The 47,845-nt window shown below is 61.7% G+C and carries 40 protein-coding genes and 2 pseudogenes (1 of these 42 running past the window's edge); 20 read left to right on the plus strand and 22 right to left on the minus strand.

From position 1 onward, the window contains the following. Positions 1-105, minus strand: partial view of a putative quinol monooxygenase gene (locus tag ACF8FG_RS14690; protein WP_010952504.1) — the start only. It extends 189 nt beyond the left edge of the window; the window shows 105 of its 294 coding nt (coding positions 1-105); it begins with the start codon at positions 103-105; its stop codon lies off the left edge, out of view. A gap of 202 nt (positions 106-307) precedes the next feature. Between ACF8FG_RS14690 and ACF8FG_RS14695 the strand changes: the two genes are divergently transcribed. Beyond that, positions 308-1,228, plus strand: a complete 921-nt coding sequence (locus tag ACF8FG_RS14695) for an AraC family transcriptional regulator (RefSeq protein ID WP_014592242.1) — start codon at positions 308-310, stop codon at positions 1,226-1,228. Between the two features lie 123 nt (positions 1,229-1,351). Here ACF8FG_RS14695 and ACF8FG_RS14700 read toward each other — a convergent pair whose 3' ends face one another. Next, a complete protein-coding gene (locus tag ACF8FG_RS14700) occupies positions 1,352-2,989 on the minus strand; it encodes a 5-guanidino-2-oxopentanoate decarboxylase (RefSeq protein ID WP_070384323.1) in 1,638 nt (545 codons plus the stop codon). Positions 2,990-3,103: 114 nt separating this feature from the next. On the opposite strand from ACF8FG_RS14700, the gene ACF8FG_RS14705 reads away from it, so the two are divergent. Then, the gene (locus tag ACF8FG_RS14705; protein ID WP_014592244.1) at positions 3,104-3,979 is read left to right on the plus strand and encodes a LysR substrate-binding domain-containing protein; all 876 of its coding nucleotides are present in this window, start codon (positions 3,104-3,106) and stop codon (positions 3,977-3,979) included. 19 nt (positions 3,980-3,998) lie between these two features. On the opposite strand, the gene ACF8FG_RS14710 is transcribed toward ACF8FG_RS14705, so the two are convergent. Beyond that, positions 3,999-4,613, minus strand: a complete 615-nt coding sequence (locus ACF8FG_RS14710; RefSeq protein ID WP_076402229.1) for an NAD(P)-dependent oxidoreductase — start codon at positions 4,611-4,613, stop codon at positions 3,999-4,001. A gap of 183 nt (positions 4,614-4,796) precedes the next feature. Here ACF8FG_RS14710 and ACF8FG_RS14715 point away from each other — a divergent pair, with 183 nt between their 5' ends. Next, positions 4,797-5,705, plus strand: coding sequence for a LysR family transcriptional regulator (locus ACF8FG_RS14715; protein ID WP_070384325.1), 909 nt, complete (start codon positions 4,797-4,799; stop codon positions 5,703-5,705). A 232-nt stretch (positions 5,706-5,937) separates the two neighbouring features. Here ACF8FG_RS14715 and ACF8FG_RS14720 read toward each other — a convergent pair whose 3' ends face one another. After that, positions 5,938-6,807 (minus strand): oxaloacetate decarboxylase, encoded by an 870-nt coding sequence (locus ACF8FG_RS14720; RefSeq protein ID WP_003251963.1) that lies wholly within the window; start codon positions 6,805-6,807, stop codon positions 5,938-5,940. A 382-nt stretch (positions 6,808-7,189) separates the two neighbouring features. On the opposite strand from ACF8FG_RS14720, the gene ACF8FG_RS14725 reads away from it, so the two are divergent. Further along, a complete protein-coding gene (locus ACF8FG_RS14725) occupies positions 7,190-8,641 on the plus strand; it encodes an MDR family MFS transporter (RefSeq protein WP_318082008.1) in 1,452 nt (483 codons plus the stop codon). Positions 8,642-8,760: 119 nt separating this feature from the next. Here ACF8FG_RS14725 and ttgR read toward each other — a convergent pair whose 3' ends face one another. Further along, complete coding sequence (gene ttgR, locus ACF8FG_RS14730) at positions 8,761-9,393, minus strand: efflux transport transcriptional regulator TtgR (RefSeq protein ID WP_010952495.1); 633 nt, start codon at positions 9,391-9,393, stop codon at positions 8,761-8,763. Between the two features lie 256 nt (positions 9,394-9,649). On the opposite strand from ttgR, the gene ttgA reads away from it, so the two are divergent. The 5 genes from ttgA (at position 9,650) to ACF8FG_RS14755 (ending at position 17,880) form a co-directional block, all read left to right on the plus strand. Then, positions 9,650-10,804, plus strand: coding sequence for a toluene efflux RND transporter periplasmic adaptor subunit TtgA (ttgA, locus tag ACF8FG_RS14735; RefSeq protein WP_014592249.1), 1,155 nt, complete (start codon positions 9,650-9,652; stop codon positions 10,802-10,804). Between the two features lie 3 nt (positions 10,805-10,807). Then, positions 10,808-13,960, plus strand: coding sequence for a multidrug efflux RND transporter permease subunit TtgB (gene ttgB / locus ACF8FG_RS14740; RefSeq protein ID WP_014592250.1), 3,153 nt, complete (start codon positions 10,808-10,810; stop codon positions 13,958-13,960). Further along, a complete protein-coding gene (locus tag ACF8FG_RS14745; RefSeq protein ID WP_010952492.1) occupies positions 13,957-15,411 on the plus strand; it encodes an AdeC/AdeK/OprM family multidrug efflux complex outer membrane factor in 1,455 nt (484 codons plus the stop codon). The genes ttgB and ACF8FG_RS14745 overlap by 4 nt, the downstream gene beginning before the upstream one ends. Positions 15,412-15,856: 445 nt before the next feature. Next, complete coding sequence (locus tag ACF8FG_RS14750; RefSeq protein WP_019437965.1) at positions 15,857-17,113, plus strand: OprD family porin; 1,257 nt, start codon at positions 15,857-15,859, stop codon at positions 17,111-17,113. Between the two features lie 242 nt (positions 17,114-17,355). Next, positions 17,356-17,880, plus strand: a complete 525-nt coding sequence (locus ACF8FG_RS14755; RefSeq protein WP_014592252.1) for a DUF962 domain-containing protein — start codon at positions 17,356-17,358, stop codon at positions 17,878-17,880. Positions 17,881-17,933: 53 nt separating this feature from the next. Here the strand turns inward: ACF8FG_RS14755 and pcaC are convergent, their stop codons facing one another. From pcaC to pcaR, 7 genes are all read right to left on the minus strand, one after another. After that, the gene (gene pcaC, locus ACF8FG_RS14760) at positions 17,934-18,326 is read right to left on the minus strand and encodes a 4-carboxymuconolactone decarboxylase (RefSeq protein ID WP_010952489.1); all 393 of its coding nucleotides are present in this window, start codon (positions 18,324-18,326) and stop codon (positions 17,934-17,936) included. 10 nt (positions 18,327-18,336) lie between these two features. Beyond that, positions 18,337-19,128: a 3-oxoadipate enol-lactonase gene (gene pcaD / locus ACF8FG_RS14765; protein ID WP_119713322.1), complete on the minus strand. Its 792-nt coding sequence runs from the start codon at positions 19,126-19,128 to the stop codon at positions 18,337-18,339. An 11-nt stretch (positions 19,129-19,139) separates the two neighbouring features. Further along, positions 19,140-20,492: a 3-carboxy-cis,cis-muconate cycloisomerase gene (locus ACF8FG_RS14770; protein ID WP_119713321.1), complete on the minus strand. Its 1,353-nt coding sequence runs from the start codon at positions 20,490-20,492 to the stop codon at positions 19,140-19,142. Positions 20,493-20,501: 9 nt separating this feature from the next. Continuing rightward, on the minus strand, positions 20,502-21,791 hold the full coding sequence (locus ACF8FG_RS14775; RefSeq protein WP_003251946.1) for an MFS family transporter: 1,290 nt from the start codon (positions 21,789-21,791) through the stop codon (positions 20,502-20,504). A gap of 186 nt (positions 21,792-21,977) precedes the next feature. Beyond that, positions 21,978-23,183 (minus strand): 3-oxoadipyl-CoA thiolase, encoded by a 1,206-nt coding sequence (gene pcaF, locus ACF8FG_RS14780; protein ID WP_205574442.1) that lies wholly within the window; start codon positions 23,181-23,183, stop codon positions 21,978-21,980. A 322-nt stretch (positions 23,184-23,505) separates the two neighbouring features. After that, positions 23,506-24,852, minus strand: a complete 1,347-nt coding sequence (locus ACF8FG_RS14785; RefSeq protein ID WP_019437962.1) for an MFS transporter — start codon at positions 24,850-24,852, stop codon at positions 23,506-23,508. Positions 24,853-25,172: 320 nt separating this feature from the next. After that, positions 25,173-26,048: a pca regulon transcriptional regulator PcaR gene (gene pcaR / locus ACF8FG_RS14790; protein WP_003251938.1), complete on the minus strand. Its 876-nt coding sequence runs from the start codon at positions 26,046-26,048 to the stop codon at positions 25,173-25,175. A gap of 478 nt (positions 26,049-26,526) precedes the next feature. On the opposite strand from pcaR, the gene ACF8FG_RS14795 reads away from it, so the two are divergent. Both ACF8FG_RS14795 and ACF8FG_RS14800 read left to right on the plus strand, forming a co-directional pair. Then, complete coding sequence (locus ACF8FG_RS14795; protein ID WP_003251937.1) at positions 26,527-26,727, plus strand: hypothetical protein; 201 nt, start codon at positions 26,527-26,529, stop codon at positions 26,725-26,727. A gap of 312 nt (positions 26,728-27,039) precedes the next feature. Continuing rightward, positions 27,040-28,512, plus strand: coding sequence for an inorganic phosphate transporter (locus ACF8FG_RS14800; RefSeq protein ID WP_014592256.1), 1,473 nt, complete (start codon positions 27,040-27,042; stop codon positions 28,510-28,512). Positions 28,513-28,634: 122 nt separating this feature from the next. Here the strand turns inward: ACF8FG_RS14800 and ACF8FG_RS14805 are convergent, their stop codons facing one another. Beyond that, entirely contained in the window at positions 28,635-30,110 is a 1,476-nt protein-coding gene (locus ACF8FG_RS14805) for a helicase HerA-like domain-containing protein (protein ID WP_014592257.1), read from the minus strand. A gap of 168 nt (positions 30,111-30,278) precedes the next feature. Here ACF8FG_RS14805 and ACF8FG_RS14810 point away from each other — a divergent pair. The 5 genes and pseudogenes from ACF8FG_RS14810 to ACF8FG_RS14830 form a co-directional block, all read left to right on the plus strand. After that, a pseudogene (locus ACF8FG_RS14810) lies at positions 30,279-31,295 on the plus strand (cache domain-containing protein); the annotation flags it as partial. 261 nt (positions 31,296-31,556) lie between these two features. Further along, positions 31,557-32,153, plus strand: a pseudogene (locus tag ACF8FG_RS14815) (methyl-accepting chemotaxis protein); the annotation flags it as partial. A gap of 168 nt (positions 32,154-32,321) precedes the next feature. Beyond that, positions 32,322-33,443 carry a glycosyltransferase family 1 protein gene (locus tag ACF8FG_RS14820; RefSeq protein WP_019437961.1) on the plus strand — a complete coding sequence of 374 codons (1,122 nt, stop codon included), beginning with the start codon at positions 32,322-32,324 and terminating at the stop codon, positions 33,441-33,443. Continuing rightward, the gene (locus tag ACF8FG_RS14825; RefSeq protein ID WP_014592260.1) at positions 33,436-34,200 is read left to right on the plus strand and encodes a DUF2334 domain-containing protein; all 765 of its coding nucleotides are present in this window, start codon (positions 33,436-33,438) and stop codon (positions 34,198-34,200) included. The genes ACF8FG_RS14820 and ACF8FG_RS14825 overlap by 8 nt, the downstream gene beginning before the upstream one ends. After that, the gene (locus ACF8FG_RS14830; RefSeq protein WP_014592261.1) at positions 34,197-35,189 is read left to right on the plus strand and encodes a lysylphosphatidylglycerol synthase transmembrane domain-containing protein; all 993 of its coding nucleotides are present in this window, start codon (positions 34,197-34,199) and stop codon (positions 35,187-35,189) included. The genes ACF8FG_RS14825 and ACF8FG_RS14830 overlap by 4 nt, the downstream gene beginning before the upstream one ends. Positions 35,190-35,420: 231 nt before the next feature. Here ACF8FG_RS14830 and purU read toward each other — a convergent pair whose 3' ends face one another. Next, complete coding sequence (purU, locus tag ACF8FG_RS14835; protein ID WP_003251921.1) at positions 35,421-36,272, minus strand: formyltetrahydrofolate deformylase; 852 nt, start codon at positions 36,270-36,272, stop codon at positions 35,421-35,423. A 284-nt stretch (positions 36,273-36,556) separates the two neighbouring features. On the opposite strand from purU, the gene mvaT reads away from it, so the two are divergent. After that, positions 36,557-36,934, plus strand: coding sequence for a histone-like nucleoid-structuring protein MvaT (gene mvaT, locus ACF8FG_RS14840; protein ID WP_003251920.1), 378 nt, complete (start codon positions 36,557-36,559; stop codon positions 36,932-36,934). Positions 36,935-37,007: 73 nt separating this feature from the next. Here the strand turns inward: mvaT and sbcB are convergent, their stop codons facing one another. From sbcB to ACF8FG_RS14855, 3 genes are all read right to left on the minus strand, one after another. After that, complete coding sequence (gene sbcB, locus ACF8FG_RS14845) at positions 37,008-38,441, minus strand: exodeoxyribonuclease I (RefSeq protein WP_014592262.1); 1,434 nt, start codon at positions 38,439-38,441, stop codon at positions 37,008-37,010. Between the two features lie 57 nt (positions 38,442-38,498). Then, positions 38,499-38,858, minus strand: a complete 360-nt coding sequence (locus ACF8FG_RS14850; RefSeq protein WP_012053641.1) for a PilZ domain-containing protein — start codon at positions 38,856-38,858, stop codon at positions 38,499-38,501. 123 nt (positions 38,859-38,981) lie between these two features. Further along, positions 38,982-39,368, minus strand: a complete 387-nt coding sequence (locus ACF8FG_RS14855) for a hypothetical protein (RefSeq protein WP_003251914.1) — start codon at positions 39,366-39,368, stop codon at positions 38,982-38,984. 180 nt (positions 39,369-39,548) lie between these two features. Here ACF8FG_RS14855 and pyk point away from each other — a divergent pair, with 180 nt between their 5' ends. Continuing rightward, a complete protein-coding gene (pyk, locus tag ACF8FG_RS14860) occupies positions 39,549-41,003 on the plus strand; it encodes a pyruvate kinase (RefSeq protein ID WP_003251912.1) in 1,455 nt (484 codons plus the stop codon). A gap of 126 nt (positions 41,004-41,129) precedes the next feature. Here pyk and groL read toward each other — a convergent pair whose 3' ends face one another. The 5 genes from groL to ACF8FG_RS14885 form a co-directional block, all read right to left on the minus strand. After that, the gene (gene groL / locus ACF8FG_RS14865) at positions 41,130-42,770 is read right to left on the minus strand and encodes a chaperonin GroEL (RefSeq protein ID WP_003251907.1); all 1,641 of its coding nucleotides are present in this window, start codon (positions 42,768-42,770) and stop codon (positions 41,130-41,132) included. A 48-nt stretch (positions 42,771-42,818) separates the two neighbouring features. After that, complete coding sequence (locus ACF8FG_RS14870) at positions 42,819-43,112, minus strand: co-chaperone GroES (protein WP_003251905.1); 294 nt, start codon at positions 43,110-43,112, stop codon at positions 42,819-42,821. Positions 43,113-43,355: 243 nt separating this feature from the next. Next, a complete protein-coding gene (locus ACF8FG_RS14875) occupies positions 43,356-43,817 on the minus strand; it encodes an FxsA family protein (RefSeq protein WP_014592263.1) in 462 nt (153 codons plus the stop codon). A 65-nt stretch (positions 43,818-43,882) separates the two neighbouring features. After that, positions 43,883-44,614 carry a HugZ family protein gene (locus tag ACF8FG_RS14880; RefSeq protein WP_014592264.1) on the minus strand — a complete coding sequence of 244 codons (732 nt, stop codon included), beginning with the start codon at positions 44,612-44,614 and terminating at the stop codon, positions 43,883-43,885. Between the two features lie 82 nt (positions 44,615-44,696). Next, entirely contained in the window at positions 44,697-45,707 is a 1,011-nt protein-coding gene (locus ACF8FG_RS14885) for a DUF481 domain-containing protein (RefSeq protein ID WP_019437386.1), read from the minus strand. Between the two features lie 164 nt (positions 45,708-45,871). On the opposite strand from ACF8FG_RS14885, the gene ACF8FG_RS14890 reads away from it, so the two are divergent. Next, positions 45,872-46,225, plus strand: coding sequence for an MGMT family protein (locus ACF8FG_RS14890; RefSeq protein WP_014592266.1), 354 nt, complete (start codon positions 45,872-45,874; stop codon positions 46,223-46,225). Positions 46,226-46,268: 43 nt separating this feature from the next. Then, on the plus strand, positions 46,269-47,816 hold the full coding sequence (locus tag ACF8FG_RS14895; protein ID WP_014592267.1) for an AmpG family muropeptide MFS transporter: 1,548 nt from the start codon (positions 46,269-46,271) through the stop codon (positions 47,814-47,816). The last annotated feature ends 29 nt before the right edge of the window (positions 47,817-47,845 follow it).

The following is a 47,845-nucleotide window of genomic DNA, read 5'->3' on the forward strand; positions in this document are numbered from 1 at the left end:
CAGCGAGGGCTCGAGCAGGTCACGCAGGCGCGCGCCCAGCTCTGCCGAGCGCCCGCTGCTGGCACGGATGAAAGCAAGGTGGGTGACCGGTTGTTTAAGGGTCATTGCACAATCTCCTTGAAGCAGGCGGACGGAAAAGCCAGGCTGCCAAGGTTAGGCGCTCACCCGCGCGGCGCGTTAGGCCATTACTGCATGTCGATTGCCTGATCCTGCAGCGCGGCAGGATCAGGCAATCGACATGCAGCTTTCGACTAGCGCCCGTCTTTGCCCAAACCTATGCTGCGTCGGTCAGCAGAGGAAAGCCATCATGACCACCGCCACGTCCACCGAACCGACCCTGGAACTGCAGCGCCTGGAGCTGGCCGAGCTGATCAACCGCCATGCGGGCGAGCCCTTTGGCCCAGCATCGGCCATCGATGACCTGTACCTGGTGCGTTACACCGAAAATGTGCGTTCTGTACCCACCCTGGCGCAGCCTGCCCTGTGCATCCTTGCCCAAGGCAGCAAAAGCCTGTTCCTGGGTGACGAGCAGTACGCCTACGACCCACTGCATTACATGGTCGTTTCGGTGACCTTGCCACTCAGTGCCGTGAGGCTGGATGCCAGCCCCGAGAACCCAAGCCTGGGCCTGCGCATGGACCTGGACCCGGCCGAGATCAGCCAGCTGATCGCCGAGAGCGGGCCGATGCTGGTACCCAATCGACCTTCCGGCCGTGGTTTGTATGTGGAAAGGACTGATGCCGCGTTACTCGATGCCCTGCTGCGGTTGCTGCGGCTGCTGGACACCCCTCGCGACATCGCAATGCTGGCGCCGCTGTTCCGCCGAGAGATTCTCTACCGCCTGCTGCGTGGTCCGCAGGGTTACCGGCTGTATGAAATTGCCTTGGCCAACAGCCAGACCCACCGGGTTTGCCAGGCCATCTCCTGGCTCAACAACAACTTCCAACAGCCGCTGCGTATCGAGGACCTGGCCCGTGAGGTCAACCTCAGCACCTCGACCTTGCACCACCGCTTCAAGGCCGTGACCTCGATGAGCCCGCTTCAGTACCAGAAGCAACTGCGCCTGCAGGAGGCGCGGCGGCTGATGTTGAACGATGGGCTGGAGGCGGCGGTGGCGGCTTATCGGGTGGGTTATGAAAGCCCGTCGCAGTTCAGCCGTGAATACAGCCGGCTTTACGGCGCGCCGCCGATTCGTGATGTGGCTCGGTTGCGGGCTACTGCGGTCTGAAGCTCAACATTCGCCTGCACCGGCGCTTTCGCGGGTAAACCCGCTCCTACAGGTTTTTGCACAGATGCGAAAATTGCGCGCTGCCTGCAGGCGCGAGAGGCCGATACAGGCAATCGCAATACTTCAACCCAATACCGCGGCCTGCCACTGATTCTGGTCCACCTGAATCAAGGTCGGCCCCTTGCGCTCAACCGCTTGCCCGAGCGCCGCCTGCAATTGGGCGATATCGGCCACGTTCTCTGCTGCCGCGCCCAACGCCCGCGCCACGCCGATGAAATCCGGGGTATGGATATCCACTCCGACCGGCTCGATCGCCCGATTGACCATGTATTTCTTGATTTCCTCGTACCCCTGGTTATTCCACAGCAGTACGATCAGCGGTACCTGCGCCTCCACTGCACTGGCCAGTTCCGGCAGGGTGAACTGCAAACCACCATCACCAATCAGGCACACCGCCGGAGCGCGTTCGACGGTCTGCTCGCCACTGCCCAACCAGGCGCCCATGGCTGCTGGCAACGCGTAACCCAAGGTGCCGTAACCGGTCGAGGCGTTGAACCAGCGGCGTGGCTGCTCCATGTCGAGTGTCAGGTTGCCGGTATACACAGGTTGGGTCGAGTCGCCCACCAGAATCGCATTAGGCAGGCGCTCCAGTATGGCGCTCAGCAAACGTGTCTGGCTCAGGGTTGGCTGGTCCCAGTCTGCCGCCAGGACCTTGCGCAGGTTGGCCACGCGAGCCATGCCCCAAGTGCTTTCGTGCACTGGCTGCGGCTGAGTTTGCAAGGCACCGAGCAGCGCTTCGGCTGCCAGCTTGGCATCGGCTACCAGCGCCAGCTCCGGCAGATAATTGCGCACGGTCTGGTCCGGGTCGATGTCAATGCGCAGCAGCCTGCCCGGGATCTCGAAGCCTCCCTTGAAGGTCACGTCATAATCGGTTTCGGCCAGTTCGGTGCCGATCGCCAGCACCACGTCCGCCTCGGCCACCAGCGCCCGTGTGGCCGGTAACGACTGGGTCGAGCCGATCTGCAATGGGTGGCTGGCAGGCAGCAAGCCTTTGGCATTGATGGTCAGCGCCACCGGGGCCTGCAGGTGTTCAGCCAGCCGTGCCAGCGCGGCCCCTGCAGCCAATGCCCCGCCACCGGCCAGAATCAGCGGCCGACGCGCACTGGCCAGGCGCTCAGCCATCTGCGCTACGGCCTGCGGTGCAGCACCAGCCCGACTGCCACGTACAGGGCGGCCCGGCAGCAGGAAGTCGGCCGGTTCAACCAGCACATCGAGCGGGATTTCGATATGCACCGGGCGTGGCCGGGCACTGTCGAACACGGCAAATGCCCTGGCCAGTACCTGCGGCAAGTCGGCTGCACTCATCAAGGTGTGGGAAAACGCCGCCACACCCGATACCAGCGCGGCTTGGTTGGGCAGCTCGTGCAACTTGCCACGGCCACCGCCCAGCTGGTCACGGGACTGCACGCTGGAAATCACCAGCATCGGGATCGAGTCGGCATAGGCCTGGCCCATGGCAGTGGTGATATTGGTCATGCCCGGGCCGGTGATAATGAAGCACACCCCGGGTTTGCCGCGGGTGCGCGCATAGCCGTCAGCCATGAACCCGGCACCTTGCTCATGACGCGGGGTGATGTGACGAATGGAAGAGCCCGCCAGGCCACGATAGAGCTCTACGGTATGTACACCGGGGATGCCGAAAACATGATCGACGCCATAGCCTTCAAGGAGTTTGACCAGTACTTCGCCACAGGTTGCCATCAGGGGTCACCATGAATCTTGTTGGGGTATGCCCTTATTGGACCCAAGCCACGGCTATCGCCACAATGTAAAAAAACACATACTAGCCATGTCCTGTGATCATGGCTCACTGCAATGAAACGCCTCCCGCCCCTGCCTGCCCTGCACACGTTTCTGGTCACCGCCCAGCACTGCAACTTCACCCGCGCCGGGCAGCAGTTGCACATCACCCAGGGCGCTGTCAGCCGCCAGATTGCAGCCCTCGAAGAACACCTCGGTTATGCCCTGTTCAAGCGCGAGGCGCGTGGGTTGAGCCTGACCCGTGAAGGCCTGGACTGGCTGCCACGGGTGCAGCAGGTGTTCGCCCTGATCGAACAAGGGGTGCGCGAGGTGGGTGAGCACAGCACCACTCTGCAGCTCAAGGCCCCCACCTGCGTGATGCGTTGGCTGCTGCCGCGCCTGATGGAGTGGCAGGCACTGCGCCCGGACGTACCGGTGGAGCTGACCACTACAGTGCAGCACGGGGTGGATTTGCGTCGCGAGGGCTTCGATGCCGCAGTGGTCTACGGCGATGCGCCGAACCACGGGCTGCAGGTGCGCAAGCTGTTCGATGAGCAGCTGACCCCGGTGTGCGCACCGTCACTGCGTGAGGGGCCAGTGCCGTTGCAGCAGGTGGAAGACCTGGCCCGACATATGTTGCTGCATCCCTCGCGGGATGAACACGACTGGCGGTTGTGGTTGCAGGCGGCTGGAGTGACGCTGGCCACGCATGGACCCAAACAGCATTTCGAGACACTGGACATGGCGATGGCCATGGCTTCGCAGGGGACAGGGGTGGCAATCGGTGACTGGTCGCTGATTGGCGATGACCTGCGCGGCGGGCGGTTGTGCATGCCGTTTGCGCTGAAGGTGCTGACAGGCAAGGGGTATTACCTGGTGAGCCAGGCCAGGAGCTTGCCGCCGGGGTTGCTGGAATTGCTGGACTGGCTGGAGGGCCAGGCCAGCCTGTGACGGTCCTTTCGCAGTCGACTCAATAGCCGACTGTGAACCGTTGCCGCGAGTGCTGCGGCTGCTCCAGCTCATCCAGCATGGCAATCGCATAGTCGGCAAACGTGATCCAGCTCTTGCCGTCCGCACCGATCAACAGATGATCCTTGCCCAGCGTATAGTGACCTCTGCGCTCACCCTCAACGAACTCAGCCGAAGGCGAGAGGAAGGTCCAGTCCAGGTTCGGCTCGCGCCGCAGCGCCTCCAGAAAACGCACGCCGGCACTGGCCTCGGCTTTATACGCCTCCGGGAAATCCGGGCTGTCGATCACCCGATGCCCTGACGGCAGCAACAAGCTACCGGCGCCACCCACCACCAGCAGGCGCTTGACCCCGGCGCGCTTCACCGGCTCGATGATGGCGTGCGGCTGCATTGTCGAGAAATGCGCGGCACTCAACACAGCGTCCATACCTGCGACCGCTGCTTGCAGGGCCGCGCTGTCCGTGACATCCAGCGACTTGACGGTCACACCCTCTCGCCCTTCAAGCGTGGAAGGGTCGCGGGCAATGGCCAGTACACGGTGACCACGGCGCAGGGCCTCTTCCAGTAACTGGCTGCCAGCGCGGCCAGTGGCACCGATGATTGCGATCTTGCTCATGAAATACTCTCCATCAGTTGAACGAAATGACTGCCCTTGGCGACCCTCGCCGCCAGCGCCAAGGCTCTCGTCTGCCGGCTTCGGATAACGCCTTCCGGCAAACAATGCGCATAGCTTAGTTACCCGATTCGTCACAAAAAATGCGATGCTCAGACATAGTTTGTTTCTGAAATCGGGCAAATCATGGATCGCCTCAACGCCATGCGTGTATTCGTCACAGTCATCGATCTGGGCAGCCAGTCGGCGGCGGCGGACTATCTGCAGTTATCGCGGCCGGTCGTGTCGCGCTACCTGGCAGAGTTGGAAGACTGGGTTGGCACGCGGCTGATGCAGCGGACCACGCGCAAGCTCAGCCTCACGGCAGCCGGCCAGGAAACCCTGCCTCGCTGCCGGCAACTGCTGGAACTGGCCGGCGACATGCAGGCTGCCGTGCAGCAGCCGGAAGACTCGCCAAGGGGGGCACTGCGTATCAGCGTCAGTACCTCATTCGGCCAGGCACAGCTGGTGGATGCAGTGGCCGCCTATGTGCGGCGCTTTCCCGACGTGAAGGTAGAACTGCAGATGCTCGACCGCACCGTCAACCTGGTGGACGAGCGCATCGACCTGGCCATTCGCACCAGCAATGACGTGGACCCCAGCCTCATCGCCCGGCGCCTGAGCGTGTGCCGCTCGGTCGTGTGCGCGGCACCGGCCTACCTGAATGAGCGAGGCACGCCGCAACGGGTTGAGGAACTGAGCCAGCACAACTGCCTGACCCATGCCTATTTCGGACACAGCTTGTGGCATTTCGCGGTAGCCGGCCAGCAGGTCGCCGTGCCCGTATCGGGAAACATCAGTGCCAATGAGGTGATGACCCTGCAGAGGGCCGCGCTGGCTGGCGCAGGTATCGCCATGCTGCCAACCTTCCAGGCCGCAGACGCCATACGCCGGGGTGAACTGGTGCGTCTGCTGCCCGAGGCCAAACCACGTGAACTGAACCTGAATGCGGTGTATACGTCGCGCAAACACATGCCGGCGACCTTGCGCAGCATGCTGGATTTCTTGGTACAGCGTTTCAAGGACGAGCCGGAGTGGGATCGGGATCTATACTAGTGGCGTACACCCCTATCGCTGTCACAGGAGGTGAGCACCATGGGCATCAATTCCAGAAGAGTCGCCCTTGTCATGGCCCTTACCGCAGTCGCAGCGCTGTATGGCTCAGCCTGCTGGCGCGCCGAACTGCTACGCAGCCAGCCCAGCGTCGCCAATAGCTGCGAGCAGGCACATTGCGTGCCTCACAGTGCAACCTTGAGCGCCGTCCGTTGAATGGACAGCGCCCTGCTGATCACTCTTCGACGCTCATGTATTCCTTGGCCCAGCGAATGTAGTCCTCAGGCTGGGTGTAGGTGTGCGAGAGTTCGGTGGCACTGAGGTTTTCCGACTTGTTCTGCCGACCACGCTGCAGCCGCAGGCAGTCGTAAGTGGCCTTGATCGCGGCAAAGTAAGCCGCATGGCCATCGACCACGATGCGCACGCCCAGACGCGCCAGGCGCTCGTCATCGCGCAGGTTCGGGTTGCCATAGGTAACCAGCATCAGCGGCACAGTCAGGTGCTCGGCAATCTGTTCGAGCTGCTCGAAGTCTTTGACCCCGACCATGCAGATGCCATCAGCGCCCGCCTTCTGGTAGCTCTGGGTACGCACGATGATTTCTTCGGTACTGAGTACGCCCGCGTTGGTACGGGCAATGATCGACAGGGACGAATCGACTCGTGCCTCCAGCGCCGCGCGGATCTTGCCAACGCCCTCCTCGACCGGGATCAGGTCGGTGGACTTGCGCCCGAACTGGGCAGGCAGCAGGGTGTCCTCGATGGTCAGTGCGGCCACACCGGCGCGCTCCAGTTCGATCACCGTGCGCATCACGTTCAATGCGTTGCCATAGCCGTGGTCGGCGTCGGCCAGTACCGGCAGTTGCGCGACCCGACCAATGCGGGTGGCCTGCTCGACGAACTCGCTGAGGGTGATCAGAGCGAAGTCCGGAGCAGCCAGTACCTGCAACGAAGCGACCGAACCGCCGAGGATACCGACTTCGAAGCCCAGGTCTGCGGCAATGCGTGCCGACATCGGGTCGAACACCGAGGCAGTGTGGAAACACGAACCTGAAGCGAGCAGCTCGCGGAAGGCAAAACGCAGATCTTGGTGGGAAGCCTTGGGCATGATCACTCCGCAAAAAAGTTGAAATTTGAACGGTAACTACCGACCCCTGTAATCGGGTCTACCTGACCTGTTCCAACCGTCGCCATCTGGGCGGTCATGCTCGACATGCAGGCAGAGGAATAAAAGGTGTGGGAGACAGCGGACTGAAAAACCTGCGGCAATATGTTGCACCAACCTGGTGCAAGCCCCGGATTTCAGCCTCTGTGGCATACCAACGATATCACGCAGCCATGCAGCACTGGATGAATGCGCCAATGCCGATCTTGCATAGGGGATGCAGATAGTACATAGGAAGCTACCTAACTCAGGTTACAATCCGAGGGCTTCTGCGAGAGCAGGCTTGCCCGCGAAGGGGCCGCCATTGACAAAACAAGGTATTTCCGTGACCGCCGCCCTGCCCCCCACCGCCCTGCGCAACGTGCTCACCGCCCTGATGCTGGCCATCTTCCTCGGCGCACTGGACCAGACCATCGTTGCCGTCTCGCTGCCCGCCATCTCGGCGCAGTTCAGCGATGTCGGCCTGCTGGCTTGGGTCATCTCCGGTTATATGGTGGCCATGACCGTGGCCGTGCCGATCTACGGCAAACTGGGCGACCTTTACGGCCGGCGCCGGATGATCCTCACCGGCATCAGCCTGTTCACCCTGGCCTCCATTGCCTGCGCCATGGCCCAGGACATGCCGCAACTGGTGCTGGCCCGGGTACTGCAGGGTATTGGCGCAGGCGGCATGGTCTCGGTGAGCCAGGCAATCATTGGTGACTTCGTGCCCCCACGCGAACGCGGCCGCTACCAGGGCTACTTCAGCAGCATGTACGCCGCGGCCAGCGTGGCCGGGCCAGTGCTGGGCGGCTGGTTGACCGAGTACCTGTCGTGGCGCTGGGTGTTCTGGATCAACCTGCCGCTGGGGCTGGTCGCCTTGTGGGCCATTCGCCGTGCGCTCGGCGACATGCCAGTGCAGCGTCGCGAGGCACAGGTGGACTACCTTGGCGCCATGCTGTTGATTCTCGGCCTTGGCAGCCTGCTGCTAGGCATCACCTTGGTAGGCCAGGGCCACGCCTGGGCCGACCCGGCCGTGCTGGCGCTGTTCGGCTGCGCCCTGCTGAGCCTGGCGCTATTCATCACCCACGAACGCCGCTGCCCGGAGCCGCTGCTGCCGCTCAGCCTGTTCGGCAACCGTGTGGCAGTGCTGTGCTGGGCGGTGATCTTCTTCGCCAGCTTCCAGTCCATTTCGCTGACCATGCTCATGCCCTTGCGTTACCAGGGCATTACCGGCGCCGGCGCCGACAGCGCCGCCCTGCATCTGCTGCCGCTGGCCATGGGGCTGCCCATGGGCGCCTTCACAGGAGGCCGCATGACCAGCCGGACCGGGCGCTACAAACCACAGATCCTGGCCGGTGCACTGCTGATGCCAGTGGCCATTTTCGCGATGGCACTGACTCCGCCGCAATCAGCGTTGCTCAGTGCGCTGTTCATGCTGCTGACCGGCATAGCCTGCGGGCTGCAATTCCCGACCTCCCTGGTGGGCACACAAAGCGCGGTGGCCAGCAAGGACATCGGCGTGGCCACCAGCACCACCAACCTGTTCCGTTCGCTGGGCGGAGCCATGGGCGTGGCATGCATGTCCAGCTTGTTGCTGGCACTGCTGCATCAGGGTGGTTTCGAACTGTCGGGTAACCCGTTGCTGGGGAGCTTGAAGGCCGCAGAGGTGGACCTGGTGACTCAGGGGCGGTTGCTGGAAACGTTCCGGCAGCTGCTGATGGGGAGTGCGGTCGTCGCGGTGCTGGGACTGTTTGCGGCATTGGCTTTGCCCGACCGGCAATTGCGCGGCCGCTGAAGACTACGCAATCGCTGCAAGAGCCGCCTTGTGCTGCGAACAGCCGCAGGGCGGCCACGCCCCCTTAATGCCCCCTTAACACAAAGGAGAAACACTCCCTCACAATCCTTAACAAAGTGTCATTTGCGCAGAGCAGGGCTCAAGCGCAGCATATCCAGCCCGGTGTCGACCCATTTTTCGACATCGCCCAACAGATCGACACTGTCAGGCAGCAATAGCCAGCGCCCGATCAGGCCATCGACATAGGCAAACATGGCCACCGCCGCGCGCTCCACATCCAGCTCGCCAGGCAACTGGCCCCGGCGTACGGCATTGGCCAGCGCCAGGGTGATGCCCTTGTGGCAATCCAGCACCGCACTCTGGCGCTGCTGGCGAATTTCACACATGTCATCGGTGAACTCGCACTTGTGATGCAGGATTTCATTGATACGACGGGTTCGGGCATCGAGCACCAGCTCGTTGAACACTTGCAACAGCAGCTTGCGCATGCAGCCAAGCGGGTCGAGTTCATCCTCGCTTTCGCTCGCGCGCGCCAAATGGTCATGGGTCTCGTGCAGACTGTCGAGCAACGCCTGCACCAGCTCGGCCTTGTTGTTGAAGTGCCAGTAGATCGCCCCCCGCGTCACACCCGCCAGTTCGGCGATGTCGGCCAGGGTGGTTCGCGCAACCCCGCGCTTGTAGAAGGCCCTTTCCGCCGCCTCGATGATCTGGGCACGGGTTTCCTGGGCTTCTTCTTTGGTTCGACGGACCATGGCAGTACAACCTCATCTGGCCCGAACGCGCAGCGCGGGCGGGGAACGCTCCGAGGGCTCCTGTGCCGGGGCCTCTCGGATGAGCTAATCAAGCGCTGAGGGGTACCTGAGTACAACTCAGCAGTATTTACAAACAACCATGAATGTAAGTATATTCCTTAGCAAGCTATTTATCCACCGGATAGCATTTTTTCCAGATCAAGATCTCTTCCATTACTCTTGAGCGTCTCCCTGCTCCAGCGACCCGAGGATCCTCATGCAATTCAAGCCAGCCGTTACCGCTCTGGTTTCCGCCGTCGCCCTGGCAACCCTGCTCAGTGGCTGTAAGAAAGAAGAAGCAGCGCCCGCGGCGCAGGCTCCTCAGGTCGGCGTCGTGACCATCCAGCCGCAAGCCTTCACCCTCACCTCGGAATTGCCGGGGCGAACCAGTGCCTACCGCGTCGCCGAAGTGCGCCCGCAGGTCAACGGCATCATCCTCAAGCGCCTGTTCAAGGAAGGCAGTGAGGTCAAGGAAGGCCAGCAGTTGTATCAGATCGACCCTGCCGTGTACGAAGCCACCCTGGCCAATGCCAAGGCCAACCTGCTGGCTACACGCTCACTGGCCGAACGCTACAAGCAGCTGATTGACGAACAGGCCGTCTCCAAACAGGAATACGACGACGCCAATGCCAAACGATTGCAGGCCGAGGCTTCGCTCAAGAGCGCACAGATCGACCTGCGCTACACCAAGGTTCTGGCGCCGATCAGCGGCCGTATCGGTCGCTCTTCGTTCACCGAAGGTGCACTGGTGAGCAATGGTCAGACCGACGCCATGGCCACCATCCAGCAACTCGACCCTATTTATGTCGACGTTACCCAGTCCACCGCCGAGCTGCTCAAGCTGCGCCGTGACCTGGAAAGCGGCCAGTTGCAGAAGGCCGGCAACAACGCCGCCTCGGTTCAGCTGGTGCTGGAAGACGGCAGCCTGTTCAAGCAGGAAGGCCGCCTGGAATTCTCCGAAGTCGCGGTCGATGAGACCACCGGCTCGGTGACCCTGCGCGCCCTGTTCCCCAACCCCGATCACACCCTGCTGCCAGGCATGTTCGTGCATGCGCGGCTCAAGGCCGGGGTCAACGCCAACGCCATCCTGGCACCGCAACAAGGCGTGACCCGCGACCTCAAGGGCGCTCCCACCGCCCTGGTGGTCAACCAGGAGAACAAGGTCGAACTGCGCCAGCTCAAGGCCAGCCGCACCTTGGGTAGCGACTGGCTGATCGAGGAAGGCCTCAATCCGGGTGACCGCCTGATCACCGAAGGGCTGCAATACGTGCGCCCAGGCGTCGAGGTGAAGGTCAGCGATGCCACCAACGTCAAGAAGCCGGCCGGCCCTGATCAGGCCAACGCGGCGAAAGCAGACGCCAAAGCGGAGTAAACCATGTCGAAGTTCTTTATCGATCGCCCGATCTTCGCCTGGGTGATCGCCTTGGTGATCATGCTGGTCGGGGCTTTGTCTATCCTGAAGCTGCCGATCAACCAGTACCCCAGTATCGCGCCGCCGGCCATCGCCATCGCCGTGACCTACCCGGGCGCCTCGGCGCAAACCGTGCAGGACACCGTGGTTCAGGTGATCGAGCAGCAGCTCAACGGTATCGACAACCTGCGTTATGTGTCGTCGGAAAGTAACTCCGACGGCAGCATGACCATTACCGCCACCTTCGAACAGGGCACCAACCCCGACACCGCGCAGGTACAGGTACAGAACAAGCTGAACCTGGCCACCCCACTGCTGCCGCAGGAAGTGCAGCAGCAAGGTATCCGCGTTACCAAAGCAGTGAAGAACTTCCTGCTGGTGATCGGCCTGGTCTCCGAAGACGGCAGCATGACCAAGGACGACCTGGCCAACTACATCGTCTCGAACATGCAGGACCCGATCTCGCGTACCGCAGGTGTGGGTGACTTCCAGGTGTTCGGTGCGCAGTACGCCATGCGTATCTGGCTCGATCCGGCCAAGCTGAACAAGTTCCAGCTGACCCCGGTCGACGTCAAGACCGCTGTGGCCGCACAGAACGTGCAGGTGTCTTCCGGCCAGCTCGGCGGCCTGCCAGCCCTGCCGGGCACCCAGCTGAACGCCACCATCATCGGCAAGACCCGCCTGCAAACCGCCGAGCAGTTCGAGAGTATCCTGCTCAAGGTCAACAAAGACGGTTCACAGGTGCGTCTGGGCGATGTCGCCCAAGTAGGCCTGGGGGGTGAAAACTACGCCGTCAGCGCCCAGTTCAACGGCAAGCCGGCTTCCGGCCTGGCGGTAAAACTGGCAACCGGCGCCAACGCGCTGGACACTGCCAAGGCACTGCGCGAGACCATCAAAGGCCTGGAACCGTTCTTCCCGCCGGGGGTCAAGGCGGTATTCCCGTATGACACCACCCCAGTGGTCACCGAATCGATCAGCGGCGTGATCCACACCCTGATCGAAGCCGTGGTGCTGGTGTTCCTGGTGATGTACCTGTTCCTGCAGAACTTCCGCGCCACCATCATCACCACCATGACCGTACCGGTCGTATTGCTGGGTACCTTCGGTATCCTTGCCGCCGCGGGCTTCAGCATCAACACCCTGACCATGTTCGCCATGGTCCTGGCCATCGGCTTGCTGGTGGACGACGCCATCGTCGTGGTGGAGAACGTCGAGCGGGTCATGTCCGAAGAAGGCTTGCCGCCCAAGGAAGCGACCAAGCGCTCGATGGAACAGATCCAGGGCGCCCTGGTGGGTATCGCCCTGGTGCTCTCGGCCGTACTGCTGCCCATGGCGTTCTTTGGCGGCTCCACGGGTGTGATCTACCGGCAGTTCTCCATCACCATCGTCTCGGCCATGGGCCTGTCGGTGCTGGTTGCGCTGATCTTCACCCCGGCGCTCTGCGCAACCATGCTCAAACCGCTGAAGAAGGGCGAGCACCACACTGCCAAAGGCGGCTTCTTTGGCTGGTTCAACCGCAACTTCGACCGCAGCGTCAACGGCTACGAGCGTAGCGTAGGCACCATCCTGCGCAACAAGGTGCCATTCCTGCTGGGCTATGCGCTGATCGTGGTCGGCATGATCTGGCTGTTCGCTCGCATCCCTACCGCGTTCCTGCCAGAAGAAGACCAGGGCGTACTGTTCGCTCAGGTGCAGACCCCAGCCGGCTCCAGTGCCGAGCGCACGCAGGTCGTGGTCGACCAGATGCGTGAATACCTGCTCAAGGACGAAGCCGATACCGTATCGTCGGTGTTCACCGTCAACGGCTTCAACTTCGCAGGCCGCGGCCAGAGCTCGGGCATGGCCTTCATCATGCTCAAACCCTGGGATGAACGCTCGAAGGAGAACAGCGTGTTTGCCCTGGCCCAGCGCGCCCAGCAGCACTTCTTCACCTTCCGTGATGCGATGGTGTTCGCCTTCGCCCCGCCAGCGGTGCTTGAACTGGGTAACGCCACCGGCTTCGACGTGTTCCTTCAGGACCGCGGCGGTGTCGGCCACGCGAAGTTGATGGAGGCGCGCAACCAGTTCCTGGCCAAAGCTGCGCAGAGCAAGATCCTCAGCGCCGTGCGCCCGAACGGCCTGAACGATGAACCGCAGTACCAGCTGACCATTGATGACGAACGTGCCAGCGCCTTGGGCGTGACCATTGCCGACATCAACAACACCCTGTCGATTGCCTTGGGTGCCAGCTACGTCAACGACTTCATCGACCGTGGCCGGGTCAAGAAGGTGTACATCCAGGGCGAACCCAGCGCGCGGATGAGCCCGGAAGACCTGCAAAAATGGTACGTGCGCAACGGCGCAGGCGAGATGGTGCCGTTCTCCTCCTTCGCCAAAGGCGAATGGACCTACGGTTCGCCGAAGCTGTCGCGTTACAACGGTGTCGAAGCGATGGAAATCCTCGGTGCACCGGCGCCTGGCTACAGTACCGGTGAAGCCATGGCCGAGGTCGAGCGCATTGCAGGCGAGCTGCCGAGCGGTATCGGCTTCTCCTGGACCGGCATGTCCTACGAGGAAAAACTCTCCGGCTCGCAGATGCCGGCGCTGTTCGCCCTCTCGGTGCTGTTCGTGTTCCTGTGCCTGGCGGCCCTGTACGAAAGCTGGTCGATCCCGATCGCTGTGGTGCTGGTAGTACCGTTGGGTATCATCGGTGCGCTGATCGCCACCAGCCTGCGCGGCCTGTCCAACGACGTGTACTTCCTGGTTGGCCTGTTGACCACCATCGGTCTTGCGGCGAAAAACGCCATTCTGATCGTGGAATTCGCCAAGGAGCTGCACGAACAAGGCCGCAGCCTGTACGACGCAGCGATCGAGGCGTGCCGCATGCGTCTGCGCCCGATCATCATGACCTCGCTGGCGTTCATCCTGGGCGTGGTACCGTTGACCATCGCCAGCGGCGCAGGCGCCGGCAGCCAGCACGCCATCGGTACTGGCGTGATTGGCGGCATGATCAGTGCGACCGTGCTGGCTATCTTCTGGGTACCACTGTTCTTCGTCGCAGTGTCGTCGCTGTTCGGCAGCAAAGAGCCGGAAAAAGACGTCACCCCTGAAAATCCACGTTATGAGGCTGGGCAATGACCAAGTCTTTGTTGTCCCTGGCGGTAACCGCTTTCATTCTTGGCGGCTGCTCGCTGATCCCTGACTACCAGACCCCGGAGGCGCCGGTGGCTGCGCAGTGGCCGCAAGGCCCTGCTTACTCGCCGACGCAATCGGCGGATGTTGCCGCTGCTGAACAGGGCTGGCGCCAGTTCTTCCACGACCCGGCGCTGCAACAGCTGATCCAGACCTCGCTGGTCAATAACCGCGATCTGCGCGTCGCAGCGTTGAACCTCGACGCCTACCGTGCGCAATACCGCATTCAGCGCGCCGACCTGTTCCCGGCGGTTTCGGCCACCGGTAGCGGCAGCCGCCAGCGTGTCCCGGCGAACATGTCGCAAACGGGCGAATCTGGCATCACCAGCCAGTACTCGGCCACCTTGGGCGTCAGCGCCTACGAGCTGGACCTGTTCGGCCGCGTGCGCAGCCTGACCGAGCAGGCCCTGGAAACCTACCTCTCCAGCGAGCAGGCGCGTCGTTCCACGCAAATTGCCCTGGTCGCCAGCGTGGCCAACGCCTACTACACCTGGCAGGCCGACCAGGCCCTGTTCAAGCTGACCGAAGAAACGCTGAAGACCTACGAGGAAAGCTACAACCTCACCCGTCGCAGCAACGAGGTCGGCGTGGCCTCGGCCCTGGACGTCAGCCAGGCGCGTACCGCAGTGGAAGGCGCCAGGGTCAAGTACTCGCAGTACCAGCGCCTGGTCGCCCAGGACGTCAACAGCCTGACCGTGCTGCTGGGCACCGGCATTCCTGCCGACCTGGCCAAGCCGCTGGAGCTTGATGCCGACCAACTGGCCGAAGTACCGGCCGGCCTGCCATCGGATATCCTTCAGCGTCGCCCGGACATTCAGGAAGCCGAGCACCTGCTCAAGGCCGCCAACGCCAACATTGGCGCAGCCCGCGCAGCGTTCTTCCCGAGCATCAGCCTGACCGCGAACGCCGGCAGCCTGAGCCCCGACATGGGCCACCTGTTCTCGGGCGGCCAGGGCACCTGGCTGTTCCAGCCGCAGATCAACCTGCCGATCTTCAACGCCGGTAGCCTGAAAGCCAGCCTGGACTACTCGAAAATCCAGAAGGACATCAACGTCGCCAAGTACGAAAAAACCATCCAGACGGCCTTCCAGGAAGTCTCCGATGGCCTGGCGGCACGCAAGACCTTCGAAGAGCAGTTGCAGGCCCAGCGCGACCTGGTGCAGGCGAACCAGGACTACTACCGCTTGGCCGAACGCCGTTACCGCATCGGGATTGACAGCAACCTGACCTTCCTCGATGCCCAACGCAACCTGTTCAGTGCCCAGCAAGCGCTGATCGGCGACCGCCTGTCGCAGCTGACCAGCGAGGTCAACCTATACAAGGCGCTTGGCGGTGGCTGGTACGAGCAGACCGGGCAGGCCAACCAGCAGGCATCGGTGGAAACACCGAAAGGCTGATCGGCCTTGTTGCAGCACAAGCCCACCCTTAGCGGTGGGCTTTGCTTTTTTTACTGCCTATGCCGGCCTTTTTGCGGACGAGCCCGCGCAAGGGCCGGGCCTGCTGGCCAGTATTCCTGGCGATTCACCGTAGCAGCCACCACCGTATTCGCGGGTGAACCCGCTCCTACACGGATCGTGTGGTAGACACATATCGGTGGCTGGGCGCAAGCCGTTGTAGGAGCGGGTTTACCCGCGAAGAGGCCACCACAGGAGAGTTATTAACCAACCGGAACATTCCGTTCGATTATCGCCCCGTTCCGTTTGCGGCGAATTGCCTCACCCCCTCACTACCCCGCACCATCCCCCCACGCAACGTTACCCAAGTTCATCAAAAACACCCGCACCTGCAGGCCCGATCCCGCAGTGCACCGGCTCGACCATAAAAACAAGAGATCCACGACAGATGAGCATTTCGCTACCCGCACGTCAGCTGCTGCCTGGCCTGTTGGCCATGTCCTGCGCCCTCCCCGCATTCGCCGCCAACGAAGGTGGTTTCATCGAGGACGCCAAGGCCACCCTCAACCTGCGCAACTTCTACATCAACCGTAACTTCGTCGATCCGGCCCACCCACAGGGCAAGGCCGAGGAATGGACACAAAGCTTCATCCTCGATGCCCGTTCCGGTTTCACCCAGGGCACGGTCGGTTTCGGCGTGGACGTACTGGGCCTGTACTCGGTCAAGCTCGACGGCGGCAAAGGCACCACCAACACTCACCTGCTGCCCGTGCATGACGACGGCCGCCCGGCCGATGACTTTGGCCGGCTGGGTGTGGCGCTGAAGGCCAAGCTGTCCGAAACCGAGCTCAAAGTCGGTGAATGGATGCCGGTACTGCCAATCCTGCGTTCGGACGATGGCCGCTCACTGCCGCAAACCTTCCGCGGTGGCCAGCTGACCTCCAGGGAAATCGCCGGCCTGACCCTGTACGCCGGCCAGTTCCGCGGCAACAGCCCGCGCAACGATGCCAGCATGGAAGACATGTCGCTCAACGGCAAAGCCGCCTTCACCTCCGACCGTTTCAACTTCGGCGGCGGTGAGTACACCTTCAACGACAAGCGCACCATGATCGGCCTGTGGGATGCCCAGCTCAAGGACATCTACCGCCAGCAATACCTCAACCTGACGCACAGCCAGCCGCTGGGCGACTGGACGCTGGGCGCCAACCTGGGCTACTTCATCGGCAAGGAAGATGGCGCCGAACGGGCCGGCAAGCTGGACAACCGCACCGCCTCCGCCTTGCTTTCCGCGCGCTACCAAGGCCACACCTTTTACGTTGGCCTGCAGAAGGTCAGCGGCGACGATGCCTGGATGCGGGTCAATGGCACCAGTGGCGGTACCCTGGCCAACGACAGCTACAATTCAAGCTTCGACAATGCCAAGGAGCGTTCCTGGCAGGTTCGCCATGACTTCAACTTCGCCACCGTCGGCGTACCCGGCCTGACCCTGATGAACCGCTATATCAAGGGTGACAACGTCACCGTGGGCAGCATAGACGATGGCAAGGAATGGGCGCGGGAAACAGAGCTGGCCTATGTGGTGCAGTCGGGCAGCTTCAAGGACCTGTCGGTGAAATGGCGCAACTCGACCATGCGTCGCGACTTCAGCACCAACGCGTTCGATGAGAACCGCTTGATTGTGAGTTATCCGCTGAATCTTCTGTGAATCAAATGGCCTCTTCGCGGATAAACGCGCGAGGAGGCCAGACGCCTCCTCAAATGACCTGAAGCTATAAAAATCCCTGCCCTTTTTTGAAGGCATGATTTGCAACAGCTTGATGAAAACCCTGCCATGAATTTGCCAGTGCACGCTGTTGCCATTCGCTGAGCTGATGATGGTGGTGACTGCAGGCTATCCTGATCACTATCCGCTACAGGTGAAACAAAGCTGAACAGGGAGGCACAACAATGAAAACCCTCGTCGACCACCTGAGCCAATACGCCAACTACCACCGCGATCCGCGCAACATCGCCACCCACTTCGTCGGCATCCCCATGATCGTGCTGGCAGTCACCATCCTGCTTTCACGCCCAGGCTGGGAGATAGCTGGCCTGTGGCTGTCCCCTGCCCTGGTGGCAGCGGCGGTGTCTGTGTGGTTCTACTTGCGCCTGGACCTGCGCTTCGGGCTGGTGATGGGGCTGTTGCTGGGCATGTGCCTGTGGGTCGGTGAAGCGCTGGCAGTGCAGTCGACAACGCTATGGCTCGGTGCCGGGCTGGGGGCGTTCGTGGTGGGCTGGATCATCCAGTTCATCGGCCATTACTACGAAGGCCGCAAACCGGCATTTGTCGACGACCTGAGCGGCCTGATCATCGGGCCACTGTTCGTGGTGGCGGAAGCTGCGTTCATGCTAGGCCTGTGCCCGACCCTGAAGCGCGCCGTGGAAACCAATGCCGGCCCGATTGCCATGCGGCAAAAAAAGGCATCGGTGTAAAGGCCATTCGCGGGCAAGCGCCCTGTTGCAGGGGGCTTGCCCGCGAACACGATTTACTGGCGCGACTCTACGCCAAGTTCATCCCACACCGACTCAGCCAGGTGGAACGTGGCATTGGCCGCCGGAATGCCGCAGTAGATCGCGCTCTGCATCAGCACTTCCTTGATCTCGTCGCGGGTCACGCCATTGTTGGCCGCCGCACGCAGGTGCAGCTTCAGCTCGTCGTTGCGGTTCATGCCGATCAGCATGGCGATGGTGATCAGGCTGCGGGTATGGCGCGGCAGCCCTGGGCGGGTCCAGATGTCACCCCAGGCATGGCGGGTGATCATTTCCTGGAACTCGCCATTGAAGTCGTTGAGCTTCTCCAGGCTGCGGTCCACGTGGGCATCACCCAGCACTGCGCGGCGCACTTGCATGCCAGCGTCGTAACGTTGTTTCTCGTCCATGGTGTTGTCCTCAGTGAGCCAGCAGGAAATCGAGCACGCGGCGGCTGAAAGCCTCGCCAATCTCGACGTTGGACAGGTGCGCCGCCGGGAAGTCGACGTACTCGGCACCTTGGATACCGGCCTGCATGAAGCGGCCATGCTCAGGGGTGGTAACCACGTCTTGCGTACCGGCAACGATCAGCGCGGGCACCTGGATGCGGCCCAGTTGCTCACGATAATCAGCGTCACGTACCGCTGCACAGTTGCCTGCGTACCCTTGCGGGCTGGTTTGCGCCAGCATCTGGCAGATACGCTGGGCCTGCTCCGCCTGTGCCTGGGCAAAGCCCGGGGTGAACCAGCGGGCGATGGAGGCATCGCGCAGGTCGACCATGGCCTGCTGGCCGCCTTTGAGTACCGTGTCGATACGGGTGTTCCACACCTCGTCGTTGGCGATCTTGGCGGCCGTGTTGCACAGGGTCAGGCTGTGCAGGCGCTCACCTGCATGGATACCCAGCCACTGGCCGATCAGGCCCCCCATCGACAGGCCGACGAAGTGAGCCTTCTGAATGTCCAGGCCATCGAGCAGGGTCAGCACGTCGCGGCCCAGCTGATCGATGCTGTAAGGGCCTTCAGTGACCAGCGATGCGCCGTGACCACGGGTGTCATAGCGCAGCACCCGGAAGTGCTGGCTCCAGAGCGGAATCTGGGTGTCCCACATGCCCAGGTCGGTACCCAGCGAGTTGGACAGGACCAGCACCGGGGCTTCATCCGGGCCATCGATCTGGTAATTCAAAACGCCATCGGCCAGTTGCAAGTGCGCCACAGCGGTCTCCTTCAGGCAGTAAAACGTTGATGTTCGGACACGGCGCGCGCCACCCAGACGCGGGCCTGGCCCAGGTAATGGGCAGGGTCGAGCAGGCGATCGAGTTCTTCGCCAGACAGCTCGGCGCTGACCTGCGGCTCGTCACCCAGCACGGCACGCAGGTGCCGCTGTTCGGCCACCGCGCGCTGGCAGCATTGTTCCAGCAGGTGGTGGGCACGGTCGCGACCCAGACGCTGGGCGAGGACGATGCTCACCGCTTCGGCCAGCACCAGGCCTTGTGTCAGGTCGAGGTTACGGCGCATGCGCGCGGCATCCACCTCCATGCCCTCGGCAATCACTTGAGCCTGGCGCAGGGCGCCAGAGACCAGGCAGCAGATATCCGGCAGGGTTTCCCACTCGGCATGCCATAAGCCCAGGCTGCGTTCGTGCTCCTGAGGCATGGCTGCGAACAGCGTCGACAGCAAGCCCGGCACGCGGGTCGCGGCACCGATCAACACGGCGGCACCCACCGGGTTGCGCTTGTGTGGCATGGTCGAAGAACCACCCTTACCCGGCGCAGAAGGCTCAAACACCTCCCCCGCCTCGGTTTGCATCAGCAAGCTGATATCACGGCCGAACTTGCCCAGGCTGCCGGCAACCAGGCCCAGTACCGAGGCAAACTCCACCAGGCGGTCGCGCTGGGTGTGCCAGGGCTGCTCGGGCAGGCTCAGCTTGAGCTGTTCGGCCAGCGCTTCGGCCACCGGCATCGCCTTGCTGCCCAGGGCCGCCAGGCTACCCGAAGCACCGCCGAACTGCAGGACCAGCAGGCGCGGGCGCAGTTCCTGCAGGCGCTGACGGTGGCGGGTCAAAGCCCCCAGTACACCGGCCAGTTTCATGCCCAGGGTCACCGGGGTGGCGTGTTGCAACCAGGTACGACCCACCAATGGTGTATCGGCGTGCTTCAAGGCCTGCTGCGATAGGGTATCGGCCAGCTTGCCGAGGTCGGCCTCGATCAAATCGAGGGCATCGCGCAGCTGCAGAACCAGACCAGTGTCCATCGCATCCTGGCTGGTGGCGCCAAGGTGCACATAGCGCTCAGCCTCAGGTACGCCAGTGGCGATCACCTTGCCCAACGCTTTCACCAGCGGAATGGCCGAGTTGCCGGCGGTGGCGATGGCATTGGCCAGCGCGCCAACGTCATAGCGCTCGGCCTGGCATGCCGCCACGATGGCTGCTACCGCGCTGTGCGGTACCAAACCGGCAGAGGCTTCGGCACGGGCAAGCGCTGCTTCGAAATCCAGCATGCCCTGCAGGCGGCCACGGTCGGAGAAAATCTCGCGCATGGCCGGCGCGGTGAAATAGGCGTCGAACAGTTGGTTGCTCATGCAGCGTCCTTAGTCATCATGGTGCAGGTACGCCGCCTGCTTCGGCAGGCGCAGGCTGAACAGGAAGGCAATCGCCATCATCGCCGTGACGTACCAATAGAAAGTGTTTTCCATCCCCAGGGTTTTCAGGCCCAGGGCCACATACTCGGCCGAACCGCCGAATGCTGCGTTGGCCACCGCATAGGCCAGGCCAACACCCAGTGCACGCACCTGCGGCGGGAACATCTCAGCCTTCACCAGACCGCTGATCGAGGTGTAGAAACTGACGATACACAGGGCCAGGCTGATCAGCACGAAGGCCATGAACGGGCTGGTCACGGTTTTCAGTGCCATCAGCAGCGGCACGGTGCACAGGGTACCGAGGCCGCCGAACAGCAGCATCGAATTGCGCCGACCGATACGGTCGGACAGCATGCCGAAGAACGGCTGCAACACCATGAACAGGAACAACGCCCCGGTCATCACGTAGCTGGCGTTCTTGGCTGTCATACCCGCGGTGTTGACCAAGTATTTCTGCATGTAGGTGGTGAAAGTATAGAAAATCAGCGAGCCACCCGCGGTGTAGCCCAGTACCGTGATGAACGCCGCTGCGTGATTGCGGAACAGGCCTGCGATAGAACCTGCATCCTTGTCATTGCGGGCTTCGGCGCTACTGGTTTCGTGCAGCGAACGGCGCAACATCAGCGAGATCAGGGCGGCGATGGCCCCCACCACGAAGGGAATGCGCCAGCCCCAGGCCCGCAGTTCATCTTCAGTCAGCAGCTGTTGCAGGATCACCACGACCAGTACCGCCAGCAACTGGCCGCCGATCAGCGTGACGTACTGGAACGAAGCAAAGAAGCCGCGCTGCCCCCGCAGTGCCACTTCACTCATGTAGGTGGCCGTGGTGCCGTACTCGCCCCCTACCGACAGCCCCTGGATCAGGCGAGCCAGCAATAGCAGCGCCGGGGCCCAGGTGCCGATGCTGGCATAGGTGGGCAGGCAGGCGATCATCAGGGAGCCGAAGCACATCATCAGCACCGAGATCATCAGGGAGTTCTTGCGACCATGGCGGTCGGCGAGGCGGCCGAAGATCCAGCCACCAATGGGGCGCATCAGGAAGCCTGCGGCGAATACACCTGCCGTGTTCAACAGCTGCACGGTGGGGTCGTCGGAGGGAAAGAAGGCCGGGGCAAAGTAGATCGCGCAGAAGGCGTAGACGTAGAAGTCGAACCATTCCACCAGGTTGCCTGACGAGGCACCGACAATAGCGAAGATGCGCTTGCTGCGTTCTTCGCCGGTGTAATAGGTTGAGGTCATGAGGGTTTCACTCCTGGAGGGTCCTAGGCAAGTCTAGACATACCTAGTAACACACTCGTTCCGCTATCTGGCTGGCAATTGGCCTTGTGTCTCACAGGACAGACCTCTTCGCGGGCAAGCCCGCCCCACAGGTGATTGCGTGGATCCCTGTAAGAGCGGGCTTGCCCGCGAAGCGGCCGGTACAGGTCAAACCCGCTCGATGGCCAGTGCCAGACCTTGGCCAACGCCCACACACATGGTCGCCAGGCCTTTACGCCCACCACTTTTCTCCAGTTGGTGCAGCGCAGTCAGCACCAGGCGCGCACCGCTCATGCCCAGCGGGTGGCCCAGGGCAATGGCGCCGCCATTAGGGTTTACCTGTGGTGCATCGTCAGCGACACCCAGCTCACGCAGCACCGCCAGGCCTTGACTGGCAAACGCTTCGTTAAGCTCAATCACATCGAAATCGCTTACCGCTACCCCAAGACGCTCGGTCAGCTTGCGCACCGCCGGCACCGGGCCAATGCCCATGACACGTGGAGCAACACCGCCGCTGGCCATGCCCAGAACGCGGGCACGCGGGGTCAGGCCGTGTTTCTTCACCGCTGCGGCCGAGGCCAGGATCATCGCCGCAGCACCGTCGTTCACGCCCGAGGCGTTGCCGGCGGTGACCGTCTTGTCCGGGCCGTTGACCGGTTTGAGCTTGGTCAGCGCCTCCAGCGTGGTTTCCGGGCGCAGGTGTTCGTCACGTTCGACGATGATTTCGCCCTTCTTGTGAGCGATACGCACCGGCACAATTTCTTCGGCAAAGAAGCCGGCAGCCTGCGCAGCGGCAGCCTTCTGCTGGCTGCGTAAGGCGAAAGCGTCCTGGTCAGCACGCGAAACCTGATAGTCGTCAGCCACGTTGTCAGCGGTTTCCGGCATGGAATCCACACCGTACTGGCTCTTCATCAGCGGGTTGATGAAACGCCAGCCAATGGTGGTGTCTTCCAGCTTCATGTTGCGCGAATAGGCGCTTTCAGCCTTGCCCATGACGAACGGGGCGCGCGACATCGACTCGACGCCACCGGCAATCACCAGTTCCATCTCGCCGCTGGCGATGGCGCGAAACGCGGTGCCGACGGCATCCATGCCCGACGCGCACAGGCGGTTCAGGGTGACGCCCGGGATGCTTTCCGGCAGGCCGGCCAGCAGCAGTGCCATGCGGGCCACGTTGCGGTTGTCTTCACCGGCCTGGTTGGCGCAGCCGAAGAACACTTCGTCTACCTGGTCCCACTGCACGCCAGGGTTGCGCTCGATCAGCGCCTTCAGCGGCACGGCTGCCAGGTCGTCGGCCCGCACGCTGGCCAGGGCGCCGCCGAAGCGGCCGATCGGGGTACGGATGGCATCACAGATGAATACGTCGTGCATCAGGCTTCTCCTGCCAGCTGGCCATGGTCAGCGGCGGTACGGGCGTCGAGGTCACGCATGGCGGACGGCTCGATTGGGGTGAGTGTGGAAATGGTCTGCGCGTGGCATTTGGAGGCTCCTGGTCAGGGTGCTTCGATGAACCCAGATTAAGGAGACTGGTGGGCACCTTACAATCCGATAATCGACTATTTGTGCGATTAACGAACCATTTGTTGCGCAACTGCCCACGCCACCGCAGGGCAGTTGTGCGCCCTGATCGCAGCACAATGCCGCACCTGTCGGCGCGGCGTTGTGCTGTGAATGGGCCGTAACGCGGCCCTCGCCCTCAGGTTGCGTCAGCGTGGCTGACCAGCCCCTTGACCACCACACCCACAGTCGCCAGCGCCGCCGGCACCAGCAACGCCGTCAGCACCTGCTCGAAGCTCCAGCCCAGGCCCAGCAGCGTTGCACCACTCCAGGCCCCGAGAATCGCACCAAAGCGGCCAATACCCAGCATCCACGATACGCCTGTGGCTCGGCCCTGGGTGGGATAGAAGCGCGCCGCCAGCGATGGCATTGCCGACTGCGCACCGTTTACGCACATACCGGCGACAAGTACCAGGGTGGCTAGCACGGTGATGTTGCCCAGGCTCTGCCCCACTGCGTAGGCGAACACCCCGGCCAGCAGATAGAAAATGCCGATCACCTTGTGCGGATTGAAACGGTCCATGGCCCAACCCACGCCGACAGCACTTAGCACTCCGCCAAACTGGAACAGCGCGCCGATAAACGCGGCCTGTTCCATGCTCGCGCCGCTGTCACGCATCAGGGTTGGCAGCCAGCTGGTCAGGAGGTAGACGATCACCAGCCCCATGAAATAGGTCAGCCACAACAACACGGTGCCCAAGCCATAGGTGCCAGAGAAGATCACCGCGAACACATTGCGTGCAGCCACCGCCTTTTGCTCCGGCACGCTGAAACTGCCTGCCTCGGCGACCACTTGCGGGGCGATTGGCGACAAGGTCTTGCGCACCTTGTCGGTGCCGCGGTTGCGCACCACCAGGAACCGCGCCGACTCCGGCAGCCAGACCATCAGCACCAGCGCCAGCAGCAACGGCAGCACGCCACCGATGACCAGCAGGCTGTGCCAGCCGTAGGCCGGGATCATCTTGGCAGAAATGAAGCCACCACCCGCCATGCCCAGGTTGAAGCCACAGAACATGCTGGTCACCAGCAGCGACTTGAGGCGCTCCGGCGTGTATTCAGACAACAGCGTGGTAGCGTTGGGCATGCCTGCACCCAGGCCCAGGCCGGTCAGGAAGCGCAGTACCAGCAACTGGTCGACGTTGGTGGCATAGGCCGAGGCCAGGCTGAAGCCACCGAACACCAACACCGCCCCCACCAGCACGCCTTTGCGGCCGAAACGGTCAGCCAGCGGCCCGGAGCCCAGGGCGCCGAACACCATGCCGATCAACGCGGCACTCATGACCGGCCCAAGGCTCGCGCGGTCGATCCCCCACTCTTGCGATAGTGCCGGGGCGATGAACCCCATGGCAGCGGTGTCCAGGCCGTCGAGGAAGACGATCAGGAAGCACAGCAATACGACCCGCCATTGATAACGGGACAGCGGCTGCTGATTGATGAATGACTGAACGTCGAGGCTTTTGCCGACGTTGGTTTGCGCTTGGTTCATTATTGTTATCCAGAATGTGGGGCACAGTCAGGCGATTGCACGCGGGTATCCGGTACAAGGGCGATGATTGGGGTATATGGCCTGGGTCAGCCTGGATATAACGATACTGCATGCGGGTGCGGCCGCAGCAGCGAGGTGACAGTATTCATGAGTGAGTGCCTCTAGTGTTTTTCTTGTTCGGTCGGCTAGCCGACCGTTGCGAGAGACATTAATCAGCCGGCCGAGGTGACGCAATTCACCCGGCACGACACTGTGCGTTTATCGCACAAGAAACGGTTTTGCCTGTTCTGATCCGGGGCCGCAACGTGCTCCCTGCGGTCTTAACCAAACAACTGGTGGCAAAGGTCCCGGCTGGCTGCCAGCAAAATCGGCAAGAACCGCTGCTCCAGTTCACTGCGGGTCACCCGCCCGACATGGGTACTGACGTTCAGCGCAGCCAATACCTGCCCCGAAGCGTCATACACCGGCACGGCAATCGATCGCAGCCCCTGTTCCAGTTCCTGATCTACCACGCACCAGCCCTGGGCGCGCACCTGCTGGATGCAGGCGAACAATGATTCGGGGTCATTCAGGGTGCGGCTGGTGCGCGCCTTGAGGTCGGCACGTTCCAGGTACTCACGCAGGCTGGTGTCGTCCATGGCCGCCAGCAGAATGCGCCCCATCGACGTGCAATAGGCCGGCAGGCGCCCGCCCACCGACAGATCAACCGAGATCAGACGCTCGACCGTGGCCGAACGGGCTATATAAAGGATGTCGTCGCCTTCGAGGGTGGCCATGTTAGCCGCCTCATGCAGCTGGTCGCTGATGCGGTCCAGGTACGGCTGGGCAGAAATTGCCAGCGGCGTCGACGACAGGTACGCATGCCCCAGGGTCAGCACTTTGGGCAGCAGCGAATAGGTACGCCCGTCGGTGGTGGCGTACCCCAGCTTGATCAACGTGTGCAGGCAACGTCGCACCGCCGCGCGAGGGATTTCGGTACGGTGGCTGATCTGGGCGATGGTCAGGTGGCGCTTGCGCTCCTGGAATGCCTGGATCACGGCCAGGCCACGTGCCAGCGAGGTCATGAAGTCCGGGTCACCGGTAAAGGCCTGGATGCGCTTGGCCGGGGAAGCCACGATCGGCGGCGCCATGGCAGCCGAAGCAGGTCGCGCCACCTCAGCATTGCCGGAATCGTTGCCCAGGGTTTCGTCACTCATCGCACACCTCAAAAAAAACACCGGTTCGTGCGATTATCGAACAAACGGCCGATAATCGCAATTGACCGCCGACACTTTTGCTTATACCTTTCCCATGCCACTTGTGGCTTCTTTGGAGAGACTGGTCAGGTACCCACCGTAGAAGTCCCCAGGCAACGGCCTCGCCTTTCGGCGAGGCCGTTTTTCATTACGGCCCGCCCTGACATTGCAACGAACTTCTATCCGTCCCTCCTTTCTAACTTGTACGAAAGGTCCCAACTGTTCGCGGGCACATCCTGCTACTTACGCCAGATGTTCTCAGGGTTGCGTAAATTAACGATGTTCGGCGAATTATCGGTTGCTATAATCGATTGCGCAGGCCCTCCGCTTACCGTGGTCATAGAACCTTCCGCTTTATCAAGCCGTTGCGGCCAGCAAGGCAAAATGCATGTTGCACAATGCATAACAACAGTCATTACACTTACTTCAGGTACTGCACGTGACGAAAGATGAACTGCGCGCGGAACTCGAGCGCCAGGCTGAACGTTACAAGGATGTTTATGGTGGCGAAGTCACCACATACGCCGCACAACCGGATCCGGAACGCAAACCCTGGCGCAAGCGTGCCAGCGTTCGCGACCAGGCCTTCAGCCAGGAACTGGAACGCATCGAAAAAGAACTGCGCAGCGACAATCCCTGAGCCTCGGGACCCTCTGCGCATCGTCGCCCGGCCTACCCGGGCGAGCTCGATCTTTACTGTCTGGCCGATGATGAAATGGAATCACACAAATTTCATACAGGCGTTTGAATTTTTGCAAAATGGATTTTTCTCAAGATTTCGGCCTTTTTTCGCCCTATTTTGTGATTTTTAGCCGCTATTTACCTTCCGTACCGCCCCCCTCTGCATGGCGCGCTTGCACCATGAAGACTGTCATCTGCCTGTTACAGGTGCATCGATTGCCAAGGTTTTCTGGCATAATCCCGCCCCCCTAAGACCCGCCAGACAACCTTCATGATCGATTTATTCAGCGGACTGGATGCCTGGGTGTTGGTGAGCCTGCTGCTCGCCTTGACCTTCGTACTCGCCTTCGAGTTCATCAATGGCTTTCATGACACCGCCAACGCGGTAGCTACCGTCATCTACACCAAAGCCATGCCGCCGCACCTCGCCGTGTTCTTCTCCGGCGTGTTCAACTTCCTTGGCGTTCTGCTTGGCGGTGTAGGGGTGGCCTATGCCATCGTGCACCTGTTGCCGGTAGAGCTGCTGATCAATGTGAACACCGGACACGGCCTGGCCATGGTCTTCTCGTTGCTGGCCGCGGCCATCACCTGGAACCTGGGCACTTGGTACTTTGGCATCCCTGCCTCCAGTTCGCACACGCTGATCGGCTCCATCCTCGGTGTCGGCCTGGCCAACGCCCTGATCAACGACATTCCGCTAGGCGACGGCGTCAACTGGCAGAAAGCGATCGATATCGCCATGTCGCTGGTGGTCTCGCCAATGGCCGGCTTTGCCGTTGCAGCCCTGGTGCTGATCGGCCTGAAATGGTGGCGCCCGCTGTCGAAGATGCACAAAACCCCGGAACAGCGCCGCAAGCTCGACGACAAGAAGCACCCACCCTTCTGGAACCGTCTGGTCCTGGTGGTTTCCGCCATGGGCGTGAGCTTCGTGCACGGCTCCAACGACGGCCAGAAAGGCATCGGCCTGATCATGCTGGTGCTGATCGGTATTGTCCCGGCCAAATTCGTACTCGACCTGAACAGCACCACCTACCAGATCGAACGTACTCGCGACGCCACCCTGCACATGAGCCAGTTCTACCAGCGTAACGCCGCCACCCTGGGCGAGTTCCTGGCACTGGGCAAGGCCAAGGCCAGCGATCTGCCGGAGCAGTTCAGTTGCAACCCGCAGCAGACCGAGCCGACCATTGCTGCGCTGCAGACCTCGCTGAAAGGCGTGACGGACTACCACAGCCTCGATGCCGAGAAGCGCGTTGAAGTGCGCCGCTATCTGTTGTGCCTGGATGACACGGCGAAGAAGGTTGGCAAGCTGCCAGGCCTGGACGCCCGTGAAAAGTCCGACCTTGAAAAACTGCGCAAAGACCTCACCGCCACCACCGAATACGCCCCGTTCTGGGTGATCGTGGCCGTCGCCCTGGCCCTTGGCCTGGGCACCATGGTTGGCTGGAAGCGTGTGGTGTTGACGGTGGGCGAGAAGATCGGCAAACAAGGCATGACCTATGCCCAAGGCATGTCGGCACAGATCACCGCAGCCTGCGCCATCGGCATGGCCAACGTCTTCGCCCTGCCAGTGTCGACCACCCACGTGCTGTCGTCCGGCGTGGCCGGCACCATGGTCGCCAACAAAAGTGGCCTGCAAGGCGGCACCGTGAAGACCATCCTGCTGGCATGGGTCCTGACCCTGCCTACCTCGATGGGCCTGGCGGCCGGCCTGTTCTGGCTGGCGTCCAAAGCCATTGGCTGAGTGACACCGCAATGAATGAAGGCGCCCTCGGGCGCCTTTTTCATAGCCGTTATGCCTGCGCCGCCTTGTTCTTTGCCGGAGCAGCCTTGTGCTACCAAGGGTATGGAAGCGGCGCAGGAAGACTACCTTTTCTTGCCCCCTAACAACGACCCCATCAAACCGCGCACCAACTGCCGTCCCAACTGGTTAGCTGCCTGGCGCACTGCCGACTTGATCGCCTGCCCCGCTGCACTCTGCAAGAACTCACCCGCTTTGTCGGCAAAACTCTCTTCATCCGCCTTCGGTTGTGGCGCCGGTTCCACCGGCTCGCCCTTACGCTGGCTCAGCATTTCATAGGCAGACTCACGGTCCACCGGTTTGTCATAGCGCCCCGCCAATGGCGAAGCGGCAATCAGCGCACTGCGCTCAGCCGCACTCAGGGGCCCGATACGCGACTGCGGCGGTGCAACCAGCACCCTCTGCACCATGGCCGGCGTGCCCTTCTCTTGCAACGTACCCACCAGCGCTTCGCCAATACCCAGTTCGGTCAGCACCGCCAGGGTGTCGAACGTTGGGTTGGGACGGAAACCATCGGCTACCGCCCGCAGCGACTTCTGCTCCTTGGCCGTGAACGCCCGCAAGCCGTGCTGAATGCGCAAGCCCAACTGGGCCAGCACCGCGTCGGGCAAGTCACCCGGCGACTGGGTAACGAAATAGACCCCCACCCCCTTGGAGCGGATCAGCCGGACCACTTGCTCAAGACGGTCCTGCAACGCCTTGGGCGTGCCGTTGAACAGCAAGTGTGCTTCATCGAAGAACAGCGCCAGCACCGGTTTGTCGGCATCACCGCGCTCGGGCAACTGCTCGAACAATTCGGCCAGCAGCCACAACAGGAACGTCGCGTACACCTTGGGTGCTTCGTGCACCAATCGGCTGGCATCGAGCAGGTGGATACGTCCACGGCCATCCGGATCAGGGCGTAGCAGATCCTCCAGTTGCAATGCCGGCTCGCCAAACAGTGCCTCGGCGCCCTGCTGCTCCAAGGTAGCGAGCCGGCGCAACAAAGCCTGGGTGGAGGCCGTGGTCATCAGCGCGCTGTCTTCGCCGAGCAACTGCGGGTTGTCCTTCAGATGCGCCAGCAGGGCCTTGAGGTCTTTGAGGTCCAGCAGCAGCAGGCCTTCGCGATCGGCCACCTTGAATGCTGCATACAGCGCCGCCTGCTGGCTGTCGGTCAGTTCCAGCAAGTTGCCCAGCAACAACGGCCCCATTTCACTGAGGGTGGTGCGCAGCGGGTGGCCAGACTGCCCGGCGATATCCCACAAGGTCACCGGGTAAGCCCTGGGCGTATGCCCCAGCCACGGCATGCCGGCGATGCGCTCAGCCACCTTGCCCTGTGGCGCACCGGCAGTACCCAGGCCACAAAGGTCGCCTTTGACGTCCGCGGCGAACACCGCCACCCCTGCGTCGCTGAACACCTCCGCCAGGCGCTGCAGGGTGACGGTCTTGCCAGTACCGGTTGCGCCAGCCACCAGACCGTGGCGGTTGGCCAGGCGCATTGCTTGCCCGACTGGCTGGCCATCCGGGCCCGCGCCTACAACGATGGTCGAAAATTCCGACATCTCTTTAATCCTCTGCTCAAGCTTTAGCTTAATTCGGCCGATACCTGTGGGTGTTATTCGCCTTAATAGAGAGGAACAGCCGAAAAGGGACTTTTCGGGATGTTGCACAACCTACGGCTCCACTCGTGCGAACGCCTGATATAAAACCTTAGCGGAACCGATTACGCCATGAACAAAAGCCTTCGTTTCAGCCACAAGATTCTTTTGGCGGCATCACTGATCGTGATACTCGCCTTCAGCCTTTTCACCCTCTACAACGATTACCTCCAGCGTAATGCGATCCGCGAGGACCTGGAAAACTATCTGGCTGAAATGGGCACCTCCACGTCGACCAACATTCGCAACCTGTTCGAGGGCCGGATAAAACTGGTGGAGAACCTGGCGCAGAACATTGCCCAGGACCCGGCCAACGCCGAAACCCTGATGGGTCAGAATGCGCTGATATCCAGCTTCCTCACGGTCTACCTGGGCAAAGTCGACGGCGGTTTCAGCGTGCGCCCGGACGCGAAGATGCCCGACGGCTACGACCCGCGCACCCGCCCTTGGTACAAGGACGGCATGAACGCCAGCGGCGCGACGCTGACCGAACCCTACATCGACATGACCACCAACAAGATGGTCATCGGCATCCTCAGCAAGGTCTCCAGCAGCGTTGGCGTGGTCGGCGGCGACCTGGCCCTGGACGGTCTGGTGCAGATCATCAACTCGCTGAACTTCGGCGGCATGGGATACGCCTTCCTGGTCAACGACCAGGGCAAGATCCTGGTGCACCCGGATAAGGATCTGGTCATGAAGTCGCTGTCGGACCTGTTCCCGCAGCGCACGCCGAAACTGACCGGTGAGCTGACCGAAGTGCAAAGCGATGGCCAGACCCGCCTGCTGACCTTCAGCCCGATTACCGGCCTGCCGTCGGCAAACTGGTACATCGGCCTGTCGGTGGACAAGGACAAGGCCTTCTCGATGCTCAGCACCTTCCGCACCTCTGCGGTGATCGCCACGGTGGTGGCAGTGGTGATCATCATCGGCCTGCTCGGCTTGCTGATCCGCGTGTTGATGCAGCCGCTGCACACCATGACCCGTGCCATGGAAGACATTGCCGAAGGTGAAGGCGACCTGACCAAGCGCCTGCACATCCACAACCACGACGAATTCGGTGTTCTCGGCAACGCCTTCAACCGCTTCGTCGAGCGCATTCACAGCAGCATTCGCGAAGTGTCCTCGGCCACCGAGCAGGTCAACGAAGTAGCCCTGCGGGTGATCAGCGCTTCGAACTCGTCGATGACCAACTCCGACGAGCAGTCCAACCGCACCAACAGTGTCGCCGCCGCCATCAATGAATTGGGCGCTGCGGCTCAGGAAATCGCCGGCAACGCCGCCCAGGCTTCGCAGCACGCAAGCTCCGCGCGCCTGTTGGCCGAAGAAGGCCAGCAAGTGGTCGAGCGCAACATTGCCGCGATGAACCGCCTGTCCGACCTGATCGTCACCTCCAGCGCGCACATCGAAACACTGAACAGCAAGACCGTGAATATTGGCCAGATCCTGGAAGTGATCACCAGCATTTCCCAGCAGACCAACCTGCTGGCGCTGAACGCCGCCATCGAAGCGGCCCGCGCCGGTGAGGCCGGGCGTGGCTTTGCCGTGGTCGCCGATGAGGTGCGCAATCTGGCGCACCGCACCCAGGAGTCGGCGCAGCAAGTGCAGACCATGATCGAAGAGCTGCAGGTCGGTGCCCGCGAGTCGGTCGACACCATGGACCAGAGCCAGCGCCACAGCCAGGACAGCATGCAGATCGCCAACCAGGCGGGTGAGCGACTGGACAGCGTTACCGTGCGCATTGGCGAGATCGACGGCATGAACCAGTCGGTGGCCACTGCCACCGAAGAGCAGACCGCCGTGGTCGAGGCGATCAACATGGACATCAACGAGATCAACATGCTCAACCAGGAAGGCGTGGAGAACCTGCAAGCAACCCTGCGCGCCTGCTCCGACCTCGAGCAGCAGGCTGGCCGCCTGAAGCACCTGGTGGGCAGCTTCCGTATCTGATAGAGGCTACACCTTCGCCTGGCACAGCCTCTGCGCTGCGCCAGGCATTGCGCACTCCCCTCCTCTCAAACCGATCGAACAAACTATCCTTCAGATAGGTCCACCTTTAGGCATTTCATCGCCGGCATTTCAACGCCGGATGACAGACCCGAAGACGATCCCGGAGGGATGCTGATCGTGCACATCGCCGACATCACCATGTTCTACGCCCCGGCCAGCGGTGGCGTACGTACCTATCTTGATGCCAAACATCACCGTCTCGACGCCATTCACGGCGTACGCCACAGCCTGTTGATTCCCGGTGCCAGCGCCCAACACGGCGATGGCATCTATCAGGTACCTGCGCCGCCCTTGCCGTTTGGCAAGGGCTACCGCTTTCCGGTACGCCTGGCCCCCTGGTGCAATACACTGCGCACGCTCAAACCCGACCTGATCGAAGTTGGCGACCCCTACCTGACCGCCTGGGCGGCGCTCGAAGCGCGGCGCCAGCTCGACGTGCCAGTGATCGGTTTCTACCATTCCGACCTGCCGTTACTGGTCAGCAACCGCATGGGCAACTGGTTCGCACCCAATGTCGAGGCCTACGTCAGCAAGCTATACGGCAATTTTGATCGGGTACTGGCCCCCAGCCAGGTGATGGCCGACAAACTACGCCGCTTGGGCGTGCGCGATGTCCATGTGCAGCCGCTGGGCGTTGACCTTGCCACTTTCCACCCCTCCCGGCGCGACCCACATGTACGTGCCGAACTGGGCATTGCCGACACCAGCCGCCTGTTGATCTTTGCCGGCCGCGGCTCGCGGGAAAAGAACCTGCCGGTGCTGCTTGACTGCATGCAGCAACTCGGCGACCCCTACCACCTGTTACTGGTGGGCTCGAACATGCCGGCCAGCGTGCCGCACAACGTCAGTGTCATCGATCACTTCTGCCCGGCTGCCGAGGTGGCCCGGCTGATCGCCAGCGCCGATTTGCTGGTGCATGCTGGCGACCAGGAAACATTCGGCCTGGTCATCCTCGAAGCCATGGCCAGCGCCACACCCGTGGTGGCCGTGCGCGCCGGTGCGTTCCCTGAAATCATCAACGAACAGTGTGGCCGCCTGTGCACGCCCAACGATGGTCGGGCCATGGCGTGCGCCGTGCGCGAGGCATTCGAGGCAGGTATCCGCGAGCTCGGCGTGCAGGCCCGTCACCATGTAGAGCAACATTATTCATGGGATAACGTGGTAGCTGGCCTGCTCCAGCACTACCAGGCCGTGCTCGGCCACCAGCCGCAGGTGCGCGCCCATGCTTGAGCCTTCCGCCAGCCAACGCAGCCTCATGCTGGTGTTGCATGATGTTGCCCCGGAAACCTGGCCGGACTATGAACCGTTCGTAGAGGCCGTCGACGCGCTGGGCAACGTGCCAATGACATGGCTGGTGGTCCCGGATTTCCATCGACGTAATCCGCTGCACCAGGCGCCTTCGTTCTGCCGTCTGCTGGACCAACGCCTCGCCAAAGGCGACGAACTGGCGCTTCACGGCTATGCCCATGCTGACGAAGGCCCCGTACCGCGCAGCCCCATCGACTACTTCATGCGGCGCATTTATACCCATGAAGGCGAGTTCTACAGCCTTGATGAGAACGAAGCGCTTACCCGGCTACAGGAGGGCCTGGCACTGTTCGAGGACCAAGGGTGGCCTGTGGCAGGGTTTGTCGCACCGGCCTGGCTCATGAGCCAGGGCACGCGGCAAGCGCTGTGCCGCCTGCCACTGAAATACACCAGTACACCGCAGCATCTGTACCGCTTGCCGGACTTTACGGCCATTGATGCGCCAGGCCTGGTCTGGAGCGCGCGCAGCGCATGGCGTCGCAAACTGTCCCGCACGCTGTGCGACTGGCAATGCCAGCGCTGGCGAGGCGCGAGCACGTTGCGCTTGGGGCTGCACCCTGTAGACATGCGCCATCGCTCATCCCGTGACTATTGGTTGCGCACGCTGGAGAGACTGTTGAAGGATGGCCGCGAGCCGCTGACCAAATCTGCCTGGCTGGAGCGCCAGGGGGCAGCATGAAGCGCTGGGCCTGGCTGGCGTTGGCATTGCTGGGTGCAGCGCTGGTGCCAGCGTTGCTGGGCGGTAGCGAGCTGCTGCCGAGGCTGAGCCGGTTCGACCCACACCTGCTGCTCATGCTGCTAGGCATGATTATGTTGTGCTGGGTCATCAATGCGCTGCGCCTGCGCCTGTTGCTGGGTGAGCAGGCAAAACAGTTGAGCCATGCTCGCAGCCTGGGCGTGGTCATGGCCACCGAGTTTGCCATCTGCACCACCCCTGGCGGCAGTGGTGGGCCGCTGACCCTGATGGCCCTGCTGGCGCGAGACCGCATCCGCCCGGCACGCAGCGGAGCCGTTTTTGCCATGGACCAGTTGAACGACCTGGTGTTCTTCTTTTGCGCAATGCTGGCGATTGCCGGCTACGCGCTGTTCCACAGCCTGGGCCGCAGCCAGGAAAGCATGTTGCTTGGCAGTGCGTTACTGCTGTGCACAGCGCTGGCCGGGGTGATCGGGCTGTTGCGCTACCGGCGCCCGATAATGCGCATGAACGGCAGGCTGTTGCAGCGCATGGGGATGGGCCAGCCGCGCAAACGTCGCTGGGCGCGCAAACTGCTGCACTTCGTCGCAGCACTGGCGCAGACCTGGCGCCTGCCCAAGCGCAGGCTGAGCCTGGTGTTCACCCTGACCTGCATCCATTGGGGGCTGCGCTACAGCGTCTTGTACCTGGTGCTGCGGGGCTTGGGGGTAGACCTGCACTGGATTCCCAGCTTCCTGGTGCAGATGCTGTCGCTCAGCGCCGGCCAGTTCAGTCTGCTGCCTGGCGGCGCCGGGGCCGCCGAGCTGACGTCGGCCAGCCTGTTGACACCCTTGGTGGGCAGCTCGACCGCAGCTGCGGCAATCCTGATATGGCGGGCGGTTACGTACTACTTTTATCTGCTGGCTGGGGGGCCGGTGTTTGTGTGCCTGCTGGGACGTCCGTTGCTGGAGCGCTGGCGGCGTCAGGCGGGTTGAGCTGTTGCCAGAGTTCGGCGGCGCCGGGGAAGTCGGTGCCATCCGTGTCATCCAGGGCTTCAGGGTCGTAGCGGGCCAGGCAGCCTTCGCCAATAGTCGGTGGAGGTGAGGCGAAGGGGTTGTTGCGTTGCTTGGTCATTGCCGTTTCACCCAAGATTGCCGGGGCGCTCTGCGCCCCTGTCGCGACAGGGCTGCACAGCAGCCCGGAATCTCACAGCAAGCCGGACGGTGTCAGTCGAACACCACAGTCTTGTTACCATGCACCAGCACACGGTCCTCCAGGTGATAACGCAGGCCACGGGCCAACACCATCTTCTCCACATCACGGCCAAAGCGGACCATGTCCTCGATGCTGTCGGCATGGCTGACACGCACGACATCCTGCTCGATGATCGGGCCGGCATCCAGCTCTTCGGTGACGTAGTGGCACGTCGCGCCGATCAGCTTCACCCCACGCAGGGCGGCCTGGTGGTATGGCTTGGCGCCGACGAACGACGGCAGGAAGCTGTGATGGATGTTGATCACCTTCTCGGCATAGTCCCGGCACAGTTGTGGCGGCAGGATCTGCATGTAGCGGGCCAGCACCACGACGTCGGCCGCATGCTCCTGCACCAGACGCGACACCTCGGCAAAGGCCGGAGCCTTGTCTTTGGGGTCGACCGGTACATGGAAGAATGGAATACCGTGCCACTCGACCATGCTGCGCAGGTCGTTGTGGTTGGAAATGACGCAAGGGATCTCGCAGTCCAGCTCATCGGTGTGCCAGCGGTGCAGCAAGTCTGCCAGGCAGTGCGACTCACGGCTGGCCATCAATACCACGCGTTTTTTCTGAGCCGAGTCGGTAATGCGCCAGGTCATGGAGAACTCTTCGGCGATCGGCGCAAACGCCTCACGGAAGGCTTCGATACCGAACGGCAGCGATTCAGCGCGGATTTCATGACGCATGAAGAACCAACCGCTCTGCTCATCGGAGTGGTGGCTGGCTTCGTTGATCCAGCCATTGTACAAGGCCAGGAAATTACTGACTTTCGCCACGATGCCTACACGGTCGGGGCAGGCGATCACCAGACGATAGGTGCGCATGAATGAGACTCCAGAACTTCGCAAAGGCGCCTATTCTAGCGGTCCGCCAGAAAAAACGCAGTATTGATCGTTGCCGCGATGGCATATGCAAGCCCGAAAACGCCACACGGGCGCTGCCTCACAGACAAGAGGAAACGCACGGGGCATATGTAAAATTTTGTTCACGTAGAGAAATGCTGTCACAGCTTAATTAACAGTTAATTGCCCAATCTTATGTTTACTTGCGAGTATGGGCTGTCTATTATTGCCCCACACATTTCTGAACACGCATTAAGGAACACTCCATGTCCCTGATCAACGAGTACCGCGCCACCGAAGAAGCCATCAAGGAACTTCAGGCCCGCCTGGCCAATCTGTCGCAGGATGACAAGCTGAAGAAAGAACTGGAGTTCGAAGGCAAACTGCGCACACTGATGGGCGAGTACTCCAAGTCGCTGCGCGACGTGATTGCCCTGCTCGATCCAGAGTCGAAACTGAGCAAGGCACCACGTGGTTCGGTCAAGACTACCGCCACCAAGCGCGCACGCAAGGTCAAGCAATACAAGAACCCGCACAACGGTGAAGTGATCGAAACCAAAGGCGGCAACCACAAGACCCTGAAAGAGTGGAAAGCCACTTGGGGCGGCGACGTGGTTGAAAGCTGGGCAACCCTGCTGGACTGATTATCCGCATACGCCCTATTGCTTCGCACAACAAAAACGCCGGCACATTGCCGGCGTTTTTGTTTACCTGCCATCAGCCGATGGAATAGTGTTCCTGCAATTGTCGAGCATGCAGTTGCCAGGCCTCCAACACTCGCCTGCCTGCCTCGTCGGCGCCCTCCCAGGCTTGCTGGCGCGCCTTTTCGAAGTCGCCCAAGGTATTCGGCGCCCCCCACTGCGGATCGCTCAGGCGCTGTTGGCAGAAGCCATACCAACGTTGCCGCTCTTCGCCGGTCAAGGTTTCAGGGAAGTTACGTGCCCGGTAGCGGAACAACAGCTCCGGCAAACGAGGATCATCGAACATCCAGTGGCCATGGCTCAACTGCGCCGGTTCCAGCGCCCGAACTTGCTCGCATAAGCGCCGGTCGCGGTCACCTATAAAACCCTCATACAACTGCTGTTCCGGGTCCTCACTCGGGGAGAACTCGTCCTTGCCATAGATGTGCTCCAGCTTTTCTTGCCATTGCGCCTGTTGATTGGCCAATTGTTCGCCGCGCGATTGTAACAACGTCAAGTCCAGGCCCAATCGTTGTTGATCGACCGGGCGCAATACCGACAGCGGTGCCACTACCGGGCAACGATTGATCTGCACCAATTTGAGCGGTACCGGTAATTCACCTTCGGCCAATTCATCATGCCGGGTGTACAAGCGCTGACGCAAAACTTCAGCACTTTCCCGCAGTAACGGTAGGGTTTCCTGATGCAGGTCGCAGACAATGAGTGCATTGCGATTACGCGGGTGCCAGGCCAGTGGCAATACGACCCCCAGGTAATTGCGCGCCGCCGAAAAACGCCCGGATATATGCACCAGTGGCTGCAACAAACGGATCTGCTCCATCACTTTATGCTTGCTGCGCAGCTGAAACAGCCAGTCATACAACTTGGGTTGTTTCTGCCGAATCAGGCGAGCCAAGGCAATGGTCGCCCGCACGTCGGAAAGCGCTTCGTGGGCATGACCGTGGTCAATGCCATTGGCCTTGCTCAGCAGTTCCAGACGCAGGCTGGTGCGCCCGTCCTGCTGTGGCCATTGAATGCCTTCCGGGCGCAAGGCATAGGCGGTGCGCACAATGTCGATCAGGTCCCAGCGGCTATTGCCTCCCTGCCATTCACGGGCATAGGGGTCGAAAAAGTTGCGGTAAAGGCTGTAGCGGGTCACTTCATCGTCGAAGCGCAGGGTGTTGTAGCCGGCACCACAGGTGCCCGGTTGCGCCAGCTGGGCATGCACCCGAGTCATGAACTCGGCTTCGCACAGGCCCTGCTCCGCCAGCAGTTGCGGCGTGATGCCTGTCACCAGGCAGGCCGCCGGGTGCGGCAGGATGTCGTCCGACGGTCGGCAATAAAGGCTGATTGGTTCGTCGATTTCGTTGAGGTCGAAGTCAGTGCGCAGGCCGGCCACCTGCAGCGGCCGATCGCAGCGCGGGTTGATGCCGGTGGTTTCATAGTCGTGCCAGAAAATGCTGGAGGTCACGGGGTCGTCCTGTATCGAGGTCGACCCGATTCTAGCGCGATTCTGAAAAATGAACGTTCAGACGGGAGCGTTGGCGGGGCGGAAACTGAAATAGTCGCGCAACGAACGTACGAAATCATCGTACTCGCGCGGAGACTGCAGCAGCATGAAGCCCGAATCGTAGTGCCCAGGCGTCTGGTCCTCGCGGCACCACAGGCAACTGGCAGTGAGGTTGACGAACTGGTGCCCGCCGCCAGGCAGGGGCATACGCAGTTGCAGCTCGTAATCGGGCCCGACCAACACGGGCAGCTGGCTGATGACCATCAACCCATTTTCAGAGGCATTGCCTAGCTGACCGATCTCCTGACCGGTAAAGCGATTGAACACCTTGAGGACACAAGGTAATTGATGACGTTCGATGTGGCGCTTGTTGAACATGATCGCGAGTGTATTCCGTACCTGATGCCAGGAATACAAGGTACTGGCGGTTGTTGTAACAGCTGAGTTACAGATTAGCGCAGCGCGCGCAGCAAATCTTGTGAAATAAACCACACCTTTGTGTTAGCGCCAAGGTACGGTCGTCACCGGGTTGGCCACGGCCGTTTCTGCGCCGCGCAAATGGCCGAGTTTTTCCAGGGTCTGCAGGCGCGCTCGGGCGCGATAGGCATATTCGTTGCCCGGGTATTGCTGGATCAGGTACTGATAGGTCTGCGCCGCGTCCACGTACAACGCCTGACGCTCCAGGCACTGGCCGCGCAGCAGGGACACTTCGGGGTGGATGAACGGCCGAGCACGGCTGGTGCGATCAACCTGCGACAGTTCGAGCATGACCCGTGCGCAATCGCCGCGGTCGTAGGCGCGGTAGGCATTGTTCAGGTGGTGGTCCATGGACCAGCGGGTGCAGCCGACGGCGCTGGCGGCCAGGGCTAAAACGATCAGGGCTCGCATGGGGATCTCCTTTGATGCCAGTGTATCGGCGTTTGCCTGCAAATCTTCACACCCTTTTGCAAGGATACCCTGCCCCGTTCAAATGCCACCCTGCCTTGGTTGCAGGTAGTGCAACGGAACAATGACTACAGCGAGATTCAGGAGTAGCCTTTCGCTGCGCTTCACTATAGGAGTCTGTGCATGAGCATCCGCCGCACCAAAATCGTCGCCACCCTTGGCCCCGCCAGCAACTCGCCGGAAGTGATCGAACAACTGATCCTCGCCGGCCTGGACGTGGCACGTCTGAACTTCTCCCACGGCACGCCGGACGAGCACAAGGCCCGCGCGCGCCTGATCCGTGACATCGCCGCCAAGAACGGCCGCCATGTTGCACTGCTGGGCGACCTGCAGGGTCCGAAGATCCGCATCGCCAAGTTCGCCAACAAGCGCATCGAACTGAAGATCGGTGACAAGTTCACCTTCTCCACCGCCCACCCGCTGACCGAAGGCAACCAGGACATCGTCGGTATCGACTACCCCGACCTGGTCAAGGACTGCGGCGTTGGTGACGAACTGCTGCTCGACGATGGCCGCGTGGTCATGCGCGTCGAAACCGCCACTGCAGACGCCCTGCACTGCGTGGTGATCATCGGTGGCCCGCTGTCGGACCACAAAGGCATCAACCGTAAGGGTGGTGGCCTGACCGCACCGGCCTTGACCGAAAAAGACAAGGCCGACATCAAACTGGCTGCGGAAATGGACCTGGACTACCTGGCCGTGTCCTTCCCGCGTGACGCCAGCGACATGGAATACGCGCGCAAGCTGCGTGATGAAGCCGGCGGCAGCGCCTGGCTGGTGGCCAAGATTGAGCGCGCCGAAGCAGTTGCCGATGACGAGACCCTCGACAAGCTGATCGCCGCCTCCGACGCTGTGATGGTTGCCCGTGGTGACCTGGGCGTGGAAATCGGCGACGCCGAGCTGATCGCTATCCAGAAGAAGATCATCCAGCACGCCCGCCGCAACAACAAGGCCGTGATCGTGGCGACCCAGATGATGGAGTCGATGATCCAGAACCCGATGCCGACCCGCGCGGAAGTGTCCGATGTGGCCAACGCCGTGCTGGACAACACCGATGCGGTGATGCTGTCGGCCGAAAGCGCCGCCGGTTCCTACCCGATCGAAGCTGTCCAGGCCATGGCACGCATCTGCCTGGGTGCCGAAAAGCACCCGACCAGCCAGAAGTCCAGCCATCGCCTGCACACCACCTTCCAGCGCTGCGACGAAAGCATCGCCTTGGCGGCCATGTACACTGCCAACCACTTCCCGGGCGTAAAGGCGATCATCGCTCTGACCGAAAGCGGCTACACCCCGCTGATCATGTCGCGCCTGCGTTCGCATGTACCGATCTTCGCCCTGTCGCCGCACCGCGCCACCCAGGCGCGCGCCTCGATGTTCCGTGGCGTGTACCCGATTGCCTTCGACCCGGCCGCGCTGCCGGCCGACAAGGTGAGCCAGGCGGCGGTCGACGAGCTGCTCAAACGTGGCTTGGTGGAGCAAGGTGACTGGGTGATCCTGACCAAGGGTGACAGCTACCACACTATCGGTGGCACCAACGGCATGAAGATCCTGCACGTCGGTGATCCGCTGGTCGGTTGATCCACGCTTTTCACAGCACAAGGCTCAAGCGCAGCCTTGTGCTGCGAAGATGGCCCGACAGGAATAACAAAAAGCCCCGGTTCTCGCGAACCGGGGCTTTTTGATGGTGCAGGTGGTAAGGCTGGCTTACATCATGCCGCCCATGCCACCCATGCCGCCCATATCAGGCATGCCAGCAGCTGGCTTGTCTTCCGGCAGGTCGGCAACCATGGCTTCGGTGGTGATCATCAGACCGCCGATCGAAGCAGCAGCTTGCAGCGCCGAGCGAGTAACCTTGGCTGGGTCCAGGATGCCCATCTCGATCATGTCGCCGTATTCACCGGTAGCGGCGTTGTAGCCGAAGTTGCCCGAACCTTGCTTGACCTTGTCAGCAACCACGCTTGGCTCATCACCGGCGTTGGCAGTGATCTGGCGCAGCGGGGATTCAACAGCGCGACGCAGCAGCGCGATACCGACGTTCTGGTCTTCGTTGTCGCCTTTCAGGTCGACGATGGCCGCCAGGGCACGAACCAGGGCAACACCACCGCCAGGCACCACGCCTTCTTCAACGGCTGCACGGGTAGCGTGCAGGGCGTCTTCAACGCGGGCTTTCTTCTCTTTCATTTCAACTTCGGTGCCGGCACCCACCTTGATCACGGCAACACCGCCAGCCAGCTTGGCCAGACGCTCTTGCAGCTTCTCACGGTCGTAGTCCGAGGAAGTTTCCTCGATCTGGGCACGGATCTGCTTGACGCGTGCTTCGATCTCGGTGTCAGCGCCAGCACCGTCGATGATGGTGGTGTTTTCCTTGGACAGGATGACGCGCTTGGCGTTACCCAGGTGCTCCAGGGTAGCGGTTTCCAGGGACAGGCCGATTTCTTCGGAGATGACCTGGCCGCCAGTCAGGACGGCGATGTCCTGCAGCATGGCCTTGCGGCGATCGCCGAAGCCCGGAGCCTTGACTGCAGCAACCTTGACGATGCCGCGCATGTTGTTGACTACCAGGGTAGCCAGCGCTTCACCTTCGACGTCTTCGGCAACGATCAGCAGTGGGCGGCCCGCCTTGGCAACGGCTTCCAGAACTGGCAGCAGCTCACGGATGTTGGAGATTTTCTTGTCGACCAGCAGCAGCAGCGGGCCTTCCAGCTCGGCAACCATGGTGTCCGGCTTGTTGACGAAGTACGGCGACAGGTAGCCGCGGTCGAACTGCATGCCCTCTACGACGGACAGTTCGTTTTCCAGGCCCGAGCCTTCTTCAACGGTGATCACGCCTTCTTTACCGACTTTTTCCATGGCTTCGGCGATGATTTCACCGATGGAGTTGTCGGAGTTGGCAGAGATGGTACCTACCTGGGCGATGGCCTTGGAGTCGGCGCATGGCTTGGACAGGTTCTTCAGCTCGGCAACGACGGCAGCAGTGGCCTTGTCGATACCGCGCTTCAGGTCCATCGGGTTCATGCCGGCAGCGACGGCTTTCAGGCCCTCGTTGACGATGGCCTGAGCCAGAACGGTAGCGGTGGTGGTGCCGTCACCGGCAGCGTCGTTGGCCTTGGAAGCAACTTCCTTGACCAGCTGGGCGCCCATGTTTTCGAAAGCGTCTTTCAGCTCGATTTCTTTGGCGACGGAAACGCCGTCCTTGGTGATGGTCGGCGCGCCGAAGCTCTTGGCCAGTACCACGTTACGGCCTTTCGGGCCCAGGGTCGCTTTTACCGCGTCAGCCAGAACGTTGACACCAACCAGCATTTTCTTACGAGCGGAATCACCAAATTTTACGTCTTTAGCAGCCATGATCGTTTAATCCTTGAAAAACTTTGGAGTAACGGGAAGTCGGGGAAATCAGCCTTCGACAACGGCGAGGATTTCGTTCTCGGCCATGACCAGCAGGTCTTCGCCATCGACTTTCACGGTGTTGCTGCCCGAGTACGGGCCGAAAACCACTTTGTCACCCACTTTCACGGCCAGCGCGCGAACTTCGCCGTTGTCCAGGACGCGACCGGTGCCGACGGCTACAACTTCGCCGCGGTTTGGTTTTTCAGCGGCCGAACCCGGCAGGACGATACCGCCAGCGGTTTTCGATTCTTCTTCGCTGCGACGGATGACTACGCGGTCATGCAGAGGACGAAGTTTCATTGTCGATCTCTCCCAAATTGTGGTTTTCATCGGCCGGTTCGACACCGGCGGTTTTGATGCTGTCCGGCGTTGCCGGGGGTGGCCCGCTGTGAGCGAACCACCTGTGTAATGTCTGGTGTTGCCACCAGAAACCTTGCGGTGACCACATACATGAGGCCGCCACATCCAATTACAAGGCTCGAGATAGAAAATTTTTCATCAGGCCAAAAAAAACCGGGGCCGCTTTTGCGGCCCCGGTCCTTCTTACTTGTCGCGGCGCTCGTACTCACCTTCGATCACGTTCGGGCGGTGGCCGCCATCACGCGGCTGCGCCTGGAAGGGGTCATCCTGGAATGCACGCTGGCGCATGGCCTGGGCCTCGGCACGCTCGCGCATCTTGCGCGCCGCCATGCGGCGGGTGAATGGCAGCAGGCACAGCACACCCAGCACGTCGCTGATGAAGCCGGGCAGCAACAACAAGCCACCACCCACGGCCAGCATCATGCCCTGGAACATGTCCTCGGCGGGCAATTCACCGCGCTGCAGGCTTTCACGGGCGCGCAATGCAGTCGCCAGGCCGGCCACCCGCATGACCAGTACGCCCAGGGCGGAGCCGGCGATGATCAGCAGCAACGCCGGGAAGAAACCGATTGCCGCGCTGACCTTCACGAAGACGAACAGCTCCAGCACAGGAAAAATCAGAAACAGCAGTAGAAAAGCACGCATCAAGGGTTCCTCGACGGAAGATAACCTTCCAATAAGACCTCAAATGGATGCCTGCGCTCCAGATTTCAACCCTCGGCTTGCACCACAAGCGGCCAATTGTCGGCGCGAGCCAGCAAAACCAAGGCCTCGCGGACTTGTGTCGGCGTGTTGCAAGTAGTGGGGAAAGGCAACCAGTGCACTCCCTGGCCGATGCGCAGGTGCATGCCTTCGCTGTCTACCCCAACCATCTGCGCCGGTACGTGCTGTGGCAACCCGGTCAATTCGACGTAGTGGGCAATGGCACTGGCGTGATCGCTGTTCATGTGTTCGATCATGCTCCCCTCGGCCTTGCCCGCGAACGGGTTGGCCAAGGTCACATGATCAAGCCAGTGGATCGCACCGAAGCCGCCGATGTAGCGGTGGCGCACCGGTTGCAGCACCCAGAAATCGAAGTCGTGGGCCTTGTGGTAGTTGGCCGCGTCCGGGAAATAGCGGTAATAGCGTTCGGCGGCGGCCTCGATGGCGGCCTCGTCGACCAGCTTGTGCGCTTCGGCCATCACCGTCAGGCGCCCTACCGCCTGCACATCCTCGGCCTCGCGCTCACCCACCAACAGCGAACACTTGGGGTCCTTCTGCAGGTTGTGGGTATGCTGGGCAATACGGCTGATCAGAATCAGCGGGTTGCCCTGGGCGTCCAGGCAGTACGGCACGACCGACCCGAAGGGGTAGCCAGGCATCGACCTGGAATGTGTCGAAAGCACGCCGCGGTATTCCTTGAGCAGCAGTTCCCGGGCGGGGCGAATGGCGTTGGTACTCACTTGAGGGCGGCTCCTGGCGGACGGGTTGGGGACAAGATAAGCATTATCAGCTGCCTGTGCCACTGACCTGCATCCAGACGCCTTACCAGGTAACGCCGAAGCCCGCGGTATAGCGTGTCTTGTCCAGGTCACTCTCACGCGTGCCGGTGATGATATCCTTCTCCGCCTTGAGGTTGAGCGAGGCCCACTCGGTGACCTTGTAGCGCAGACCAACCTCGGCATCCAGCGAATAGTCTGCTACGCCACCCAGCGGCTTGGCGAACTCGCCGTTGGTGAACAGCTGCACGTTCTTGCCGATCAGATAGCGGGTGTAATCCCACTTCACGGCCGCAGAATAGAAATTATCCTTGCCGCCGTCCCGATACTCGAAATCAGTGCGGTTGATCAGTGAGCCCAGCGAGAACGCCCCCAGCTCATCGTCCCAGAACTGGTAACCCGGGCCGGTACCCACGGTGCGCTGGCGGGCCAGGTCTTCGATGTGATCGCGCTTGTATTCCGCACGCCCCTGCCAGAACCACTTATCGGTAATGAAGCGGTCCAGCGCGTACTCGGCGCTCCAGTTGTTGGTGGTGGTGACGTCGTCCTTGGTCTCGCGGTTGTACTCACCCTCGGCGTTGTGCCGCCAACGGCCATGGCGGGCAGTGGTCTTGAAGCCCACGTCATAATCGTCGGTGTCGTTCTCGGCGCGCTTGTAGTCCAGTGCCACGTCGACATTGCCTTTCCACACGAAATCCTCAACCAGCGGCTTGGGCTTCATGATCTGCTCGATGCTGGCCAGCTCCACCGTCTTCGGTGTCTCGCCATTGGCCAAGGTCACCTTGCCTGGCTCGGCGGCCTTGAGCGACTTGGCTTTCTCTCCGCTGTAGGCGTCCTGCTTGACCAGCATCTCCTGGTCGCTTTCCAGCGTCTGAACCTGTTTCCAGTCCAGGGCGATGGACCCGCCATAAGGGGTTTCAAGCAGCAGCTTGCCGCCGTCGAATACCTTGATCTTGCCACTTAGCCGGTCACCGTTCTTCATCCACACAGTGTCGGCCCACACCGGAGAGGCACACAGGGAAACAGCAAGAAGGCACAACAAGGATCTAGAATTCATAAACGGGCTTTGTTTGCGGACTATGGGTTCGATTTGACGAAAAAGCCGGGCATTATCCAGATACCCACGACCAGAGCAAGGACAGACCGGGAGTATGCCGTTGAGTTCAACTCTCATTTACCAGACCACCGGTCCGGTTTCATCTGCAGCCCAAGGCGGGCGAGATGTCTGATGGATATGAGCATGCCCTTGATTCGGCCGAGGGCCGACGAACGGCGCTGTATTCAGTACTGGGCCAAGTGCCACCCGGCAAGGTGGTGAGTTATGGCCAACTGGCCGAACTGGCCGGGCTTGGCCGTGCGGCGCGCTGGGTGGGGCGTACCCTGGGGCAGTTACCCGCAGACACACGCCTGCCTTGGCACCGGGTGCTCGGTGCAGGCGGCCGGCTGAGCCTGGCGCTGGGCACCCCGTCGGGCGATGAACAACGGGCGCGGTTACGCGGGGAAGGTGTGAATGTAAGCAACAATCGTGTGGATATGACGCGCCATGGCTGGCGCCCAATGGAGCACAGCGGTTAGAGTGCGCGCTTTGTTTTCGAAAACTTGAGGCAGATGTTGGCCCATGCCCCGTAAAACCTGGCGCGCTGCGCTTGCTGCCTATGCCAGCCCGTCAACATTGGTACTTTTGCTACTCGGTTTCGCCGCCGGCCTGCCCTACATGCTGGTGTTCTCGACCTTGTCGGTATGGTTGCGCGAAGCCGGCGTTGCCCGTGAAACCATCGGTTATGCCAGCCTGATTGGCTTGGCCTACGCCTTCAAGTGGGTCTGGTCGCCGCTGCTCGACCAATGGCGCTTGCCGCTGCTTGGCGGCCTCGGGCGCCGGCGTTCGTGGCTGCTGTTGTCGCAAGCGCTGGTAGTGATCGGGCTGGTCGGCATGAGCCTGTGCGACCCGCAACAGCATCTCTCCTGGCTGATCGCCATGGCCGTGCTGGTGGCCTTCGCCTCGGCTACCCAGGACATCGCTGTCGACGCCTACCGCCTGGAAATCGCTGACGACCAGCGCCAGGCCGCGCTCGCTGCCAGCTACATGGCCGGCTACCGGGTGGCTGCCTTGCTCGCCACGGCCGGTGCCCTGTTCTTCGCCGAGTGGTTTGGCTCTACCGGCTTCAGCTACCTGCACAAGGCCTGGGCCGGCACGTACGTGATGTTCGGGGTGATGATGCTGCCCGCCCTGTTCACCACGTTGGTCATGCGCGAACCACCAGTGCCCATGCGCACCCAATTGTCGGCAGCGCGCTACGGGCTGGTGCACCAGATGGCCTCGGTGTTCGTGCTCATCATCCTGCTGGTCTCGGTACCTGCCAGCTTCACCCAGATGTTCAATACCGGCTGGTCCAGCGTGATCTCCGGTGATGCCACGCCGCTCGACCTGCTGCTGGAAGACCGCGCCTTCCTGCGCCTGATCCTCTACGTGCTGCTGTCCTGGGCCTGCCTGTCGAGCCTCGGCCGTCGCGGCCTGGCTCCCGTGCTGACCCCGATCAACGACTTCATCACCCGCTACCGCTGGCAGGCTCTGCTGCTGTTGGGCCTGATCGCCACCTATCGCATGTCGGACACGGTGATGGGGGTGATGGCCAACGTGTTCTATATCGACATGGGCTTCACCAAGGACCAGATTGCCAGCGTCAGCAAGATCTTCGGCCTGATCATGACCCTGGTCGGCGCCGGGGTTGGCGGCCTGCTGATCGTACGCTTCGGTATCATGCCCATCCTGTTCATCGGCGGCGTAGCCTCTGCCGGCACCAACATCCTGTTCCTGATGCTGGCTGACATGGGGCCGAACCTGGAAATGCTGGTGGTGACCATCTCACTGGACAACTTCAGCTCCGGCATGGCTACCTCGGCCTTTGTCGCCTACCTGTCAAGCCTGACCAACCTGAAGTTCTCGGCGACCCAGTACGCGCTGCTCAGTTCGATCATGCTGCTGTTGCCGCGGCTGATCGGCGGGTATTCGGGCGTTATTGTGGAGAAGTTCGGCTACCACGACTTCTTCCTGATCACGGCGCTGCTGGGGGTGCCTACGCTGATCCTGATCGCCCTGCAGTGGCATCAGGAAGCCGGGCGGGGGACGCCGGTGGCGGACGACCACTCGGTGGCTGAGCGGCCCTGAAGCTTTGTATTGCCTGTGCTGGCCTCTTC

Source organism: Pseudomonas sp. YQ_6 (genome assembly GCF_043103245.1).
Taxonomy (GTDB): domain Bacteria; phylum Pseudomonadota; class Gammaproteobacteria; order Pseudomonadales; family Pseudomonadaceae; genus Aquipseudomonas; species Aquipseudomonas alloputida.

Bases quoted from the DNA above. Each gene is read 5' to 3' on its own strand.
- ACF8FG_RS14695 (WP_014592242.1), top strand. From the start codon at position 308: ATGACCACCGCCACGTCCACCGAACCGACCCTGGAACTGCAGCGCCTG.
- ACF8FG_RS14700 (WP_070384323.1), bottom strand. From the start codon at position 2,989: ATGGCAACCTGTGGCGAAGTACTGGTCAAACTCCTTGAAGGCTATGGC.
- ACF8FG_RS14705 (WP_014592244.1), top strand. From the start codon at position 3,104: ATGAAACGCCTCCCGCCCCTGCCTGCCCTGCACACGTTTCTGGTCACC.
- ACF8FG_RS14710 (WP_076402229.1), bottom strand. From the start codon at position 4,613: ATGAGCAAGATCGCAATCATCGGTGCCACTGGCCGCGCTGGCAGCCAG.
- ACF8FG_RS14715 (WP_070384325.1), top strand. From the start codon at position 4,797: ATGGATCGCCTCAACGCCATGCGTGTATTCGTCACAGTCATCGATCTG.
- ACF8FG_RS14720 (WP_003251963.1), bottom strand. From the start codon at position 6,807: ATGCCCAAGGCTTCCCACCAAGATCTGCGTTTTGCCTTCCGCGAGCTG.
- ttgR (WP_010952495.1), bottom strand. From the start codon at position 9,393: ATGGTCCGTCGAACCAAAGAAGAAGCCCAGGAAACCCGTGCCCAGATC.
- ttgA (WP_014592249.1), top strand. From the start codon at position 9,650: ATGCAATTCAAGCCAGCCGTTACCGCTCTGGTTTCCGCCGTCGCCCTG.
- ttgB (WP_014592250.1), top strand. From the start codon at position 10,808: ATGTCGAAGTTCTTTATCGATCGCCCGATCTTCGCCTGGGTGATCGCC.
- ACF8FG_RS14745 (WP_010952492.1), top strand. From the start codon at position 13,957: ATGACCAAGTCTTTGTTGTCCCTGGCGGTAACCGCTTTCATTCTTGGC.
- ACF8FG_RS14750 (WP_019437965.1), top strand. From the start codon at position 15,857: ATGAGCATTTCGCTACCCGCACGTCAGCTGCTGCCTGGCCTGTTGGCC.
- ACF8FG_RS14755 (WP_014592252.1), top strand. From the start codon at position 17,356: ATGAAAACCCTCGTCGACCACCTGAGCCAATACGCCAACTACCACCGC.
- pcaC (WP_010952489.1), bottom strand. From the start codon at position 18,326: ATGGACGAGAAACAACGTTACGACGCTGGCATGCAAGTGCGCCGCGCA.
- ACF8FG_RS14770 (WP_119713321.1), bottom strand. From the start codon at position 20,492: ATGAGCAACCAACTGTTCGACGCCTATTTCACCGCGCCGGCCATGCGC.
- ACF8FG_RS14775 (WP_003251946.1), bottom strand. From the start codon at position 21,791: ATGACCTCAACCTATTACACCGGCGAAGAACGCAGCAAGCGCATCTTC.
- ACF8FG_RS14785 (WP_019437962.1), bottom strand. From the start codon at position 24,852: ATGAACCAAGCGCAAACCAACGTCGGCAAAAGCCTCGACGTTCAGTCA.
- pcaR (WP_003251938.1), bottom strand. From the start codon at position 26,048: ATGAGTGACGAAACCCTGGGCAACGATTCCGGCAATGCTGAGGTGGCG.
- ACF8FG_RS14800 (WP_014592256.1), top strand. From the start codon at position 27,040: ATGATCGATTTATTCAGCGGACTGGATGCCTGGGTGTTGGTGAGCCTG.
- ACF8FG_RS14805 (WP_014592257.1), bottom strand. From the start codon at position 30,110: ATGTCGGAATTTTCGACCATCGTTGTAGGCGCGGGCCCGGATGGCCAG.
- ACF8FG_RS14820 (WP_019437961.1), top strand. From the start codon at position 32,322: ATGCTGATCGTGCACATCGCCGACATCACCATGTTCTACGCCCCGGCC.
- ACF8FG_RS14825 (WP_014592260.1), top strand. From the start codon at position 33,436: ATGCTTGAGCCTTCCGCCAGCCAACGCAGCCTCATGCTGGTGTTGCAT.
- ACF8FG_RS14830 (WP_014592261.1), top strand. From the start codon at position 34,197: ATGAAGCGCTGGGCCTGGCTGGCGTTGGCATTGCTGGGTGCAGCGCTG.
- purU (WP_003251921.1), bottom strand. From the start codon at position 36,272: ATGCGCACCTATCGTCTGGTGATCGCCTGCCCCGACCGTGTAGGCATC.
- mvaT (WP_003251920.1), top strand. From the start codon at position 36,557: ATGTCCCTGATCAACGAGTACCGCGCCACCGAAGAAGCCATCAAGGAA.
- ACF8FG_RS14850 (WP_012053641.1), bottom strand. From the start codon at position 38,858: ATGTTCAACAAGCGCCACATCGAACGTCATCAATTACCTTGTGTCCTC.
- ACF8FG_RS14855 (WP_003251914.1), bottom strand. From the start codon at position 39,368: ATGCGAGCCCTGATCGTTTTAGCCCTGGCCGCCAGCGCCGTCGGCTGC.
- pyk (WP_003251912.1), top strand. From the start codon at position 39,549: ATGAGCATCCGCCGCACCAAAATCGTCGCCACCCTTGGCCCCGCCAGC.
- groL (WP_003251907.1), bottom strand. From the start codon at position 42,770: ATGGCTGCTAAAGACGTAAAATTTGGTGATTCCGCTCGTAAGAAAATG.
- ACF8FG_RS14870 (WP_003251905.1), bottom strand. From the start codon at position 43,112: ATGAAACTTCGTCCTCTGCATGACCGCGTAGTCATCCGTCGCAGCGAA.
- ACF8FG_RS14875 (WP_014592263.1), bottom strand. From the start codon at position 43,817: ATGCGTGCTTTTCTACTGCTGTTTCTGATTTTTCCTGTGCTGGAGCTG.
- ACF8FG_RS14885 (WP_019437386.1), bottom strand. From the start codon at position 45,707: ATGAATTCTAGATCCTTGTTGTGCCTTCTTGCTGTTTCCCTGTGTGCC.
- ACF8FG_RS14890 (WP_014592266.1), top strand. From the start codon at position 45,872: ATGTCTGATGGATATGAGCATGCCCTTGATTCGGCCGAGGGCCGACGA.
- ACF8FG_RS14895 (WP_014592267.1), top strand. From the start codon at position 46,269: ATGCCCCGTAAAACCTGGCGCGCTGCGCTTGCTGCCTATGCCAGCCCG.